Source organism: Clostridium sp. SGI.024, assembly GCF_050315195.1.
Taxonomy (GTDB): domain Bacteria; phylum Bacillota; class Clostridia; order Clostridiales; family Clostridiaceae; genus Clostridium.
In genome coordinates this window covers 1-57,671 of record NZ_JBNPON010000003.1, presented here as the reverse complement: position 1 = coordinate 57,671, position 57,671 = coordinate 1, and the positions used below count along the sequence as shown (strand labels likewise).

The 57,671-nt window shown below is 25.8% G+C and carries 54 protein-coding genes (1 of these 54 running past the window's edge); 49 read left to right on the top strand and 5 right to left on the bottom strand.

Annotated features, from left to right (window positions below; all coding sequences use genetic code 11):
* The 5 genes from ACQRD5_RS01735 to ACQRD5_RS01715 form a co-directional block, all read left to right on the top strand.
* On the top strand, positions 1-342 hold the end of the coding sequence (locus ACQRD5_RS01735; RefSeq protein WP_294169088.1) for a peptide chain release factor 3. Its footprint begins 1,254 nt before the window's first position; 342 of the gene's 1,596 nt are visible here — the last part of the coding sequence; the start codon falls outside the window, past its left edge; the stop codon is at positions 340-342.
* Between the two features lie 125 nt (positions 343-467).
* Positions 468-854, top strand: coding sequence for a GtrA family protein (locus ACQRD5_RS01730; RefSeq protein WP_291628550.1), 387 nt, complete (start codon positions 468-470; stop codon positions 852-854).
* Positions 855-871: 17 nt separating this feature from the next.
* The gene (locus ACQRD5_RS01725; protein WP_291628548.1) at positions 872-3,322 is read left to right on the top strand and encodes a YfhO family protein; all 2,451 of its coding nucleotides are present in this window, start codon (positions 872-874) and stop codon (positions 3,320-3,322) included.
* Positions 3,298-4,242, top strand: a complete 945-nt coding sequence (locus ACQRD5_RS01720; protein WP_291628546.1) for a glycosyltransferase family 2 protein — start codon at positions 3,298-3,300, stop codon at positions 4,240-4,242. Before ACQRD5_RS01725 ends, ACQRD5_RS01720 begins: the two co-directional genes overlap by 25 nt.
* A 52-nt stretch (positions 4,243-4,294) precedes the next feature.
* Positions 4,295-5,479, top strand: a complete 1,185-nt coding sequence (locus ACQRD5_RS01715) for a DegT/DnrJ/EryC1/StrS family aminotransferase (protein ID WP_427746462.1) — start codon at positions 4,295-4,297, stop codon at positions 5,477-5,479.
* Between the two features lie 43 nt (positions 5,480-5,522).
* Here ACQRD5_RS01715 and ACQRD5_RS01710 read toward each other — a convergent pair whose 3' ends face one another.
* Positions 5,523-6,761: an O-antigen ligase family protein gene (locus ACQRD5_RS01710; protein ID WP_427746461.1), complete on the bottom strand. Its 1,239-nt coding sequence runs from the start codon at positions 6,759-6,761 to the stop codon at positions 5,523-5,525.
* 153 nt (positions 6,762-6,914) lie between these two features.
* Between ACQRD5_RS01710 and ACQRD5_RS01705 the strand changes: the two genes are divergently transcribed.
* Both ACQRD5_RS01705 and ACQRD5_RS01700 read left to right on the top strand, forming a co-directional pair.
* Positions 6,915-8,093 carry a DegT/DnrJ/EryC1/StrS family aminotransferase gene (locus ACQRD5_RS01705; protein ID WP_291628536.1) on the top strand — a complete coding sequence of 393 codons (1,179 nt, stop codon included), beginning with the start codon at positions 6,915-6,917 and terminating at the stop codon, positions 8,091-8,093.
* A gap of 29 nt (positions 8,094-8,122) precedes the next feature.
* A complete protein-coding gene (locus ACQRD5_RS01700; protein WP_320900528.1) occupies positions 8,123-9,439 on the top strand; it encodes a nucleotide sugar dehydrogenase in 1,317 nt (438 codons plus the stop codon).
* 97 nt (positions 9,440-9,536) lie between these two features.
* Here ACQRD5_RS01700 and ACQRD5_RS01695 read toward each other — a convergent pair whose 3' ends face one another.
* On the bottom strand, positions 9,537-10,049 hold the full coding sequence (locus ACQRD5_RS01695; protein ID WP_291628530.1) for an acyltransferase: 513 nt from the start codon (positions 10,047-10,049) through the stop codon (positions 9,537-9,539).
* 167 nt (positions 10,050-10,216) lie between these two features.
* Between ACQRD5_RS01695 and dltD the strand changes: the two genes are divergently transcribed.
* The 4 genes from dltD (at position 10,217) to dltC (ending at position 14,461) form a co-directional block, all read left to right on the top strand.
* Complete coding sequence (dltD, locus tag ACQRD5_RS01690) at positions 10,217-11,404, top strand: D-alanyl-lipoteichoic acid biosynthesis protein DltD (RefSeq protein ID WP_291628528.1); 1,188 nt, start codon at positions 10,217-10,219, stop codon at positions 11,402-11,404.
* 128 nt (positions 11,405-11,532) lie between these two features.
* Positions 11,533-13,041, top strand: a complete 1,509-nt coding sequence (gene dltA / locus ACQRD5_RS01685) for a D-alanine--poly(phosphoribitol) ligase subunit DltA (protein WP_320627729.1) — start codon at positions 11,533-11,535, stop codon at positions 13,039-13,041.
* A complete protein-coding gene (gene dltB / locus ACQRD5_RS01680) occupies positions 13,041-14,195 on the top strand; it encodes a D-alanyl-lipoteichoic acid biosynthesis protein DltB (protein WP_291628524.1) in 1,155 nt (384 codons plus the stop codon). The genes dltA and dltB overlap by 1 nt, the downstream gene beginning before the upstream one ends.
* Before the next feature lie 20 nt (positions 14,196-14,215).
* Positions 14,216-14,461 (top strand): D-alanine--poly(phosphoribitol) ligase subunit DltC, encoded by a 246-nt coding sequence (dltC, locus tag ACQRD5_RS01675; RefSeq protein WP_291628522.1) that lies wholly within the window; start codon positions 14,216-14,218, stop codon positions 14,459-14,461.
* 67 nt (positions 14,462-14,528) lie between these two features.
* On the opposite strand, the gene ACQRD5_RS01670 is transcribed toward dltC, so the two are convergent.
* Positions 14,529-15,374, bottom strand: a complete 846-nt coding sequence (locus tag ACQRD5_RS01670; protein WP_291628521.1) for a Cof-type HAD-IIB family hydrolase — start codon at positions 15,372-15,374, stop codon at positions 14,529-14,531.
* A gap of 202 nt (positions 15,375-15,576) precedes the next feature.
* On the opposite strand from ACQRD5_RS01670, the gene ACQRD5_RS01665 reads away from it, so the two are divergent.
* Positions 15,577-16,134, top strand: a complete 558-nt coding sequence (locus ACQRD5_RS01665) for a sigma-70 family RNA polymerase sigma factor (protein ID WP_291628520.1) — start codon at positions 15,577-15,579, stop codon at positions 16,132-16,134.
* A 145-nt stretch (positions 16,135-16,279) separates the two neighbouring features.
* Here ACQRD5_RS01665 and ACQRD5_RS01660 read toward each other — a convergent pair whose 3' ends face one another.
* Complete coding sequence (locus ACQRD5_RS01660) at positions 16,280-16,858, bottom strand: sigma-70 family RNA polymerase sigma factor (protein ID WP_291628519.1); 579 nt, start codon at positions 16,856-16,858, stop codon at positions 16,280-16,282.
* A 489-nt stretch (positions 16,859-17,347) separates the two neighbouring features.
* Here ACQRD5_RS01660 and ACQRD5_RS01655 point away from each other — a divergent pair, with 489 nt between their 5' ends.
* From ACQRD5_RS01655 to ACQRD5_RS01490, 34 genes are all read left to right on the top strand, one after another.
* The gene (locus tag ACQRD5_RS01655; RefSeq protein WP_294168530.1) at positions 17,348-18,025 is read left to right on the top strand and encodes a YveK family protein; all 678 of its coding nucleotides are present in this window, start codon (positions 17,348-17,350) and stop codon (positions 18,023-18,025) included.
* Between the two features lie 9 nt (positions 18,026-18,034).
* A complete protein-coding gene (locus ACQRD5_RS01650) occupies positions 18,035-18,688 on the top strand; it encodes a CpsD/CapB family tyrosine-protein kinase (RefSeq protein ID WP_427746458.1) in 654 nt (217 codons plus the stop codon).
* A 72-nt stretch (positions 18,689-18,760) separates the two neighbouring features.
* Positions 18,761-19,534 carry a tyrosine-protein phosphatase gene (locus ACQRD5_RS01645; protein ID WP_294168532.1) on the top strand — a complete coding sequence of 258 codons (774 nt, stop codon included), beginning with the start codon at positions 18,761-18,763 and terminating at the stop codon, positions 19,532-19,534.
* Positions 19,535-19,565: 31 nt separating this feature from the next.
* The gene (locus tag ACQRD5_RS01640; protein WP_427746486.1) at positions 19,566-20,210 is read left to right on the top strand and encodes a sugar transferase; all 645 of its coding nucleotides are present in this window, start codon (positions 19,566-19,568) and stop codon (positions 20,208-20,210) included.
* Positions 20,211-20,347: 137 nt separating this feature from the next.
* Positions 20,348-21,085 (top strand): WecB/TagA/CpsF family glycosyltransferase, encoded by a 738-nt coding sequence (locus tag ACQRD5_RS01635; protein ID WP_291628510.1) that lies wholly within the window; start codon positions 20,348-20,350, stop codon positions 21,083-21,085.
* Positions 21,078-22,163, top strand: coding sequence for a glycosyltransferase (locus ACQRD5_RS01630; RefSeq protein ID WP_291628509.1), 1,086 nt, complete (start codon positions 21,078-21,080; stop codon positions 22,161-22,163). The genes ACQRD5_RS01635 and ACQRD5_RS01630 overlap by 8 nt, the downstream gene beginning before the upstream one ends.
* The gene (locus tag ACQRD5_RS01625) at positions 22,164-23,384 is read left to right on the top strand and encodes a hypothetical protein (protein WP_291628507.1); all 1,221 of its coding nucleotides are present in this window, start codon (positions 22,164-22,166) and stop codon (positions 23,382-23,384) included.
* A 3-nt stretch (positions 23,385-23,387) separates the two neighbouring features.
* The gene (locus tag ACQRD5_RS01620; protein WP_321129549.1) at positions 23,388-24,446 is read left to right on the top strand and encodes a glycosyltransferase; all 1,059 of its coding nucleotides are present in this window, start codon (positions 23,388-23,390) and stop codon (positions 24,444-24,446) included.
* A 25-nt stretch (positions 24,447-24,471) separates the two neighbouring features.
* Positions 24,472-25,941, top strand: a complete 1,470-nt coding sequence (locus tag ACQRD5_RS01615; RefSeq protein WP_320900519.1) for an oligosaccharide flippase family protein — start codon at positions 24,472-24,474, stop codon at positions 25,939-25,941.
* 27 nt (positions 25,942-25,968) lie between these two features.
* On the top strand, positions 25,969-26,547 hold the full coding sequence (locus ACQRD5_RS01610; protein WP_320900517.1) for an acyltransferase: 579 nt from the start codon (positions 25,969-25,971) through the stop codon (positions 26,545-26,547).
* An 87-nt stretch (positions 26,548-26,634) separates the two neighbouring features.
* Positions 26,635-27,933, top strand: a complete 1,299-nt coding sequence (locus ACQRD5_RS01605) for a hypothetical protein (RefSeq protein WP_427746456.1) — start codon at positions 26,635-26,637, stop codon at positions 27,931-27,933.
* A gap of 214 nt (positions 27,934-28,147) precedes the next feature.
* The gene (locus ACQRD5_RS01600) at positions 28,148-29,002 is read left to right on the top strand and encodes a hypothetical protein (protein WP_427746455.1); all 855 of its coding nucleotides are present in this window, start codon (positions 28,148-28,150) and stop codon (positions 29,000-29,002) included.
* Positions 29,003-29,544: 542 nt separating this feature from the next.
* On the top strand, positions 29,545-30,222 hold the full coding sequence (locus ACQRD5_RS01595; RefSeq protein WP_427746454.1) for a YveK family protein: 678 nt from the start codon (positions 29,545-29,547) through the stop codon (positions 30,220-30,222).
* A gap of 9 nt (positions 30,223-30,231) precedes the next feature.
* Positions 30,232-30,885, top strand: a complete 654-nt coding sequence (locus tag ACQRD5_RS01590) for a CpsD/CapB family tyrosine-protein kinase (RefSeq protein ID WP_320627725.1) — start codon at positions 30,232-30,234, stop codon at positions 30,883-30,885.
* Between the two features lie 166 nt (positions 30,886-31,051).
* The gene (locus ACQRD5_RS01585) at positions 31,052-31,822 is read left to right on the top strand and encodes a tyrosine-protein phosphatase (RefSeq protein WP_427746453.1); all 771 of its coding nucleotides are present in this window, start codon (positions 31,052-31,054) and stop codon (positions 31,820-31,822) included.
* 26 nt (positions 31,823-31,848) lie between these two features.
* Complete coding sequence (locus tag ACQRD5_RS01580; RefSeq protein WP_427746452.1) at positions 31,849-33,693, top strand: polysaccharide biosynthesis protein; 1,845 nt, start codon at positions 31,849-31,851, stop codon at positions 33,691-33,693.
* A 43-nt stretch (positions 33,694-33,736) separates the two neighbouring features.
* Positions 33,737-34,300: a NeuD/PglB/VioB family sugar acetyltransferase gene (locus ACQRD5_RS01575; protein ID WP_294168565.1), complete on the top strand. Its 564-nt coding sequence runs from the start codon at positions 33,737-33,739 to the stop codon at positions 34,298-34,300.
* Between the two features lie 27 nt (positions 34,301-34,327).
* A complete protein-coding gene (locus ACQRD5_RS01570) occupies positions 34,328-34,933 on the top strand; it encodes a sugar transferase (RefSeq protein WP_427746451.1) in 606 nt (201 codons plus the stop codon).
* A 29-nt stretch (positions 34,934-34,962) separates the two neighbouring features.
* Positions 34,963-35,862, top strand: coding sequence for an NAD-dependent epimerase/dehydratase family protein (locus ACQRD5_RS01565; protein ID WP_427746450.1), 900 nt, complete (start codon positions 34,963-34,965; stop codon positions 35,860-35,862).
* 1 nt (position 35,863) lies between these two features.
* Entirely contained in the window at positions 35,864-37,057 is a 1,194-nt protein-coding gene (locus ACQRD5_RS01560) for a glycosyltransferase family 4 protein (protein WP_320627720.1), read from the top strand.
* A gap of 12 nt (positions 37,058-37,069) precedes the next feature.
* The gene (locus ACQRD5_RS01555) at positions 37,070-38,128 is read left to right on the top strand and encodes a polysaccharide biosynthesis protein (RefSeq protein ID WP_427746449.1); all 1,059 of its coding nucleotides are present in this window, start codon (positions 37,070-37,072) and stop codon (positions 38,126-38,128) included.
* A gap of 12 nt (positions 38,129-38,140) precedes the next feature.
* Entirely contained in the window at positions 38,141-39,247 is a 1,107-nt protein-coding gene (locus tag ACQRD5_RS01550) for an NAD-dependent epimerase/dehydratase family protein (RefSeq protein WP_427746448.1), read from the top strand.
* Between the two features lie 3 nt (positions 39,248-39,250).
* Entirely contained in the window at positions 39,251-40,375 is a 1,125-nt protein-coding gene (gene wecB / locus ACQRD5_RS01545; protein WP_427746447.1) for a non-hydrolyzing UDP-N-acetylglucosamine 2-epimerase, read from the top strand.
* 23 nt (positions 40,376-40,398) lie between these two features.
* Positions 40,399-41,535, top strand: a complete 1,137-nt coding sequence (locus tag ACQRD5_RS01540) for an N-acetyl sugar amidotransferase (RefSeq protein WP_320627716.1) — start codon at positions 40,399-40,401, stop codon at positions 41,533-41,535.
* Between the two features lie 530 nt (positions 41,536-42,065).
* Entirely contained in the window at positions 42,066-42,806 is a 741-nt protein-coding gene (locus ACQRD5_RS01535) for a glycosyltransferase (RefSeq protein WP_427746446.1), read from the top strand.
* A 22-nt stretch (positions 42,807-42,828) separates the two neighbouring features.
* Positions 42,829-43,953 carry a DegT/DnrJ/EryC1/StrS family aminotransferase gene (locus tag ACQRD5_RS01530; protein WP_427746445.1) on the top strand — a complete coding sequence of 375 codons (1,125 nt, stop codon included), beginning with the start codon at positions 42,829-42,831 and terminating at the stop codon, positions 43,951-43,953.
* A gap of 33 nt (positions 43,954-43,986) precedes the next feature.
* Entirely contained in the window at positions 43,987-45,015 is a 1,029-nt protein-coding gene (locus ACQRD5_RS01525; protein WP_427746444.1) for a hypothetical protein, read from the top strand.
* Between the two features lie 38 nt (positions 45,016-45,053).
* Positions 45,054-46,031, top strand: a complete 978-nt coding sequence (locus tag ACQRD5_RS01520) for a hypothetical protein (protein ID WP_427746443.1) — start codon at positions 45,054-45,056, stop codon at positions 46,029-46,031.
* Positions 46,032-46,116: 85 nt separating this feature from the next.
* Positions 46,117-47,142, top strand: coding sequence for an EpsG family protein (locus ACQRD5_RS01515; protein WP_427746442.1), 1,026 nt, complete (start codon positions 46,117-46,119; stop codon positions 47,140-47,142).
* A gap of 61 nt (positions 47,143-47,203) precedes the next feature.
* Entirely contained in the window at positions 47,204-47,767 is a 564-nt protein-coding gene (locus tag ACQRD5_RS01510) for an acyltransferase (RefSeq protein WP_427746441.1), read from the top strand.
* 47 nt (positions 47,768-47,814) lie between these two features.
* On the top strand, positions 47,815-48,699 hold the full coding sequence (gene rfbA, locus ACQRD5_RS01505) for a glucose-1-phosphate thymidylyltransferase RfbA (protein WP_427746440.1): 885 nt from the start codon (positions 47,815-47,817) through the stop codon (positions 48,697-48,699).
* Between the two features lie 73 nt (positions 48,700-48,772).
* Complete coding sequence (gene rfbB, locus ACQRD5_RS01500; RefSeq protein ID WP_427746439.1) at positions 48,773-49,822, top strand: dTDP-glucose 4,6-dehydratase; 1,050 nt, start codon at positions 48,773-48,775, stop codon at positions 49,820-49,822.
* Between the two features lie 104 nt (positions 49,823-49,926).
* Positions 49,927-50,871: an LCP family protein gene (locus ACQRD5_RS01495; RefSeq protein ID WP_427746438.1), complete on the top strand. Its 945-nt coding sequence runs from the start codon at positions 49,927-49,929 to the stop codon at positions 50,869-50,871.
* Positions 50,872-50,938: 67 nt separating this feature from the next.
* The gene (locus tag ACQRD5_RS01490) at positions 50,939-51,508 is read left to right on the top strand and encodes an acyltransferase (protein WP_427746437.1); all 570 of its coding nucleotides are present in this window, start codon (positions 50,939-50,941) and stop codon (positions 51,506-51,508) included.
* 163 nt (positions 51,509-51,671) lie between these two features.
* Here the strand turns inward: ACQRD5_RS01490 and ACQRD5_RS01485 are convergent, their stop codons facing one another.
* Positions 51,672-53,111, bottom strand: a complete 1,440-nt coding sequence (locus ACQRD5_RS01485; protein ID WP_427746436.1) for an oligosaccharide flippase family protein — start codon at positions 53,109-53,111, stop codon at positions 51,672-51,674.
* Between the two features lie 807 nt (positions 53,112-53,918).
* Here ACQRD5_RS01485 and ACQRD5_RS01480 point away from each other — a divergent pair.
* Genes ACQRD5_RS01480 through ACQRD5_RS01470 form a run of 3 tightly spaced genes read left to right on the top strand, consistent with a single transcriptional unit; the run spans position 53,919 to position 57,433 of the window.
* Positions 53,919-55,763 carry a phosphotransferase gene (locus tag ACQRD5_RS01480; protein WP_427746435.1) on the top strand — a complete coding sequence of 615 codons (1,845 nt, stop codon included), beginning with the start codon at positions 53,919-53,921 and terminating at the stop codon, positions 55,761-55,763.
* A 4-nt stretch (positions 55,764-55,767) separates the two neighbouring features.
* Positions 55,768-56,724 carry a DMT family transporter gene (locus ACQRD5_RS01475; RefSeq protein ID WP_291629643.1) on the top strand — a complete coding sequence of 319 codons (957 nt, stop codon included), beginning with the start codon at positions 55,768-55,770 and terminating at the stop codon, positions 56,722-56,724.
* 19 nt (positions 56,725-56,743) lie between these two features.
* Positions 56,744-57,433: a sugar phosphate nucleotidyltransferase gene (locus tag ACQRD5_RS01470; protein ID WP_291629641.1), complete on the top strand. Its 690-nt coding sequence runs from the start codon at positions 56,744-56,746 to the stop codon at positions 57,431-57,433.
* The last annotated feature ends 238 nt before the right edge of the window (positions 57,434-57,671 follow it).

The window sequence follows — 57,671 nt, the reverse complement described above, 5'->3', positions numbered from 1 at the left end:
GCACAAGAAGGAGCAATCCAAGTATTTAGAGAATCATTCGTAGGTATGGAAGAAATAATAGTTGGAGTTGTTGGTGTACTTCAATTTGAAGTTTTAGAATACAGATTAAAACATGAATACAACGTTGATATAAAGATGGATAGACTTCCATTTAGATATGTAAGATGGATAGAAAATAAAGATATAGATATGGAAAAATTAAACTTAACATCTGATGCTAAAAGAGTTAAAGACTTCAAGGATAGAAACATTCTTATATTCCAAAATGACTGGGGTATTAACTGGGCATTAGACCATAATAAGGGCTTAATACTTTCAGGAGTAGGTAAAAGTGAAGAATAAAAAATATAAAGAGATGGCATAAAAAAATGTCATCTCTTTATTATTAAAAATTCTTTGAAAATAAGTTATAATAAAAAAGTATTTATAAGATATAAAAAATAATTAAAGAATATGGAGGATTTTAATTGAAAATCTTAAATAAAAGGCAAATGGGAGAAATAATTAGATTTGGAATAGTAGGTGTATTAGCAACACTTATACAATATCTAGTCTATTTAATTGGATATAATTTTATTGGGACAAATATAGCTTTTACACTAGGGTATATAATAAGTTTATTTTTTAATTTTATATTATCAAATTACTTTACATTTAAAACTACTCCTAATAAAGAAAAGGGAGCAAAGTTTTTATTGGCTCATGGATTTAATTATGGATTACAAATGATATTATTGAATTTCTTTAACTTTATTGGAATTTATAAAGCATTTTCACCATTTTTAGTCTACAGTATTAGCATTCCTGTGAATTTCTTACTAGTTAGAAAAGCATTATTAAATAAAGATAAATAATAAGGAGATTAAATGTAGTGAAAAAAGTATGTAAAGACTTAGGAGTTTCTTTAGGTATAGCTTTTATGACCTTTTATCTTATGTATTTGATAAAAGGAAGTATATTATCAAGCGATTTATATAATCAAGGAATTGATTTTATAGAGTATTTTAAAAATTATTTAAATATTTTTAGTAAAGATTGGGTCTATAATTGGAATATAGCCTTAGGAGATAGTACATATGCTTTAACAATATACTATTTGCTAAGCCCATTTAATATAATTCTTAAATTATTTAAAAATGTACCAATTATAATATTATTACCAATGTTTATGACTTTAAAAATGATGTTTATGTCCTATTTTGCTTCAATATATTTTGAAAAAGTTACATCTAAAAGTTTCAGATGGATAGGAACATTAATTTATATATCTAGTTACTACATTATAGTTTATGGTAATTATCAAATAATGTGGCTTGATACATTTATATTATTACCATTACTTTTATTAGGAATAGAAAAGGTAATAGGAGAAAATAAAAAGTTATTTTATATAGTTGCTTTATTCTTCTTTATATCATCAGACTATTATTTAGCAGCTATATTAATTCCACATATAGCTATTTATGCAATTATTAGATTTATAATAATAAAAGGTTATAAAGGAATATTTAAATTTATATTTGATATGATAATAACTTCCTTATTATCAGTTTTATTATCTAGTTTTGTTCTTATACCTGCAATACTATTAATGTACAATTCTTCAAAAGATGTTGGTAATACAATTCAGTTTGGACATAATATAAAAAATGTTATTTCATTTTTTACACAAAACTATGTTGGTTTTACTATGTCTCCAAGTAATACAAATATAACATTAATAGGTATGATTACCTTCATTCCTTGGATTATTTTTGGTAAAGAAAAAATAAAAAAGCTATATTATGTGCATATATTTTTACTTATATTAGCTGTATTTAGTGATAAATTAAGTTATTTATTAAATTTAGGATATATGCCAGCAGGAGGAAATTATAGATATAATTTATTCTTAAATATTTATATAGCACTAATTCTCTTTGAAGTAATAAAAGAGTTAGTTCATGATAAAAACAAAATGCTGAAGATAGCAATTTTGGTTATGGGATTAGTAGATATTATTATTTTACTTTCAAGTTATCAATCAAAGTCTAAAAAGGTTATTTTAATTAACTTAGCATTAATAGTTATTTATTGTATTTCTCTATTTTTCATAAAGCTAGATAAAAAGAAGATAATATATATTCTAACAATATTTATACTTTTTGAAGTAACAGCTAATTTATATTATATTTTTAAGCCTAGAAATGAAGTTCAAAATGAAGTAAGAATTAGATATTCTAATGTATTAGAATATATGAAAGATAATTATGGAGCAGATAATAGAGTGGAAATAAGAGATACTTATTGGTCTTGGAATATATATTTAGCTAGTAATATAAGTGGTGTTTCTGGATATCATTCCCTTATTAATGGTAGTTATAAGGATATGAGTAATGTATTTGCTACTACTAATAAAAATACTATAAGAAATGAATTTAAAGGAAGAAATATAATAAGTAGTTTAGTTTCAACTAAATACTATTTAACAGAATTTAAATATTGTCCTTATAGAAATTCAGAGCTTATAGATGAAGCCTATGGATATTATATATATAAGGTAGACAATGAAGATTTTAAATTCTATCCGTTAGATACAATAGTAACTGGAGAATTGCCTCCATCAGTTATTGAAAAAGATAATATGCTATATAAATATTTATATGTAGATGAAGGGGAAGATAATTATTTACAAAATATAGAGAATCTTAATTTGAATAAAAATAATATTACTATAGAAGATGTAACTTCAAAAGAAATTAAGATTATTAAAAGTGGAGATTATTATATTAAGGTTCCTAAAGATACAGAAATAAGCAATATAAGTTTTAAGGTTAATGGAAATATAGTAGGAGAAAGCACAACTTTTCCTAATTTGAGAGCTGAAGAGTTAGATTATAATGAAATATATATAGGATATTTAAATTTAGGAGATATCTTAGAGTTACCAGATAATATAGTTAATGTGGCTCAATTAGTTTCTATAGATGGAAGCTATATTGTAGACAATGACAATTCACAATATATAAATATAGATAATATAGAGAAAAGTAACACAGGATTAAAGGCAAATATAGAACTAAAAGAAGATGGATTAGTTTTTTTGCCAATAGCATATGATGATAATTGGCAAATAGAAGTCAATGACACTCCTGTAGAATATTATAAGGTTAATGGAGGATTTATAGCTTTAAAGCTTGATTCAGGAATAAACAACATTAATATGATATACAGCTTTAATATTATGTATATTAGTGTAGTTATAAGCTTCTTAACATTCTTATGCATTATTATTTTCTATATATGGAGGAGAAGAAAATGGAATCAAAATGCAAAACTTTAAGTATAATTGTCCCATGCTATAACGAAGAAGAAGTTATTTCTATATTTTATAAAGAATGTTGCAAGGTATTAGACTTAATTCATGGATATAATTTCGAATTTATTTTTGTTAATGATGGAAGTAAGGATAAAACCTTAGAAAAAATGATAAGCTTAGCAGAAAAGGATGATAGAATAATATATATATCTTTCTCAAGAAACTTTGGAAAAGAAGCAGCTATTTTAGCAGGCTTAGAAAATGCTAAAGGTGATTTAGCTGTTTTAATGGATGCAGATCTTCAGCATCCTCCAAGGCTGATTCCAGAAATGCTTAAGTATATAGAAGAGGGATATGATTCAGTTGCAACAAAAAGAACAAGTAGAATTGGTGAAGCTAAATTTAGAAAATACTTTTCTAAAAAATTTTTTAAATTTATTAATATGATTTCAGATATAAATATAGTTCCAGGTTCAACAGACTATAGAATGATGACAAGACAAATGATAGATTCTGTTCTATCAGTTAAGGAATATCATAGATTTAGCAAAGGTATTTTCGAATGGGTGGGATATGATACTAAGTGGATAGAATATATTAGTGAAAATAGGATAGCTGGAGAAACAAAATGGTCTTTTTGGGGATTATTAAAATATGCTATGGAAGGTATAGTATCATTTTCTACAACACCATTAAAAATATCATCTTTAATAGGACTTATAATATCAAGCCTTAGTTTTATTTACTTTCTATTGACTTTAATTAAGACATTAATATATGGAATTGATATGCCAGGATACGCATCTACAATTTGTATAGTAACTTTTATTGGTGGGATACAATTAATAGCTTTAGGAGTAATAGGAGAATACTTAGCTAGAACATATATTGAATCCAAAAAAAGGCCTAATTATTTTATAAAGGATACAAATAAGAAAAATTGATGTATAATAAGGATAAATATGATTTCATATTTATTTAATAGGAGGAAATAACATGGATAATACAAAAAAAATACCTTTTTCCCCTCCAGATATTACTGAGAAGGAAATTGAAGCAGTAGTGGAAGTATTAAAGTCAGGCTGGATAACTTCTGGACCTACTTTAGCTAAATTTGAAGAAGAGTTAGCAGAATATTGTGAGGTTAACAAGGCAGTGGCATTAAATAGTGCAACAGCTGCAATGGAACTTGTTCTTAAGGTTTTGGGTATTGAAGAAGGAGATGAGATAATAACTACTCCTTACACATATACAGCAACTGCAAGTGTAGCAATTCATAGAGGTATAAAGCCTATCTTTTGTGATTTAGCAAAAGATTCATTCTTTATGGATTATGATAAGTTAAGTGACTTAATAACTGAAAAGACGAAGGTAATTATGCCGGTAGACTTTGCGGGAATACCTTGTGATTATGATAAAATAAAAAGTATATTAAAAGAAAAAAACAGAGAAGATATAGTTATTTTAGTAGATTCAGCCCATTCATTTGGAGCAAAGTATAAAGGGAAAAGAGTTGGAGGTCAATGTGATTTTCATACCTTCTCTTTCCATGCAGTTAAGAACTTTACAACTGCTGAAGGTGGAGCTATAACATATAATGATAATAACTTTGCTGGAAGAGAAAACTTATTCCAAGATTTTAAATTTACATCATTACATGGGCAATCAAAGGATGCCTTATCAAAAATGAAGGCAGGGGCTTGGGAATATGATATAATAACAGATGGATTTAAATGTAATATGACAGATATAAATGCTGCTATTGGAAGGGCTCAATTAACAAGATATGAAGGTATGCTTAAGTACAGAAAAGAAATCTTTGATACTTACACAAGAATATTAGAAAAAGAAGACTTTGCCATAATACCAGATACTGAATTTGAAGATGGTACAGAAAGCTCATATCATATTTATCCATTAAGAATTAAAGGATTTAATGAAGAAAAGAGAAATTTACTTATTCAAAGATTAGGTGAAAAAGGAATTTCAACAAATGTTCACTTTAAACCATTACCTATGTTTACATTATATAAGAATTTAGGATATAAAATAGAAGATTATCCAAATGCTTACGCTCAATATGAAAATGAAATATCGCTTCCAGTATACAGTACATTAGCACTAGAAGATGCTAAATATGTAGCAGAAGAGTTAATAAAAGAAGTTAAAGAAATTCTATAATTAAAAAGGCTGAATCAAGAAAAATTTGATTCAACCTTTTATTCTAATTATCATTATCTAATATAGAAATTAAATATCCGCCTAAGGACCAAAATATTATAGAAATAAAGCTAACATTATAAAGAATAGTACTTTCCATTAGATTAATAAAAGCAATTCCTAAAAATAAAGCTAATAAAATAGTGAATTTAATCTTACTTTTACCACTCAAGTTTTCAATTTTTTTATTTAAAAATAAGAATATTGAGGCTATAAGAGCTATTATTATTAAACATGAAAATATACCATTAACAGTAGTTAACTGTATATATATGTTATGAAGGCCACCACCTTCAATTCCTCTTAAGTAATCTGTTTTAAATTCATCCATCATTGGTATTAAGTTAGAAGTACCAATACCTATAAATGGATATTTTTTAATAAGTATAAAAGCCGTTTCCCAAAGAACTTCCCTACCATGCATAATATTATATATCTTGTCTGGATTAAAGAATAACCAAGTACCACCTGCGAATATTGGAACTAATATTAAAGCTATTCTAAATATAATATTTCTATTATAAACAAAAATAAATGTAAAACCTAAGGCTAAGATAGCTAAATAAGTGCTTCTTCCACCAGAAATTATAACTGTTGCAAATTGAAGTATAGAATTAACTGTCATAATAATTTTAAAAGCTTTAGATTTAGTTTGAAAAATAGCATATATAGATAAGATAAATGCAATTCCAGCTGATATTCCTAATGCATTTTCATTATTAAATAATCCAGTATAGACTATAGAATTTTCTACTCCATACCAAATTGGTTCTAATATAATTTTAATTTCTTTTCCCAATAAAATCATACCCAAAGATATAGAAGATAATATAAAGGTTAGTAAAAGATAAAAATAAACTAAAACATTAAATTCATAACTTAATTTAGATTTTTTCTCTGATGTATCAATGGAAAAAAACACAGTCAATAACATAAGGTTAATAACCCATACTTTTATGTTCTCAGTAGATGGATAAAAAAGTAAAGTTAGTATTAATGTTAAACCTAAGAAAACATAAGTTATAATATTTATCCAATGAATTTTTTTACCTTTAAATATAATTTCAAAAAAGTTTATTACAACAAGAACTAATCCCCATAAGATGGATATCTTAGTTAGTATATTAATTCCTGGAATGAAGGTTAATGCTGTAATAAAAGAAAAAGTAGTAAAAAGATATAATATCTTAAAATATAGCTTATTATTAAGGATTGAATAAGTCTTTAAAAATGTATCTTTCATATTAAGCACTCCTTTAAAAATTATAAATATTATTTTACCATTTTATTCTTTAAAAGTATAATTAATTTTTTTATAAAGTTTGTATATGTTAATTATTGTGGTAAAATATTAATGTTAGTTTTATATTATTAGAAAATAAAGGAGCGTATAACTATGAATATACCATTAATAGATTTAAAGGCTCAGTATGAATCATTAGCTGATAAATTAAACGAAGCTACTCTAGGAATATTGTCATCAGCTAATTATATTATGGGCAAAACAGTATTAGACTTTGAAAAAGAATTTGCAAATTACATTGGAGTAAAGCATGCTATATCAGTTGGTAATGGCACTGATGCCTTAGTACTTGCTTTAAAGTCTATTGGAATAGGCGCTGGAGATGAAGTTATAACGACTCCATTTACTTTTTTTGCAACAGCAGAAGCAATATCAGCAGTAGGAGGAACTCCAGTATTTGTAGATGTAAATAAAGATACCTTTAATATAGATACAACAAAAATTGAAGAAAAAATAACTTCAAAGACTAAAGCTATAATGCCTGTACACATATTTGGACAAAGTGCAGATATGGATGAAATAAATGAAATAGCTAAGAAACATAACTTAATGGTTATAGAAGATGCATGCCAAGCTATAGGTGGTAAGTACAAAGGAAGAAAAATAGGAACGCTTGGAGATGCAGCATGTTTTTCCTTTTTCCCAACTAAGAACTTAGGCTGTGCTGGTGATGGTGGAATGATAGTTACAGATAATGATGAAATTGCTACTATCGCAAGAGCCCTTAGAACTCATGGAAGTGGAGAAAATGGTCAAAAGGCTTATAACTTACTTAATAATATAGAAGAAGAAGTTCAAAAAGCTGAAAGTGCTAACGACACAGTTTATAATCCACTTAAGTACTATAACTATTTAATTGGATATAATACTAGATTAGATGCTATTCAAGCAGCAATTTTAGATGTTAAAATAAAAGAAATAGATAAGTGGAATGCTAGAAGAAGAGAAATAGTTAAAGCTTATAATGAAGCTTTACAAAATAATGCTTTAGTTACTCCAGTTGCAAAAGATTATAATGAGCATGTTTATCATATGTATATATTACAAAGTGAAAATAGAGAAGAAGTAATAGAAAAGTTAAAAGAAGCTGGAATCGCAACAGGGGTTTATTATCCAGTACCATTACATCTTCAAAAGGTTTATAAAAACTTAGGATATAAAGAAGGGGATATGCCAGTAGCAGAGTATTTATCTCATAGAACTTTTGCTATACCTGTATATCCAGAGTTAAATGAAGAGCAAGTTCAATATATAATAAGTAAATTAAAATAATTATTCCATTATGTTTAGGAGGAAAAATAATGTCAGTTTTAAAGGACGAATTATTACAAAAAATTAATAATAAAACGGCAAAAGTTGGTGTAGTAGGCTTAGGTTATGTTGGATTACCTTTAGCAGTAGAAAAAGCAAAGGCTGGATATGAAACTATAGGTTTTGATGTTCAAGATCAAAAAGTAGATATGGTTAATAAAGGACAAAACTATATTGGAGACGTTGTTGATTCAGAATTAAGTGAATTAACACAAAAAGGAATTTTAAGAGCAACTACAGATTTTAGCTTTATAAATGATGTAGATACAGTATGTATTTGTGTTCCAACTCCACTTGATTTATATAAGCAACCAGATTTATCTTATGTAGTAAAATCAACAGAAAATGTTGCTAAGTACCTTCATAAGGGAATGATAGTAATACTTGAAAGTACTACTTATCCAGGAACTACAGAAGAAGTTTTAAAACCAATCCTAGAAAAAAGTGGATTAAAATGTGGAAAAGATTTCTTCTTAGCATTCTCACCAGAAAGAGTAGATCCAGGTAACAAGCACTACAATACTAAGAATACTCCAAAGGTAGTAGGTGGATGTACTGAAGAATGTACAGAAGTTGCAGCTGCTTTATATGAAAATGTATTAGAAGGAGAAATTCATAGAGTTTCTTCACCAGCCGTAGCTGAAATGGAAAAAATATTAGAAAATACTTTTAGAAATATAAATATAGGTTTAGCAAATGAAATGGCTATTCTTTGTAACAGAATGGGAATAGATGTATGGGAAGTTATAGATGCTGCTAAAACTAAGCCATATGGATTTATGCCATTTTACCCAGGTCCAGGACTTGGTGGTCACTGTATCCCTCTAGATCCTTTCTACTTAGAATGGAAGGCTAAGGAATACGATTATCATACTAAGCTTATTGAAACATCAGGTATTATAAATGATTCTATGCCAGACTTCGTTTTAGAAAATATCATGAAGATACTAAACAAGCAAAAGAAAGCTTTAAATGGATCAAAAGTATTAGTTATGGGATTATCTTATAAGAATGATATAGATGACTATAGAGAATCACCATCCTTTAAGGTAATAGAATTATTAGAAAAGAATGGCGCAGAAGTTATAGTTAACGATCCTTTCTGTGCTACAGCTAAGTATAAAGGCAAAACTTATTACTCAGTAGACTGGAAAGAAGTAATAGATGAATCAGACATAGTAGTTATAACTACTGGACACACAGTTTATGACTATGAAGAAATAGTAAATAGATCAAAAGTAGTTTACGATACAAGAAATGCAACAAAAAATGTTGTTAATAACAGAGAAAAGATTCATAAACTTTAGTGTGCAAAGCACAATTTAAAATGAAAAATGTAGAATATAGAATTAAGCAAAAAACTCCCTGAAAGGGGAGTTTTTTATACTATAAAATAGTTATAATTTATTTATTTCTATATTTTATTACTTTCGCTGGATTGCCTCCAACTATGGCATAAGGTTCTACATCTTTAGTTACTATTGCTCCAGCAGCTATTATTGCCCCATCTCCAATAGTTACACCAGGCAATATTATAGCTCTGCTACCAATCCAAACATCATTTCCTATTGTAACAGGCTTTATTTCAGACTCACCTTGCTCATACATTGGTATATCAATTCTATCATATTTATGATTCCTAGTATAAATTTGAACATCTGGACCCATTAACACATGATCACCTATGTAGGTTGGACCTTGAATAAATGCATTAATTCCTATTCCAGAGTTATTACCAATAGTTATATTAGAATCAAAATTAGCTCCAGATTCAATATTAACATTTCTTCCTATTTTACTAACAAAGTTATTAACTAAAAAATATCTTATTTTTCTTGAACCAAAAGAAAGCTTAGCATAAGAATTAGGAAGTTTTTTGCCTATAAATAAGTATAGTATCTTATATAATTTTTTCATTAGTAAATTCACCTCTATAGAATTATAATATGGTAATTAAGATTTTAAAAGCTTAATAAATAATTAAAAAGTTTTAAAAATATTTATATTATAGTGGTATATTTGGGAAATTATGATAAAATATTTAATAGTTAGTAAATATTTAAAAAACAGGATAGGAGTTTTATATGAAGAAATTTAAGTTTTTTTTGATACCAATAGTTTTTATATTTTTATTTATAAATATATTTAATATAGCAATTAATAAAAAATACAAGGAATTAGTAGAAAGTAAAGATTTAACTTCATTAAAGCATAGTTACAATGAAATTATAAGAGATAGAGGTGGAGTACTTAAGGACCAAATGCATAAAGAAAATGACTTAATGATTTTAGGTTCATCGGAATTAGCATCACCAGTAGATCAACTACCTACTAATATATTTCCATTTAGTGGAGCAGAATATGATGTTAGTATATATGGACGAGCTTATACACAATCACTTCAACATGCAACTATAATAAGTAATATTCAAGATATAAGTGCCGATGATAAAATTGCAATTATTATTTCATCTCAATGGTTTAATGATGAACCTGGAATTAAATCTGAAGATTTCTTAGTAAACTTTTCAGAAAAACAATTCTACGATTTTTTTAATAATGAAAAAATAAAGAAAGAGAATAAAATCTATTATGCTAAGAGAATTTCTGATTTGCTAAGAAGTAGCGGAGAATATAATGAAGAAAGAGTATATGCCAATTTATATTATAGAGATAACCTTATATCAAAAATTGGGTTAACTTTTTTAAGTCCATATTATAAATTTAAAAATTATATGTTAGATATAAAAGATAAGGTTCAATCAATTAAATTATTAAAAAATTTATCTAATAAATCACAGAAAAATATAAAAGAAATTAATTGGGAAAATGAGTACAAAAAAGCAGAGGATGAAGGTAAAAGTAAGGTTACTAATAATGATATATATGTAGATGATGATTATTATGATAATAACTTAAGAAATGTGTATGATAGCTTAAAAAATAGATTAGAAAATATTAACCTACTAAAATCAAAAGAGTTAGATGATTATAAGTTTTTATTAGAGATTTGCAAAGATAATAATATAAAACCATTAATAATATTAATGCCAGTAAATGGATTTTATTATGATTATTTAGGGTTCAGTAAGGAAAAAAGAACCGAATTTTATGATACTTTAGAAATCATAGCTAAAGAGTATGACTTTGAAACATTAAATTTACAAAATAAAGAATATGAAAAATACTATATGTATGATGTTATGCATTTAGGATGGAAGGGATGGTTAAATATAAATGAAGAAATGTATAAGTACTTTAATGAAAGATAAGAAAGAGCTTATAGATAGTATAATTTTAACTATAATACTTATTTCTATATTTTTAATATTTGTTCTATCCACACTTAAGGATTTGCCATTTATATATAATCAATTTTAATGATTTAAGGGGAGTAATTATGAGATTATTAGATAATGTGAAAAAATATTCTGACTTAGGAAGATTAGCTGTAGTTTGCGATGGAGAAAAATTAACTTATAAAGAATTAGATGAAATGTCAGATTCAATGGCAACATATTTAATTAATGAATTTGGACAAGATAAATCACCTATTGTTATATATGGTAATAAGGATAATTTGATTTTAGTATTAATGCTAGCAGCATTAAAGTCAGGAAGAGCATACGTTCCATTAGATGTAACCTTTCCTATAGAAAGAGTTAAACAAGTAATTAATGAAGTTGAAGCCAAGGTTGTGATTAATTTTACAGAAGAAAATTTAGAAGCTTCATATAGTAAAAGTGATATAGAAGGAATAATTAAAAATCACAAACCACATTTTGTATCAAGAGAAAATTGGGTTAAAGATAATGAAAATGCATATATCTTATTTACATCTGGAAGTACTGGAAAGCCAAAAGGGGTACAAATAAGTAAGAATAATTTAGATTCATTTAATGATTGGTTTGGTAAATATATGGATTTAAATCATGATATAGATGTTATGCTAAATCAAGTATCCTATTCCTTTGATGTATCTGTGATACCAATATATTTAGGATTAATACATGGAAAAATATTAAATAGTTTATCAAAAGATACTTTAGAAGACTTTAGACTTTTATTTAAGAATTTAAAAGAATCAAATTTAAAGTATTGGGTTTCAACACCAGCATTAGCAGAACTATGCATTAGAGATATGAATTTTAATAGCAGCTTAATGCCTAATTTAAAAACTTTCTTCTTTGCAGGAGAAGTACTTTCTAAAAAATTAGTTAAAGAACTAATGGTAAGATTTAAAGGCGTAAGAATAATAAATGGATATGGACCTACTGAAGGAACAGTATTATTATCAGCAATAGATGTTACTGAAGAAATGCTAGAAGATGAAAGATCTATTCCAATTGGATATCCACTAGATGGGGGAATATTAAAAATTGTAGATGATAAAAATGAGGAAGTTAAACCAGGAGAAAAAGGTGAGTTACTAGCATTAAGTAAAAGCATTAGTAAGGGATACTTTAATAATGAAGAAATGACCAATAAGGTTTTCTTTAATGAACTAGTAAATGGAGAAGTCTATAGGGGATATAGAACAGGTGACGTAGCTTACTATGATAATGGAATCTTATACTATTGTGGTAGAAAGGATTTTCAAATAAAGTTAAATGGCTTTAGAATAGAAATAGAGGATATTGAAAACAATCTTAGAAAAGTTTCAAATATAAATAACTGTGTCGTGTTACCAGTATATAGGGATGAAAAAATATCACACTTATCTTCTTTTGTAACATTAAAAGAAGATAATGGATTAAGTAGTTTAAAAAATTCAATATTAATAAAAGAAGAATTGAAAAAATATATTCCATCATATATGATTCCAAGAAATATAAAAGTAATAAAAGAATTCCCTATAAATACAAATGGGAAAATAGATAGAAAGAAGCTTATGGAGGAATTTAAGTAATGAAATTAGCACAGTACGGAGATTATTTATACTTATATATATTACTTTTATCCTTTATACCAGCAATAATACTTGGAATAAAAGGCAAGAATAATAAGTACTACGGTATTCTATTATCAATACTTATGGTGGGAATAATAGTTGGAACTGGTAAGTATAATATGCTTTTATTTATTATGTTCGTTGTTGGAGAATTCACAGTAATATATTCTTATTTATTTATCAGAAGAAAAACAGATAATAAGATAATATTTTACTTAGCATTATTAGCATCTATGCTACCTGTAATAATTACTAAAACATCAGTGCTTACAAAGTTTGGACCAATAGGCTTTATAGGCTTATCATATTTAAACTTTAAGGCTATACAAATGATTATAGAAATATATGATGGGGCAATAAAAGAAGTTAAGTTCATAACTCTAGTATATTTTATAATTTTCTTTCCAACCTTAAGTTCAGGGCCTATAGATAGATATAGAAGATTTGAAGAGGATTTAAATAAGACTATAGAGAAAAAAGAATATTTAGATGATTACTTATATATTGGAATAAGAAAAATCATTATTGGATTAGGATACAAGTTTGTTCTAGCATACATAATCAACACTATGTGGATGAGTAAAATTCCAGCAGATATTACCTTTCTAAATGGATTAAATTATATGTATGCTTATAGTATGTATTTATTCTTTGACTTTGCAGGCTATAGCTCTTTTGCTGTTGGAACAAGCTATATATTAGGTATAAAGACTCCAGATAACTTTAATAAACCTTTCCTAAGCAAAGATATGAAGGAATTCTGGACAAGATGGCATATATCCTTATCAAAATGGTTTGGAGATTATCTATATTCAAGGATTGTATTAAATTCCATGAGAAAAAAGAGATTTAAAAGTAGATTTACAGCCTCTCATGTAGCACAAATAATTACTATGTTAGTTATGGGAATATGGCATGGACTAAGCATCTTTTATATAATATATGGATTATATCAAGGAATAGTATTAGTATTAACAGATATAATTCAAAGAAAATGGAAGTATTATAAGAAGCATAAAAAAGAAAAATGGTTTCAATATTTACAAATTGCAGTTAACTTCAATGTAGCATGTTTTGGGCTATTCCTATTTTCAGGATGGCTTTTTAGATAAAAAATACAGGGGGAATTTATATGTTAGAAAAAGTATTAGATATTTTTGAAGAAGTTACAGGAACAGATGAAATAAGAGAGGATTTAGACCTGGACTTATTCGAAGCAGGTTTATTAGATTCACTTGGAATTATTGAAGTATTATTAAAAATAGAAGATATCTTTGAGATAAAGCTTCAACCAACAGACTTAGAAAAAAGCGATATGGCAACAGTAAATAATTTAGTTGCTTTCTTAGAAAAATACAATTCAATGCAAAAAGCATAGAAGAATGAAAAAATGAAAAAATTAAAGAATGAAAAGCTTCTTTGCGTCAGCAAAGAAGCTCTTCATTCTACATTAAAACAAAGCGTTCAATTGCTTTTGCAACTCCAGAATTATTATTAGTGTCAGTTACATAATCAGCTTCTTCCTTAACCATATCAAGTCCGTTGCCCATAGCAACACCAATGCCTGCATAGTTAATCATAGATAGATCATTTTCAGAATCACCTATACACATAACCTCACTAGGCTTAAGATTTAGAGATTCTGCTAAGTATTTAACTGCAATTCCCTTGGATATTGTTCCAGATATTACTTCAAAATTATTAGTACCTGAACTAACTACATGAAGCTTATCACCAAAGGTTTCCTTTAATTCTTTTTTAGCTGCCCAAAGATTATCCTTATTATGTCCGTCTTCAATAACTATACTCTTTAATATATTGCCATTAAAATTTTTAAGAGTATTTGGAAGGTTATCTTCATCAATTAAAAACTTAACCTTCTTTTCCTCTGGCAAATTTTTATTCATAATGTAATAAGTATGAGTTTCTGGAATTTTATTTTCTCTAATAAGTGTATCCCAGCTATTATAGTTTGCTGATAATCCATATTTTTTCACTATATCATAGATTTCTAGTACAGTTTCCTTAGATAAAGGAGTTTCTATTACAGTATCATCTTTATAATTAGTCTTTATATAAGCTCCATTAGAAGCAAGCACAGCAGTATCTATACCAATTAACTCAGAATAGTATTTAGCAGAAGAAAATAATCTTCCAGTAGAAATTGCTATTGTAACACCAAGGTCCTTTGCTTTTCTTAGGGCTTCTTTATTTCTTTCACTTATTACATGATTATTATCTAATAATGTACCATCCATATCTATACAGATTAATTTAATTTTATTTTCCAAATATATCCCTCCCAAAGAAAATAAGTATCAATATATTTAGTATAATCTAAAAGCATAAAAATAAAAACCGAAATTGACTATAATTATCATTATAATGTCAAAAATTGCGATAAAAAACAATAGATGTAAGAACGTATGTTTGATATAATTAAAATGAAAAAACGGAAAGGAGGGGAGTAAGGGAATCCTTACTAATAAATTTATGAAAAATTTAATTATTAAAGCAAAGCAAGGAGACAAAAACTCATTAGAAGAAATAATAAAAAACTTTAAACCTCTTATTAATAATACAGCTATGAGCTTTTATATTTATGGCTATGAAGATGAGGATATAAAGCAACTTACTATACTTGCAATAATAAAAGCTGTAGATAAATTTGATGTAACTTTAAGTGACTCATTTCCTAGTTATGTGAAAGAAATTGTAAGAAATACTATATATAAAGAAATAGATAAAGCTACAAAAGTGTATTTTAAAGAGAAAATATCAAAAGAAATTTCAATATTAATAGATATTAAAGAAATAGTAGATGAGAATACAAATATACAAGAAGATTATATTAATAAGGAAGGTAAAAAATATTTAGAAAAAGCTATAGGCTTATTGGAGGAAGATGAGAGAAGCTTATTAAAAGATCTTTATATTGAAAGAAAAACTTTAAAGGATTATGCTGAAGAAAATAATTTAGAATACTATAAAGCTAGATATATAAAAGATAAAATAATAAAAAAACTGAAAGTTAGTTTACTTAATTATTAACTTGTAATTAAGCACTTTATAGAAAATATATTTTAGGGGGCTGTGTTAGCAGCTCCCTTCAACAAAATGTAGAAACTCCTAGCAGAGTTTCTTCTTTAATTGTGGATTTTTATTACTCATTTTACATTTTTTAAAAGTACATTTCTTACTTGTATTCCCTTAGTAGAATTTTAAGCTTATTCAATGCTCTTTTCTTTAAACAAGAACAATAATAATAATCCTTATTTCTAAGTCTTGCATATTTAGAAAGGTTTGGGTAGGAATTTTCAATATATAGAAAAGTAATAATATCCTTTTCCTCATAATCAAGGTTCTTTAAAGCAGAATTAATATTAGAATAAACTATAGAATTAGCAACATCTTTTTCAATATCTATAGTTTCATCAATTATACTCTCCGAAACTTCAATATCAGGAGCATTATAAAGAGGTAAATTTAAACTAATTTCATCATTATATTTAGCTTCACTTCTTATAAGACTAACATATCCATTTTTTATACTCCAAAGAGCATAGGAGGTAAAACTTTTACTACCTCTAGATAAATCAAATAAATTTATTGCCTTTAACAAATGTACAATTCCTATTTGTATTAAATCCTCAAAACTTCTATTTTTTAAAAATACCCTTTTACTTTCCTTAATAATTAAAGGATAGTACATCTTAATTATTTCTTCTTTAGCAAAATTATCATTATTTTTTGCTTTCTTTAATAAATCATCCATAAATATAACCTCCAATAAAATATCTTTCATAAAGTAAGTACCCATGAAAAATAAAAATTGAGAATTTTTTATATTAGATATTATTGAAAAGTTAATAAATTTTAAAACTACTTATTTGTTTTTTTAATTCCATACTTCTAATTTAAGGTAATGAGTAAATCTACACTTATAATTCTACAAAATACAAAAATTACCTATATTTGTAATTATGATAAAGCTATATTTAACATACATATAAGAAATAGTGGAAAAATAAAATGAAAATAAAAATAAAATCCATATAAATAGTATAATTGGTCGAAAATGGTTGAATATGTATAGATTCTTTCTTTAAAAAGATAAATGCATATGGTATAATCGAAAATTGTAGAGGTAATGCAAAATATATGTATAAATTTTAGTAAATATTAGAAAAGAAAATATTATAATTGCTGAAAGAAGCATTTAAAATTCAATAAGTTATGAGGAAATAAGAATGGGAGGAGAAAAATGGAAGAACAAGTAATAAGATTAGATGAGATTATTGAAGCTTTAAAGAAAAAATGGCTAATGATAGTATCAATTACATTAATCACTACTATTATTGCTGCAGTCTTTAGCTTTTTTATTATTAAACCACAATATGAAGCAAGCACTAAAGTTTTTGTAGGTAAAGAGGAAGGTGAAAACCAAAGCTACAGTCAAAATGATGTACTTATGTATCAAAAGCTTATGAAGACTTATTCTGAAGCTATAAAAACTAAAGATTTAGTTTCAAGAGGTTTAAAGCAAAGCAATATTAAATTAGATGCAGAAGAAGTATTAAAAAACTTAACAGTGGTTACAGTTTCAGATACACAAATATTGCAAATTAAATATAAGGGTACTAATCCACATGAAGCAAAAAATATTGTTAAGGGAATATCAGATGAGTTTATAAAGACTTCTAAGGAATTAGTACCAAATGGAAATATTAAAGTTATAGAAACAGTAGAATTACCAGAAAATCCAGTTAGTCCAAATAAGAAAATGAATATTGCAATAGCATTTTTACTAGGACTGATGGTTGGAGTTGGATTAGCATTATTATTAGAATTCTTAGATAATACCTTTAAAAATAAGGAACAATTAGAAAGAGAATTTGAAATTCCTGTAATTGGATCAATACCTACAGTAAAGGAATCTTAGGAGGAAGTTATGTTTATAGTTGAAAAAGAACCGAAGTCTATAGCAGCAGAAAGTTATAGAACCTTAAGAACAAACATACAGTATTCATCATTTGATAAGGAATATAAAGTTATAGTTATAACCAGTTCAGAGCCTGGAGAAGGAAAATCTACTACAGCAGGTAATTTAGCTTTATGTATGGCTCAAGGAGATAAAAAGGTTATATTAGTTGATTGTGATTTAAGAGGACCTAGTATACATAAGAAATTTAAAGTATCAAATTTAGCTGGTTTATCAGATGTGATTATAGGAAAATCAGATTTATCCAAAGTAATGCATAGATATAATAAAAATTTAGTTTTATTAACTTCAGGTAAAATACCTCCAAATCCATCTGAAATGCTTTCGTCAAAGTCTATGGAGAATTTATTGGAAAAACTTAGAGAAAACTTTGATTATGTAATTTTAGATACTCCACCAGTACAAGCGGTTACAGATTCACAAATATTATCAACTAAAGCAGATGGAACAATATTAGTAGTTAGAGCTGAAAGAACAAAAAAAGAATCAGTTAATAATGCAATCAATCTTTTAAAAAAGGTAAATGCAAATATAATAGGGACAGTTTTAAATGGAACTGATTTAAGTAGAAATAAATATCAATATTATTATGGAGAGAAGTAAAATCAATTCATAATTATAGTGAAAAGCTTCTTTACTGAAGCTATTAATAAAAGGAAAATTGGGGGTGGTACTATGGTTGACTTACATTCTCATATTATTTTTGGAATTGATGATGGGTCTAAATCTAAGGATATGACCATTAATATGTTAAAACAAGCGGTAGAAGGTGGTACAAAAAAGTTAGTATTAACACCACATTACTTGCCAGGATACTATGAAGTACCTATAAATCAAGTTAAAGAAAGAACAAAAGAATTAAAAGTTTTATCTAAAGAAGAAAATTTAGATATTGAAATTTATTGTGGGCAAGAAGTTTATTTCAACGAAAGAATATTAGAAAGTTTTGAAGATAAGCTTATTGGAACTATTAACGATTCTAGATATATGTTAATTGAGTTTAATATGAGGAACTTTTCTATTAAAGAAGTAATTGATATTTTATACGAGTTACAGCTTAAAGGGATAGTGCCTGTTATTGCACATCCAGAAAGATATATTAAGTTTATGAAAAGTCCTTCTTTAATAAATGAGTTTGTTGAAGAAGGTTTTCTATTTCAGTTAAATATAGGAAGTATAACTGGAGACTTTGGAAAAGAAGTTAAGAAAACAGCAGAGCTTTTCTTAAAAAATAAGATATATAGCTTTCTTGGATCTGATGCTCATAGAGATGAAAAAAGAAATCCTAATATGAGTAAAGGCATTGAGATTCTAAAGGAGATGGATAATAACTACTTTAATTATTTAAGGGACTCAAGTGAAAGACTTTTAAATGATGATGAAATTGAATTTATAGGGGATTCAATAAAAGAAAAAAAAAGATTATTAAGTATATTTAGTAAAAGATAAGTTTAAAGGGGATGGAATATATATGGATACAATGCAAGTGGAAGATGAAAGAATAATAAAAAAAGATAATAGGATAATATATAATTTATCGAAAAAAATAATAGATTTTTCTTTATCTGCAGTGGCTTTGGTGATTTTAAGTCCATTACTATTGATTGTAGCTATTTTAATAAAACTAGAATCTAAGGGGCCAGTTATATTTTCTCAAAAAAGAGTTGGTTTAAATGGAAAAGAGTTTAAAATGTATAAATTTAGATCTATGGTTGTTAATGCTGAAGAGTTAAAGGAAAAACTAGCTAAGCAAAATGAAATGTCTGGACCTATGTTTAAAATGAAAGATGATCCTAGAGTTACAAAAATAGGTAAGTTTATAAGGAAAACTAGCATAGATGAATTACCACAATTAATTAATATATTAAAAGGTGATATGAGTTTAGTTGGACCAAGGCCAAGTCTTCCAAAGGAAGTAGCTGAATTTGAACCTTGGATGTTAGAAAGGTTAAATGTAAAGCCTGGACTTACATGTTATTGGCAAGTATCAGGAAGAAATAATATAGATTTTATAGAATGGATGAAACTGGATTTAAAGTATGTAAAAGATCGAAGTTTTCTACTAGATTTAAAACTTATAATTAAAACTTTTTCTGTATTATTTGGTGATAAAAATGCTTGTTAAAGTAGAAAATTAACTAGTTTAATATCTATTATACGCTTTGCACATACTAAAAATAATAAGATGAGAATATGTATAAGATTAAAAATATTGTAGTAAAAACAGCTATAGATGAATTAATTAGTGTAATAGATAAGTAGGTGATTATTATAAATAAGTTGTTTGATTTAAAATTTTACAATAATAATATTTCAATTTTGCTAAAAGAATTAGAAAGTCTTATAAATTCAAATAATAAAGCAACTATATTTACTCCTAATATTGATCATATAATTAATAACAAAAAAGATGAAGTGAAAAAAATATATAAACAGAGTGAATATATAGTGGCAGATGGATGGCCTATTGTAGCAACAGGAAGGTTAAAAGGTAAAAAAATATATAGAATTACTGGTGTTGATTTAATGGATAGCCTTTTAAGTTTAGCTAATATCAATGAGTATAGTGTTTTTTTTCTAGGTGCAACAGATGAAACATTGATAAAGATTAAAAAAAATTTAAAAGAAGAATACAGTAATATTAAAAATATTGGCTTTCATAATGGATATTTCAATGATAATAAAAAGGTCATAGATACTATAAATAAAAGTAAAAGTAATATACTTTTTGTGGGTATGGGAAATCCTAAACAAGAGTTATGGATTAGAGAAAACATGGATAAATTAAATGTTAATTTAATATTGGGAGTAGGTGGAGCATTTAAGATATTTTCTAATGAAGTAAAAAGAGCACCTAATTTTGTACAATTGATAGGAATGGAGTGGTTCTATAGATTTCTTAAAGAACCAAGAAGATTATTCTTTAGATACTTCATTAAATATCCACAATTTATAAAAATATTTTTTAATGAAATGTTTGTTAGGAGAAAATATGAATAAAATAAAAGTATTAATGTTAGGATCAGAAGTTACAGTAAAGGGAGGAATGACCTCTGTTGTTTTAAGTTTTTTAAACAATAAATTTGAAAATGCTGAAATTAAATTTTTCCCTACTCATTACAATTGTAATAACATGAAAAAAATATCTAAATACATTACTAGAATTTTTCCATTAACAAATGAGATAAAAAAAAGTGATATTATACATATGCATATGTCAGAAAGAGGAAGCTTCATAAGAAAGTACATCGCATTTAAAATATCAAAAAGATTCAATAAAAAAGTGATAGTACATATGCATGGAGCAGAATTTAAGGAATATTATGAAAATGCAAATAATTTAATTAAAAAAAGAATAGTTAATTTACTTGTAAATAGTGATTATGTAATAACCTTAGGTGAAAATTGGAATGATTATGTAAAAAAAATAAATCCCAAAATAAATTCTTTCATATTAAAAAATGCTGTTGAAGTAAATGATACTAAAGCATCCTTTATTAATAATGAATTCAATATATTATTTTTAGCTATTATAGACAAAAGAAAGGGTATATATGACTTAGTAGATGCTGCAAAAATTATTTTGAGTAATTATAGTGGGGATAAGAAAATAAAATTCATAATAGCAGGTAGTGGGAAAGAAGAAAATAAAATAAAAAAAATTGTAGAAGAGAGTGGTATGAATAACCATTTTGAATTTACAGGTTGGGTAACTGGAGATGAAAAAATAAAGTTATTTAAGAAATCACAATTATTTGTTTTACCTTCATATAATGAAGGCTTACCTATTTCCATATTAGAAGCAATTTCATATGGGTTACCTGTAATAAGCACAAATGTTGGTAGTATTAATGAGGCAATTAAAAATGATATAAATGGATATATGTTAAATCCAGGAGATATTATAGGATTAGTAGAGAAATTTGAAGAATTAGTAGATAACTATGATAAATGGTATGAATTATCTAGAAATTCAAAAAGAATAGCATTAGAAGAATTTGATTTAAAAAAATATTTTAAGCAAATGGATAATATCTACTTATCATTAGTAGATAAAGGATTAGAAATAGGAGAGTAAATGTTTTATTTAGTAGTAATATTTTTGTTAATATTCCAAGGAACATTAGAAAATTTAATAGGAATAGGATTTTTAGATGAAATAATTTTAATAACATTATTTTTAATTTGTCTAAAAAAAATACTTTTAGATAGAAAAGAAATAAAACTATATAGATTAGAGAAATGGATTTTTTTATGTTTTTTTTGTTATTTTATTATTGGGGTAATATCTGATATTACATTTAATATACAAAATGATCATTTATTTTCTTTAACAAGTGGATTTTTAAGTATAAAATTTATATTACTTTATTATATGTCAAGAATATGTATTCGAGAATTAAAAATAAAAAGAAAAACCTTAAGAAAAATATATTATTTTCTTAAAGCAATATTATTTGGATATGCATTTGTTGGTGGATTAAATATAATCTTTAATTTTTTGAGCTATGTAGATATAAGATATGGAATAAAATCAGTTCCACTTGGCTTCTCACATGTTGCAGAATTAGATTTTTTTGCTTTTAGTATTTTTACTCTTATGCTTTTTTTTAATAGCATATATAAATTTGAAAAAGTATACTCACTTAACTTTATCCCTCTATTAATTATTACTTTAGTATCTGGAAGAACTAAAGCATTAGCATTTTTTATGCTACTTTTAGCACTATATTTTATGCTAAATGTTACTGGAAAAATTAAAATTAAATACTTTTTATATATAAGTCCAATTATAATTTGGATAGGATATGATAGGATAATAAAAAATCTTTTTAGTTCAAAAGAAGCAAGAGGAGTATTGCTTAGAACTAGTATAGAAATAGCCAAAGATTTTTTCCCACTTGGAAGTGGATTTGGGACTTTTGCTACATATTTTTCAACAACTAGATATTCACCATTATATTATTATTATGGAATAAATAATGTATGGGGAATTTCACCAGAGAAAACAGACTTTGCTATGGATGCACATTGGGCAGCAATAACTGCAGAATCAGGGTTTATTGGATTAATATTTTATTTAATTGCTATACTACTGTTATTTATTTTATTATTTAAATTTAAAGTTGAACCTAAAGTGAAATTAGCAATGACTTCACTATTATTATATTGCATTATAGCAAGTACAGCTGACTCAATTTTCACATCATATAGAGGCGGAGCAGTTTTTATAATAATTGCATTTTTTATAAATAATGTTAAAAATCACACTAACAAACTGAAAGATGAGAAAGGGTAAAATATGAATATGTTTTTTTTCTTTTGGTCAGATTTCTGTGGAGGAGCAGAAAGAAGACTACTTAGAATATTCAATAATATTTCTAAAAATACAAATAATTTTGATATTATTATTATAGGAAAAAGTGATAAAATAAATGATTTTCTAGAGGAATATATAGGAGAACTATTTTTAAATATAATAGTATGTAGCAATATATTTCATGCAATTTATATAATGATGAAAAATAAATATAAAATAATTTTTCACTTTGATGTTGGATTTAAAAAAATACCATTAATTATAATAAGTAAGCTAATTAAAAGTAAAAATATCCTAACAATAGCAGATATAAAATTGGCAGAATTAAAGCTATATTCCAATAAGGAAAAGATATCTTTGAGAATTTTAAGTAGATTAGCCAATCATATAGATATATTATATCCTTCTAAACTTAATAATTTTAAAGAGTATTATAAAGTGAAAAATATTACTTATACACCAGGCTCATTTACTAATTTAGAAGAATATAAACCCCTTGATAAATCAAATATTATAGTATTTTCATCTAGATTAATAGAAGAAAAAAATCCATTACTAGCTTTAAAAGCTGTTAATTTATGTAAAAATGAATTAAGAAATAATAAATATAAAATTTTAATTTGTGGAAATGGACAAGAACTTCAAAGTTTGGTTGAATATGTAAAATTAAATAATTTAGATGATTTAGTAGATTTTAAAGGATATATAAATGCTAAAACTATACTTCCTAATGCTAGAGTTTTCTTATCATTACAAAAAAATGAAAATTACCCTTCTCAATCTTTGTTAGAATCTATTTCATCAGGCTGCTATATTATTGCATCTGATGTGGGAGATACTAAATTAATTGTTAAAAATGACTTTGGTAAAACTGTAGATTTGAATGAATTTGATATATGCAAGGAAATAGTAAAATATTTAAATTATAGTGAAGAAGAAAAAAATCAAATAGTAATTAATTCAAGAAGATTTGCAGAAGAAAATTTTCATATAAAAAAATCAGTAAAATATTTTAATTTACTAATATCAAATTATTCTTAATATAAATTATGAAAGGATCTATAGAATGGCTACTTCAAGAAAAGGAAAATATGGATCGGATTCTATTTATTTAATGTTTGTAAAATGTATTACTATAGTTAGTTCAATGATTCAAACAATGATATTATCAAGAAAACTTGATGTTTATGATTATGGTACGTACTCACAAGCAATCCTTATAATATCAATTTCTACTACTATTTTTAGTATTGGACTAGATAGTGCAGTATTATATTTTTTCAATAGAGAAAATGATATAAATAAAAAGAAATTATATATAAATAATATATTAACATTATCAATAATTTTTGGAGTAATAGGATTCCTTCTAATAAATATTTTTAAAAATGAATTTACGGTTTATTTTAATAATGAAGACATTAAAAATTTAATTATATACTTATCAATTAAGCCACTTTTAAATAACTTAATTTTAATATTGCAATCTTTATATATTTCAAGTGGTGAAGCAAAATTTATTTCAATTAGAAATTTTGTGGTATCTTCTATGCAATTAATTAGTATAATTATAATTACAAATTTTACATTAAATATAGCTACAATAATAATATCAATGATAGCTATAGACATAATTCAAATTATATTTTTGGGATGGAATTTTTTTAGGGAGCATTTTAAGTTAAATATATGTAAAATCAAATTTAACTTAATTAGAGATATATTAAAGTACTCTATTCCTTTAGGTGTAGCATTAATGATGGGAACATTATTAAAAGATATGGATAAGCTACTAATAGGAAAGTTTATGTCAACAGAAGATTTGGCTTTATACACCAACGTATCTAAACAACTTCCTTTTGAGTTTATAGTTAGTTCACTTACATTAGTAATAACTCCAAAGATAATTTCATTAGCAAATAATAATAAAATAACTGATTTGAAAAATATTTTAAAAAGTTATATTAAAATTGGATATATAAGTACTTGGATATTAGCAGGTGGAGCATTATCAGTAGCCCCTGAGTTATTACAATTTTTATATTCTGAAAAATATAAAGCTGGTTTATGGATATTTGTAATTTATATATTAGTTGATATGGCAAGATTCACTAACTTTGGGATGTTATTAAATGCTAATGGTAAGTCTAAATTAATATTAAGATATTCAATACTAACTTTAGCAATAAATTTTGTTCTTAATATAGTATTTTTAAAATTAATGGGTATGATTGGTGCTGCTATTGCATCTTTGTTAAGTATAATCTTTGTAGGATTTATTCAATTATATCATGGTACAAAAATGTTAAAAATATCTTTAATAGAGATTCTTGATATTAAGAAGATTAAATCACTAATTTTACAAATAATCATATTTACTATAATAAATATAAAGGTTAAAGAATTTCTATATAAATTTATAGATTCTAGTTTCATTATTTTAATAATAGCTTATTTAATTTTTATTTTAATAATGATGTTAATTAATGGCAAAGATATTAAAAAACTATTTAAAGAACTAAATTCAATAAAATAATGATTATATAGAAAAGGGGATAAAGTATTGAAGTTAGGAAAGATATATAGAATAATAAAAAAATTAATTTATTATTTTTTCAGTATTACTTTATTTAGATATGCATATAAAAAGAAATATATTAAAGGGAAGCATTTCAATAGTATAAGAGGAGAAGGATGGCATTGGATATTTAGAGGATTCTTCTTTCAAAAAATTCTAGGAATAAATAGAGATATACCTTGGCCAGTTGCACCAGGTGTGAAAATTTATTTGCCTGAAAAAGATAATATAATTTTTCATTCTGATGATTTAAATAATTTTCAAACTAATGGAACATATTTTCAAGCAATAGGGAAAATTATAATAGGAAAAGGATCTTATATAGCTCCAAATGTAGGAATAATAACAGCTAATCATGATTTGAAAAATTTAGATAAACACTCAGAAGTAAAAGATGTAGTTTTGGGTGAAAAATGCTGGATTGGTATGAATAGTGTAATACTTCCAGGAGTAGTTTTAGGGGATTCTACAATTGTTGGAGCTGGTAGTGTAGTTACAAAAAGCTTTATGGAAGGTAATTGCATTATAGCAGGTAATCCAGCAAAAGTAATAAAAAAGATATAACTAAATATTAAAAATAAAAATTGAGAAAGCCAATGAAAAAAATTATAATAAAAGAGATTAATCATATTTTAACAATGGGGGAAGGATATGTTTAAAAATTTTATAGATTATAATTTATACTTATTTAAAATAAAGAGAATGGAAGTAATAATAGTTTTTATAGATTTATTACTATTTATTACATCAACTTATACATTAATAAGTAGTTGGAATGAGTTATTTATTGAAAATAATAATGGTAAAGCAATAATATTTGTTCTCTTAGGAACTATAATAAAATTTATATATGATTTATATAATATTATTTCTGAAATAAAAGATAGTATGGATTTAAGATATGGATATATAAAGTGCGATTTTCAGGAAAAAATATATAATGAAGTAAAAATAGAAAATAGTTTAACAAGTGATTATATAATAGAAGATATTACTCTTCCTTCAGGGAAAATAGAAAGAGTAGTTAGAAGCACTAGCTTAGATAACTATATAAGAGAAGGAAATTTTGAGCTAGAAGAATCTAGAAATATGGAGAGGAATATAAAAAGATTTATAAAAGAGAATAAGGAGAATTTACTTCCATTTTTAAAATTCAATTATAGGCTTTCTAATTTTTATGGAAAGATGTTTTTTAATGAGAAGAAATTATGTATTTCTGCAGATATAAAGATAAATACTAATGAAAAAAAAGTTTATTGCCATAAAGGAAGTTACTATGACACATATTTAACTAATATAATTTCAGGAAAAGAATTAAGATCTAATGAAGACAATAAATTAATTGCATCAGCTGAAGATTTTATGCCAGTAATAAAAAGGAAAGATGGATATTATTTAAAGGATATTACAGCATCTATTATGAATAATGAAATTGGAATAAGCACCATAGCTATTACAAGTGATAATTATTTAGTGCTTTGGACACAAAACAGGGTTGCTCAATCTAGTGCTGGACTTTTAGTACCAACTGGAAGTGGATCCTGTGATTGGTCAGATATAAGAGGAAAAAGTTTTACTGATACAATAGTTTATGCTATGAATAGAGAACTATGGGAAGAAAACGGAGGAAAACTTTTATGTAAATCTCCAGAAGAAATAGGGATAACTAAAATTTTAGGAACCTTTAGGTGGATTAATAAAGGTGGAAAATCTGAGTTCGTAGGACTTACTAAGGTCAATAGAGATTTAATTTCCTTTGATAAAGATAAAAAAGAAGTTTTTGATAGAGAAGAATACTTAATAACTAGTGCTGATGATTTAATAAAAAATATAGATGTATTATTAGAAAGAAAAAATATATCTGTACCACTTTATGTGAACCTAAAAGTAATAAGAAAATATGCTATAGATAATAAAGAAGAAATTGAGGAGTTCTTAAGCTTAAAATAATTAGACATAAAATAAAAATATTTTTATTTATTTTTTATAAATATTTAATAGAAATATACTATATATTAAATTCTTTTTTTACAAAGAGTAAAATTTTAGCGAAATGCTTAGTTTTTACTCTTTTTATTTTATGTAAAATAAAATAAAAAAAATTAACATTTTTTGCAGGCCTAATTTTGAAAGAGTTAACTGTAAATAATGAATTTAGTGTAATATGTTTGAAAATTATGACTATAATAATTATCTAAGAGATACTATACCAGAGATTTCTCATACTGTCTATGGAGCTTTAATAAATGGTTCGGCTGTATGTGATGGATATGAAAAATCAGTAAAATTATTAGCAAATATATTAGGGATAGAAAGTGGTATAATAACTAGCGATGAAATGAATCATGCTTGGAACTATATTAAGATAAATGGTAAGTATTATAACCTTGATGTTACTTTTAATGATCCAGTTCCAGAAACAAATAAGAGAAGATATACTTATTTTAATAAATCAAATGAAGAAATGAGTACAAGTCATACTTGGAACAAAAGCCAATATCCAGAATGTAATGATGAAAGCTTTAAGTTTTTAAGAAATTATAATAATAATGATTTATCTAGAGTTAATGATAAGCTTTATTATCTATCATCAAATAGGAATGATATTTATTCTATGGATTTATTAGGAAGTAATAACAAACTTGAACTTCAAGGAATAAATCCTATATGTATGGTTGGCTATAATAATACATTAAATTTTTCAGATGGGTACGAAGTTAAAAGTTATAATATAAAGTCTAAGGAGATAAAAACAATATACACATCAGAACATAGAATATATGGACTATATATAACTGATAATATTTTGAATATAGATTCAACGAAGATTGATAAAATTTCTTTAAAAATAAATGAAGATTTTAATAACGACAGTATTATAGATATTGAAGATTTAAGTGCATTAGCATTGAGGTATGGAATATCAAAGGAAAGTGATAACTGGAAACATAAATATGATTTGAACTTAGATAACATTATAGATATATTTGATATTACTATGATTGCAAAAAAATTATAATAAATATATTGATGGATAATACCATAGAGAAAGCTTCAACTTTATCTAGGGTTTTAACAATTAATTACTTGGGAAATAGGTAATATATGTTAAAATAAGTATTATAAATACAATAAAAATAATAATTTTAAGTTTTCATCAAAGAATCCACGGGAGCAATTAAAAATTTAAAGTGATAAAATAAACTCCAAGTAGGAACACTGTTTTCTATTTGGAGTTTTTGCAACTTTACCATCACTATTTTTACTTTTAAAAGAAATTATTGTTTTTATATTGTAAAAAACAGAAAATTTAATTTTGTGAAAAAAATATATAATAAAAGTTATTAAATTGTAATAATATAGGTGAAATTGTAAAAATATGAATATTTTTAATGAAAAAAATAAAAGTTATGATATAATGTTTTATGTAATTTTAAAGGATATTAAATATTCCTGTTATATATTGAATAAAAAGTATAAATAAAAAAACTTTTTGTCAATATATTCTTAGCTTATATAAATTAATAAAAATATTTTTATGTTTTGTTAGGAGGAAGTAATTTGGAAGATCAAATGATAAGCTTGGAGGAGATAATTGAAGCTCTAAAAAAAAGATGGCTAATGATAGTATGTATTACATTAATTGCAACCATGGTTTCAGCTACATTAAGCTTTTTTGTAATTAAGCCTAAGTATGAAGCAAATACTAAGGTTTTTATAGGAAAGGAAGAAGGTGAAAATAAAGCTTACAACCAAGGTGATGTAATTATGTATCAACAGTTAATGAAGACATATTCTGAAACTATAAAAACTAAGGATTTAATTTCTAAAGCTTTAAAAGAAGTTGGACTAAAATTAAAAGTAGAAGATGTATTAAGAAATCTTACAGTAGTTACTGTAGCTGATACTCAAATTTTAGAAGTTAAATATAAGAGTAATAACCCTCTAGAAGCCAAAGTAGTTATTGAAGGGATATCTGATGAATTTATAAAAACATCCAAGGAGTTAGTTCCAAATGGGAATATACAAGTTATAGAATCAGTAGAATTACCAGAAAAACCAGTTAGCCCTAATAAAAAAATGAATATAGCACTAGCATTTTTATTAGGTTTAATGGTTGGAGCTGGATTAGTATTTTTATTAGAGTTTTTAGATAATACATTTAAAAATAAAGAACAATTAGAAAGGGCCTTTGAAATCCCTGTAATTGGATCAATACCTACAGTAAAGGAGTCTTAGGAGGAAGTTATGTTTATAGTTGATAAAGAACCTAAGTCTATAGCAGCAGAAAGCTATAGAACCTTAAGAACAAATATACAATATTCATCATTTGATAAAGAATATAAGGTAATAGTTATAACAAGTTCAGAGCCAGGAGAAGGAAAGTCAACCACAGCAGGGAACTTAGCTTTAAGTATGGCTCAAGACCATAAAAAAGTTATATTAATAGATTGTGATTTAAGAAAACCAAGCTTACATAAGAAATTTAAGGTTTCAAATTTAATTGGCTTATCAGATGTAATGGTAGGAAATGCTGATTTGTATAAAGCTATGCATAAATGCAATAAAAATTTAGTTTTATTAACCTCAGGTAAAATACCACCAAATCCATCTGAAATGCTTTCATCAAAAGCAATGGAAAGCCTGTTAGAAGAACTAAAGGGTGCTTTTGATTATATTATCTTAGATACTCCACCAGTACAAGCAGTTACAGATTCACAAATTTTATCTACTAAAGCAGATGGAACTATATTAGTAGTCAGAGCTGGAAAAACAAAAAAGGAATCAATAAAAAATGCTATTGATCTTTTAAATAAAGTTAATGCACATGTAATTGGAACAATATTAAATGGAATAGATGCAAATAGAAACAAATATTATTATTATTACGGTGATAAATAAAATGTAAGTTTATTAAATGATTTTTTAGTATATAAGGGGTTAGAAAATATTTTATAACAATTAATAGCAGTATAAATAAAAGGTGAATTTTGAAAGAAAAATGTTCGGAATATACAGAATATAAATATATATATCGCAAAAAAAGATTATTTAGTGAGGTGAGTTTATGGTCGATATTCATTCTCATTTAATTTGGGGAATTGATGATGGTTCAGAATCAAAAGAGATGACTATAAATATGCTAAAACAGGCAAATGAGGGTGGTACTAAAAAATTAGTACTTACGCCTCATTACTTGTTAGGATATTATGAAGTGCCAATAATTAAGGTTAAAGAAAAAGCAAAAGAAATAAGTCTTTTGGCTAAGTATAATGAGATAGATATTGAAATTTATTGTGGTCAAGAAGTTTATTTTAATAGAAAAATATTAGAAAATTTTGAAAATAAAATAATTGGAACAATAAATGAATCAAGATATATGTTAATTGAGTTTAATATGAGAAACTTTTCAGTTGAAGAAGTGATAGAGATTTTATATGAACTACAGTTAAAAGGAATTGTGCCTATTATTGCACATCCAGAAAGATATATTAAGTTTATAAAATCACCTTCTTTAATAAATGAATTTATTAAAGAAGGTTTTTTATTTCAACTTAATATTGGAAGTTTAACTGGAGATTTTGGCAAGGAAGTTAAGAAAACAGCAAAAATTTTCTTGAAAAATAAAATATACAGCTTTTTTGGATCTGATGCTCATAGAGACAAAAGAAGAAATCCAAATATGAAGTTGGGTGTTGAAGCATTAAAAGCTATTGATAATAACTACTTTAATTATTTAAAAGAGTCAGGGGAAAAACTTTTAAATAATGATGAAATTAAATTTATTGGTAACGAAATAAAAGAAAAAAAGGGATTATTAGATATTTTTAAAAAATAAGGGGTTAAAGTAAAGTAGGTGAATAAATGAAGGAGTTAGGAAAATACAGAAGCTTTATATTGATTCTTGTAGATGCAATACTTATAAATATAGCATATGTTTTAGCAATTTATTTTAGATATGAATATGGAATATTTCTGCAATTAGTAAAAGATTATGAAAAAATTGCTATAGTTTTTATAGCTATTTATTTAATAAGTTTTTATTTCTTTAAGTTGTATGAAAGTATATGGAACTATGCAAGTATAGATGAATTTCTTTTAGTTATAGGAGCCTGCATTACTGGGAATGTAATATCAACAATTTTAACAGTTGCATTTAAGATAGACTTTTCATATGCAGTAGCAATATTATCTGGAATATTAGTTATCTTATTTATAGTTGGATTTAGAGTTTCCTTTAGGATATATAGTAGATTTACTAATATTTTAGATGTTAAAACTAATGTAAGCAATTTAAAAAGAACATTAATTATAGGTGCTGGAGAAGCAGCAATACTAGTAATTAAAGAAATGAAAAATAATAAAAATAGTAAATACAATCCAATTGCATTAATAGATGATAATGAGTATAAGGTTGGAAAAAGTATTTTAGGAATAAAAATAGAGGGCACAAGAAAAGACATAATTAAAGTCTGTAAAGAAAAAGAAATTGAAACTATTATAATTGCAGCACCATCTATGAATGAAGAAGATAAGAAAGAAATTCTTGATAAATGTAAGAAGACAGAGTGTAAGATTCAAATGATGCCAAGTATATATTCAGTAATAGATGGAAAGGTATCTTTAAATCAAATCAAAGATGTTGAAATTGAAGATTTACTAGGAAGAAAACCTATAGAGTTAGAAATGCAAGGTATTTCTAATTATATAAAAAACAAAACAGTACTAGTAACAGGTGGAGGTGGCTCAATTGGATCAGAGCTTTGCAGACAAATATCAAAATTTAATCCAAATAGATTAATAATTTTCGATATATATGAAAATAATGCTTATGATATACAAAATGAGCTTAGATATAAATACCCCAAATTAAATTTACTAGTATTAATAGGTTCAGTTAGAGATAAAAAAAGATTAGAACAAGTCTTTGATAAATATAAACCAGATATAGTTTTTCATGCAGCAGCTCATAAACATGTTCCACTTATGGAAGATAGCCCAATGGAAGCTATAAAGAATAATGTTTTTGGTACATTAAATGTTGTTGAATGTGCAGATAAATATAACTCTGAAAGGTTTGTATTAATTTCCACAGATAAAGCAGTTAATCCTACAAATGTTATGGGAGCAACTAAGAGAATATGTGAAATGATAATACAATCTTATGATAAGGTTAGCCACACTAAATTTGTAGCAGTTAGATTTGGAAATGTACTTGGAAGTAATGGTTCAGTAATTCCACTATTTAAAAAGCAAATAGCACAGGGGGGGCCAGTTACAGTAACACATAAAAATATAATTAGATATTTTATGACTATACCTGAAGCCACTCAACTTGTATTACAAGCTGGAGCTTTTGCAAAAGGCGGAGAAATATTTGTACTAGATATGGGAGAACCAGTTAAAATATATGATTTAGCTTATGATTTAATAAGACTCTCAGGTTATGAACCAAATAAAGACATAAAAATAAAGGTTACAGGCCTTAGGCCAGGGGAAAAACTTTATGAAGAGTTGTTAATGAGTGAAGAGGGGCTTACTAATACAAGTCATAAGAAGATATTTATAGGTAAACCAATATTTAGTGATTTAAATATATTAAGAAAAAAAATTGAAGATTTAAAAGAAATTATAGATAAAGATAATAAAAAAGAATTAATACCTAAGATAGAAGAAATAGTGCCAACTTATAGACAAAAAAGTAGTTAATTTATAATTATATATACCTAATAGGAAATGAGATGAGTGGAAAATGGAAAATTTACTTATAATTGGTGCTGGTGGCCATGGGAAAGTTGTTGCAGAAGCAGCTGAATTAGAAAATAAATATAAGAAGATATCCTTTTTAGATGACAATGCTAACATAGATAAAGTATATAACTTTGAGGTTGTTGGAAGGACAAATCAATATAGGAATTTTAAGAGTACATATAAATATGCATTTGTAGCTATTGGAAATAATGAAGTTAGATTAAGATTTATAGATATGCTTATAGAAGAAGGATTTGTAGTACCTAATATAATTCATCCAAAAGCAAGTCTTAGTAAATATAGCAAAATTGATATAGGAACAGTTATTTTATCTGGTGCAATAGTAAATGTAGATTGCTTTATTGGAAAGGGATGTATTTTAAATATTAACTCAGTTATAGATCACGATTCAATTATTGGCAAAGGAGTTCATATTTCATCTGGAGCTGTAGTTAGAAGCATGGTGAAAATAGGAGAATTATCAACTATAAAGGCTAGAGCTTGCATAACAGAAGGGAAAAACATAGAAAAAGAATCAATTATTGAATCAGGTAGTATTATATAAGATAAATTTTTGGGGGTGGATGAAGGAATGCAGAGGTTACTTGATATTTTTATTAGTTTAATTTTTTTAATTATATTTTCACCAATATTTTTAATAGTAGCAATATTCATAAAATTAAACTCAGAAGGACCAGTGTTTTTTACACAAAACAGAATAGGAAAAAATAATGAGTTATTTAAGCTTTATAAGTTTAGAACTATGAAGGTTGGAACTCCTAATGTAGCAACAGATAAGCTTAAAGATGCTAAAAGTTATTTAACAACAGTTGGAAAAATACTTAGAAAAACAAGTTTAGATGAACTTCCACAATTAATTAATATTTTAAAAGGGGAAATGACTTTTGTAGGACCAAGACCAGCTTTATATAATCAGTATCACTTAAAGGAATTAAGAACTAAAGAAGGTGTACATAAGCTTTTGCCAGGAATAACAGGCTGGGCACAAATTAATGGGAGAGATCATAATAATGATTTGCAGAAGACAACCTTAGATAAATACTATTTGGAAAACAAATCTTTTATCTTGGATATAAAGATAATATTTATGACAGTATTTAAGGTTGCTAAAGCAGAGGGGGTTGTAGAAGGTTCAAGTTCTAAATCCAAAAATAGAGAAAATAGATTAAGTGTTTAATTTGTGATTTTAGGTAATGGGGTGGATTAATGAGGATTATAATTACTGGTGTTTATGGAATAGTAGGAAGTTATTTATGTAATAAACTAAGGAATAATCATGAAATAATAGGAATAGGTAAAAAGCAAAGTTGGGATGGATGCCATAAATATTACTCATGTGATATTTCAAATAAAGAGGGTATAAAAAGAATATTTAATGAAAATAAAGATGTAGATTTTATAATACATTGTGCTGCCATAGCCCATAATAAAGGAAATGACTTATCTAGAGATAATTTTATGAAAGTAAATTATGAAGCAACTAAATATCTTATAGAGTTAAGTAATGAAATCTTAGAACTTAAAAATTTTATTTTTGTTAGTACAATTTCTGTTTATGGTGAAAGATTAGATAAGGATATATATATAGAAAGTGATAATTGTGAACCTAAGAGTCCCTATGCTGTGGCTAAGAAATTATCTGAGGATTATATAATTGAAAATTGTAAAAGTAATTATACAATTTTAAGGCTTGCTCCAGTTTATTCGAAAGATTTTACCTTAAATATTGAAAGAAGAACTAAAATAAAAGGAATTCCTTATGTTGTTGGGAATGGTAAACAAAAACTTAGCTTATGTAACATAAAAAATATATATAAATCTATTAATTATATTATAGATAATGCTGAAAGAGAAATAAATGAAATTTATAACATATCAGATAATACAGTTTATGAATTTAAGGATTTATTGAATTTTGTTGATGTAAAAAGAAAAATATTATTTCCAAAGTTTGCTTTCAAGGTATTATATATAATCAATTCTAGAACAGTAAAAAAGCAGTTTATTCATGAAAATACAATAAAACTTATAAGCGATAATATTTATTCATGTAAAAAAATTAATATAAAAATAAAAATGAAGTATGGAATAAAGGATGTTATATAAAATGAAGATACTAGTTGTGACTCAGTATTTTTGGCCGGAAGAATTTAGAATAAATGATATTTGTAGAGGACTTAATGAGTTAGGACATGAAGTTGAAATACTTACAGGATTACCTAATTATCCAGAAGGAAAGTTATACAAAGGTTATTCATACTTAAAAAGAGGACCAAAGAAATATAAAGGAATGAAAGTAACGAGAGTAGGAATTATACCAAGAGGAAAAAGTAATTCTATATTATTAGCTTTAAATTATTTATCCTTTATGATAAGTGCATCTATAAGAATAATTCCAATGATATTTAAACAATATGATAAAGTGTTTGTTTTTCAAGTATCGCCATTAACTACAGCTATACCTGCAATAATTTTATCTAAATTAAAAAAAATTCCTTCATATATATATATTCAAGATTTATGGCCAGAAACTTTTTATTCAATAGTTAATATATCTAATAAAAGTATAAGAAAATTAATGAAAAGAATATGTATTAAGATATACAACTCCTTTGATAAATTATTAATTGCATCAAGAGGATATGAAGAAATACTAATAAAAGAATGTATTGATAAAAATAAAATAGAGTATTTTCCACAGTGGGCAGAGGATTTTTATTCAAATGTAGAAGAAATAGATAAATTAAAAAATGATTTTATAGTTACTTTTGCTGGAAATATAGGTAAGGCTCAAAGTGTTAATACTATAATAGAAGCAGCAAATATGCTAAAAGATAAAAAAAACATAAGGTGGAATATATTGGGAGATGGAAGTGAGTTAGAAAATATAAAAAACATGATAGATAAATATGATTTAAAGAATAATGTGAATCTATTAGGAAGAAAGCCATCAAGTGATATGCCTAAGTATTTTTCAAAATCTGATGCGTTAATAGTAACATTAAAAGATGAAGAAATATTAAGAGTTACATTACCAGCAAAGGTTCAATCTTATATGGCAGCTGGAAAGCCAATAGTTGCAGCAATTAGTGGTGAAGGAAATAGAATAATTAAAGAAAGCAACTGTGGGTTAGTATGTGAAGCTGAAGATTATATTAAATTATCTGAAAATATTCTGAGACTATTTAACATGAGTGAAGATAAAATACGTGAGCTTGGTAGAAATGGAAAGAAATATTTTAATAACAATTTTACAAGAGAGAAATTGTTGATTCAATTGGAAAAAATTATAAATGTATAGGGGGAAGAGCGTGTGTTTAAGGATAAAGTTTTATTAATAACAGGTGGGACAGGATCCTTTGGTAATGCAGTATTAAATAGATTTATAGATACAGATATTAAAGAAATAAGAATATTTTCTAGAGATGAAAAAAAACAAGATGATATGAGAAGAATTATAAAAAGTGATAAAGTTAAGTATTACATAGGTGATGTCAGGGATTTAGATAGCCTTAATTATGCAATGAAAGGCGTAGATTATGTATTTCACGCAGCAGCCTTAAAGCAAGTTCCATCTTGTGAGTTTTATCCAATGCAAGCTGTACAAACAAATATAGAAGGTTCAGATAATGTATTTAAATCCTGCTTACTTAATAATGTTAAGAAATGTATATTATTAAGTACTGATAAAGCAGTATATCCAGTAAATGCTATGGGCATATCTAAAGCTATGGCAGAAAAAACAATGATAGCTAGAGCAAGAGCAGCTCAGGAAGGAGAAACAGTATTTTGTGGAACAAGATATGGTAATGTAATGGCTTCTAGAGGTTCAGTTATTCCACTATTTATTGAGTTAATGAGCCAAGGAAAAGATTTAACAGTAACAGATCCTAATATGACTAGATATATGATGTCTCTTGAGGAATCTGTTGATTTAGTTTTATATGCATTTGAATGTGGACAACAAGGAGATATATTTGTTCAAAAAGCACCAGCATGTACAATATTAGAATTAGCAACGGCTTTAAAAGAATTATTTGATTCAAATGTTGGTATAAAAATAATAGGTGCTAGACATGGAGAAAAAGCTTATGAAACTTTATTAACGAAAGAAGAATTCGTTAAGGCTGAGGATCATGGGAATTATTTTAGGATACCATCAGATAATAGAGATTTGAATTATGCTAAATATTTTACAGAAGGTAGTGGATCTAGAAGAAGTCAAGAAGAATACAACTCAGATAATACAAATAGAATAAATATTGAAGAAGTTAAAGAAATGTTATTAAAGCTTCCATATATTCAAAAGGAATTAAAGGATTCTAGAGTTTTAAAAGAAAAAGAAATAGATGCTTTATCTAAAAGCGTTTAATAGGAGAGAGCTATGAAAATTTTAGTTACAGGAGCTAATGGGTTTATTGGCAAAAACCTTATAGCTACATTAAAAGAGTTAAAAAAATATGAAGTTATAGCAATAGATAAAGACAATAGTAAAGAAGAATTAGAAAATGCTTTATTAGAAGCCGAGTTTATTTTTCACTTAGCAGGAGTTAATAGACCTAAGGATGAAAAAGAATTTTTTCAGGGAAACTCAGGTTTAACAGAAGAAATAGTAATGTTTTTAAAAGAGAATAACAAAAAAACACCTATAGTAATAACTTCTTCTATACAAGCAGAATTAGATAATGCTTATGGAAAAAGTAAAAAGCTATCAGAAGAAACATTACTAATGTATGATGCTTCATCAAAGGCTAAAGTATTTATATATAGATTACCAAACGTTTTTGGAAAATGGTGTAGACCTAATTACAATTCAGCGGTAGCTACATTCTGTAATAACATTGCTAAAGGTGAAGAAATTTGGGTTTCTGATCCTAATATAGAATTAACTTTAGTTTATATTGATGATGTTGTTAGATGTTTGATTTCATCAATGGAAGATAAAAATTCATTAAGTGGATATGTAAAAGTAGATATAGAACATAAAGCTACTTTAGGTAAAATAGTACAACTTTTAAATAGTTTTGTTGAAAGTAGAAAAAACTTAATGGTTCCTAATATGGAAGATGAATTTACTAAAAAGCTTTATAGTACTTATTTAAGTTATTTACCAGAAGATAAATTTAGTTATCCTCTAAAAATGAATACAGATAACAGAGGTTCATTTACAGAATTTTTGAAATCTTCCGATAGGGGACAGGTTTCAGTTAATATATCTAAAACGGGAATAACTAAAGGCAATCATTGGCATCATACTAAGAATGAAAAGTTTTTAGTAGTAAGTGGTGAAGGACTTATACAATTTAGAAAAATTGATTCTGATGAGATTATAGAGTATAAGGTTAGTGGCGAAAAACTTGAGGTAATAGATATTCCAGTAGGATATACACATAACATAATAAATATTGGAACAACTGACATGGTTACTATAATGTGGGTTAATGAAATATTTGATAAAGAAAAACCAGATACTTATTTCTTGGAGGTTTAATATATGAAGAAGTTAAAAGTAATGTCTATAGTTGGGACAAGACCTGAGATAATAAGATTAGCAGAAGTTTTAAAAAAATGCGATAAATACTTTGATCATATCTTAGTTCATACAGGGCAAAATTGGGACTATACCTTAAATGATGTATTTTTTGAGGAATTAGAATTAAGAAAACCAGATCATTTTTTAGGGGTAGTAGGAAATGACCTTGGAGAAACAATGGGTAATATTATAGCAGAAAGTTATAAGATATTAGCTAAAGAAAAGCCAGAAGCTTTACTTATATTAGGAGATACTAACTCTTGTCTAAGTGCCATTGCAGCTAAAAGATTAAAAATTCCTGTATTTCATATGGAAGCTGGAAATAGATGCTTTGATCAAAATGTTCCAGAAGAAATTAATAGAAAAATAGTTGATGTTACATCAGATGTTAATTTAGCATATACAGAACATGCAAGAAGATATTTACTATCAGAAGGAATGAGAAAAGAATATACATTCGTAACAGGATCACCACTTCCAGAAGTATTTGCTAAGTATATGACTAAGATTGATAAGTCAGATGTTCTTGATAGATTAGAGCTTGAAAAAGGAAAGTTTATATTAGTAAGTGCACATAGAGAAGAAAATATTGACAATGATGAAAACTTTAAGAGCTTAACAGATGCTTTAAATGCAATTGCTGAAAAGTATAATATACCAGTTATATATTCTACGCATCCAAGAAGTTGGAAGAGGATAGAAGAAAAGAAGATTAAATTTCATAAGAATATTAAGCAATTAAAACCTTTTGGATTCTATGATTATAATAAACTACAAAAAGAAGCTTTTTGTGTTTTATCAGATTCAGGTTCATTAGCAGAGGAATCAAATATAATGGGTTTTGCAGCAGTATCTATAAGAACAAGTACAGAAAGACCAGAAGCTATAGATAAAGGATCTGTTATACTAGGTGGAATAACCTTTGACAGTATAACACAGGCAATTGAAGTAATAACTAATCAAAAGCAAAATGGAGCTAAACTTGTAAAGGTTCATGACTATACTGATATAAATGTTTCTAATAAAGTTGTTAATATAATTCAGGGTTACACTGATATAATTAATAGATTTATATGGAGAAAATAAAAAGAAGAGGAGAGTAGATACTAATGATTAAAAGAGAATATCAGGTATGCAGCAATTGTGTAATGGATACTACGGATTCACTTATAAAATTTGATGAAAAAGGAGTTTGTGATCATTGTAATAATTACTATAGCAATATAAAACCTAATTGGCATCCAGATGAACGTGGAGCTAAAGAGTTAGCTAGTATAGTAGAAAAGATTAAAGCTTATGGAAAAGGAAAAAAATATGATTGTATTATAGGTTTAAGTGGAGGCGTAGATAGTTCATATCTTTTATACTATGCAGTAGAGAAATTGGGTTTAAGACCTTTAGTATTTGCGGTTGATACAGGATGGAACTTAGACGTAGCTGTTGAAAACATTAAAAAAATGATTAATGGCTTAAACTTAGAATTATATACTGAAGTTATTAACTGGAATGAGATGAAAGATTTACAAGTGGCGTATTTTAAATCACAAGTTCCATACCAAGATATACCACAAGATCATGTTATATTTGCTGCATTATATAATTATGCAGCTAAAAATGGAATTAAATATGTTTTAACAGGGGGAAATTACTCAACAGAATGTGTACGTGAGCCTAATGAATGGGTTTATGTTAATGATGTAAAACAAATAAAAGATATACATAAAAAATTTGGGAAAATAAAATTAAAGACACTTCCTCTTTGTGGAATGTTCAAATACAGATTATATTACAGATATTTTAAAGGTATGAAGGTTGTTAAGCCTTTAGATTTAATACCATATGAAAAAGAAATGGCTATTTCTACATTAGAAAAGAGATTTGGATGGCAAAGGTATGCAAATAAGCACTTTGAATGTATATTTACTAGATTTTATGAAGGTTATTGGCTAATAAAGAAATTTGGATATGATAAAAGAAGAGCACATTTTTCTAGCCTAATTTTAACAGGACAATTAAAAAGAGATGAGGCTTTAGAAATCTTGGCTAAACCACCATATGATGAGGAAACAGCAATGCAAGATTTAGAGTATATTACAAACAAACTTGGATTAAGTAAAGAAGAGTTTTTTGATTTAATGAATAAGGAAAATAAAACTTTTAGAGATTATAAATCAAGTTATTGGTTAATAAATTTAGCTATAAGATTTGCAACAGCATTAGGATGTGAAAATAGACAGTTTAGATAAGAAAGCTGAATTATATTAGTGATTATTTATTAAGAAGTTTAAATGTACATATTCAAGAATTATAAAAAGCAATGGTTAAAAGTCGAGAAATTGTAAAATTAGGGTGAATAATTAAAGGGAACTATGATGTTAAAATTATATATTTTATTTATTAGGTCCATTAGAAGATGATTAATATTAATAGATATATTTAAGCTATTAAGGCATTTGGAGTTCTATAATTATAATAAATTACAAAAATAAGCTTTCTAGTTTTATTTGATTTAGCACTGTGAATAGAATATTTAAATATAAAATAAAGTTAAAGCCTTATCGATAATAATGGAAAGAAACGTATAGATAAATAAATTAAAACTTATATTAGGATATTTTTATACTATTAAAAACTGCAATATAAATAATAAGCTAGTTATACTATATTGAAGATTATAAAAGTTAAATATTATACTAATATAAGTTTTTAAATAAATGTTTTTAATATAGTTAAAGAATATAAGAGTGTAATTAATAGAGAGATATGGAGAAATAAGATGAATAAAGAAATAAAAATTTCTGTAGCAATGGCTACATACAATGGAGAGAAATATATAAAAGAACAATTAGATTCAATTATTAATCAATTGGAAGAAGATGATGAGATAGTAATTTGTGATGATGGATCAACAGATACTACAATAGAAATAATAAAAGAATATATAAAAAATGATAATAGAATAAAGTTATATTGCAACAATCATGTAGGCGTTAATTTAAACTTTGAGAATGCAATAAGTAAGTGTAAGAATGATGTAATCATGTTATCAGATCAAGATGATATATGGGAAATGAACAAAGTGAAAGAAGTAAAGATGAAATTTATAAGTTCAGATTGCAATATGGTACTGCATAATGGAAAAAATTTTTATAAAGAAAAAACTCATAGGAATGAAGATATTCTTATTCCTATTATGAAGCATGGAGTACTTAGGAATGTTGTGAAATGCTGTTATTGGGGCTGTTGCATGGCTTTTACTAAAGAATTTGCAAGTGTAATTATTCCATTTCCAAAATGCATAGCAGCTCATGATATATGGATTGGAGTAATAGCAGAGTATATTGGAAAATCTGAGTTTATAAATTCCAACTTAATTCTTCATAGAATACATGATAATAATGTTACTAAAAAACTATCTATTTACAAAAAGATAGAATATAGGGGGAATATTATAATAAATTTTTTAAAACATAAATCAACTATTAAGGCAAAACTAAATAATATAAAGAAAAAATAATATAAAGGAAAAGAGGAAAAGAATGAGTAATACTAAAGTAAACAAACCAATATTAGTAACTAAATCATCAATGCCTCCTTTTGAAGAATATATTGAAGAAATAAAACTAATGTGGGAAAATAAATGGCTTACTAATATGGGGGTTAAGCATCAAGAGTTAGAATTGAAATTGAAAGAATATTTGGAAGTTAATGATATTTCTTTATTTACTAATGGACATCTTGCTCTTGAATTGGCATTACAAGCAATGAACTTGACAGGAGAAATAATAACTACACCATTTACTTTTGCTTCTACAACTCATGCTATAGTTAGAAATGGTTTAACACCAGTATTTTGTGATATAGATGACGAAGATTATACTATGGATGTTAATAAGATAGAAGCATTAATTACAGATAAGACATCTGCAATTTTGCCAGTTCATGTCTATGGATCAATATGTAATGTGGAAGAAATACAAAGGATTGCAGATAAGTATAATTTAAAAGTTATTTATGATGCTGCTCATGCATTTGGGGAAAAATATAAAGGGACAAGTATTGCAAACTTTGGTGATATTAGTATGTTTAGTTTTCATGCAACTAAAGTATTTAATACTATCGAAGGTGGAGCTATTACTTTTTCAGATAATAGACTAAAAAATCAATTATATAAATTAAAAAACTTTGGAATAGAGTCAGAAGAAGTGGTTGATTCAGTTGGATCTAATGCGAAGATGAATGAATTTCAAGCATCTATGGGGATTTGTAACTTAAGACATATTGATGAAGAGATTAAAAAGAGAAAAAAAGCAGTAGATAATTATAGAATTATATTAGGAAATGTAGATGGTATAAAGCTAATTAAAGAAAAAACAGATATTGATTATAATTACTCATATTTTCCGGTTTTCTTTGATGAAAAAATATTTGGTGCAACACGTAATGAGGTTTACAATAAGTTAAAAGAAAATAATATTTTTTCTAGAAAATATTTTTATCCATTAGCAAATGCATACGATTGTTATAGAGGAAAATTTGATATTAATGATACTCCTGTTGCTTTAAGTGTATCTAAAAGAATATTAACTCTTCCTCTTTATGCTGATATTACTGTTGAAGAAATTGGTAAAATATGTGATGTAATCATGAAATTAAAGAGATAATAGATTTTTGATTAACACTTAGGAGGCTTTGTTTTGAAAGAATGGTTATTAAACACACCTGTATTTATTACTACATTTACTAGATATGAGACCTTAGAAATAGTATTTAATGTAATAAAAGAAGTTAGACCTAGAATACTTTTTCTAGCAGTAGATGGACCAAGAGAAGGACGAGAAGATGATAGAAGAGATAATGAAAGGTGTAAAAAGATATTAGAAGATATAGATTGGGAATGTGAGGTACACAGATTATATTCTAATGTTAATTTAGGAATTTTGGAAAATTCAATGGCAAATTTTAAAAAAGCTTTTTCATTAGTAGATAGATTAATATTTTTAGAAGATGATATGTTGCCTACAAAAAGTTATTTTTATTTCTGTGAAGAATTGTTAGAAAGATATAAGGATGATTTACGAGTCCAAGCTATAGCTGGAATAAATTTGAAAGAGCAGTGGGGAAACAATGGTAAAGATTATATTTTTACTAAAAAAGTCATTAGTGGAGCCTGTGCTTTTTGGAAAAGAACTTTCGATATGATGGATATGAATCATGATTTTTTATTGGAGCCTAGCGTTGTAAATTTAGTTCCTAATAAAATAAAGAAGCTTTATTTAAAAAGAGCAGAAAGAGATAGGAAAGAAAGATCAATAGATGGAAAATATAAATCTTTTGAAGTAATACAAGAGTTGCAACTATACTTACAAAATACATGTATTATTACACCAACTAAAAATTTAGTAGTAAGTATAGGAGTTTCAGCAAAGGCAGCTCATGCAGTAGATGATATTAGAAAGATGCCTAAAGGAGTAAGAAAGTTTTTTGAATTAAAAAGTTTTGAGTATAAATTTCCATTAAATCATCCTAAATATATTATTATTGATACTAAATATGAAAAAGAATGTAGAAAATTTTTAGCAGAAGGATATCCTTATCTTATATTTTATAGAAGAATAATAACTTTATTATTAATGATAAAATATGATGGGTTTAGAAAAACATTTGAAGCAGCGAAAACCAAATTGAATATAATTTTAAGTGACAAAAGTGATATAAATGGATAAAAATTGTAAATAAATTGCTATAAGATAAGGAGGAAGTAATGCTAATAAAGTTAAAACATAAAATAAGATTATTTTTAACTAAAAATGATTATGAAAAAAGTAAAGTTTACACGATTTTAGTAAAGTTAAATTTATTAATTTTTAATTTTAATGAAAGAGAACATAAGAAAAGTTTTGGTAAGAATAATGGAGATAAAATATTTTATTTAATAAGACCTATGTCTAAAGAAGAAGGACTTTTATCAAGTTTTTTTTCAGTAGTAAAATTAATTGATTATGCAAATAAAAAGGGATATATCCCTTATGTTGATATGCAGAGTTATAAGGCGCAATATAATGATGAATCATGTGAAATAAAGAATTCATGGGAGTATTATTTTAAACAACCAAGCAACTATACAATTGATGAAATATACTGTAGTAAGAATGTTATTTTATCAGGATGGAAATGGAAAGAAAAAAATGAAAAAGAATATTGTAATATAGAAGAATATATAAGATTAATTAGAAATAGTGTTAAAAATAGTACTGATATTAATGAATACATAAAAAAAATTGTAGCTGAAAAGAAAAAAGAATTGTTTTCTGGAAATACACTAGGAGTATTTGTAAGGGGAACTGATTATGTGAAGTTTAAGCCTAGAGGACATTATAAACAACCTAGTATAGAAATGATTTTTAATAAAATTAATGAGTATCTAAAAAAATATAAAATTGATAATATTTTTGTTGTAACTGAAGATTACGAAATATATGAAAAATTAAGTGATAGATATAAAGGAATGGTTTTTTCAAGTGATGATACTTTTATAAAGAATTATGACGGTAAAGATTATGTTTGGAAATATACGTTTAATAATAAGTATATAGCAGGATTAAATTATTTAACAAGGGTACTATTATTAAATGAATGTAGTTATTTAATAACCTCCTTGGCAAGTGGATCTATTTTTTCTTTAGTTATGAATGAAAAAAATTACAAGGATTATTATATATTTGATTTAGGAAAATATTAATTCTAAGTATATTAATATTTAAATTAGTTACAAAAAATAAGGAATATATAAGTAGCATGTATTATATGTACAAGGGCGTGAAATTTTGGATAATAAGATAATACTAATATTTTTAATATTATGTATAGATATTTCAATTATTGAAATTATAACAAAAAAAAGTATGAAGTTTATGTTTTGGATTATTTCTATATTTTTTATGTTGATAATAGCATTTAGAAGTTTAAATGTTCCAGATACATTAGCTTATGTTATGGAGTATCAAAATATAGATAATGATATATATTATTCGTATTTTGAAAAAGGATTTATATTTATTAGTAAGATAATAAATATAATAGTTGGATCAGATTATAAAAAATATTTCTTTTGTATAGCATTAATTAATATTATTTTAATTAGAAAGGTTATAAAAAATTATTTGAAATTTTCAATTGTAACACCATTAGTTATATATATATCTTTTTATGGCTTTTATTTTAATGCAATAATATTAAGAGCTGGACTAGCTTTTTCATTTATATTATTAGCATGGATTGTATTTGATAAGAGTAAGATAAAGGCATGTATATTTTTTATTATAGCGATAGTATTACATTCAAGTTCAATATTTGCAATTATAGGATTAGTAGTATTTAAGATAAAAAAAGAAATTAGTACTAGATCATATTATAGTTGGTTAGCTATAATAGGAATTTTTTATTTTTTGAAATTAGGTAATTTATATTCTAATATTTTAATTAGTTTTGTTGATGCATATGTTTCAAATAATAGATTTATATATTATATAGAAAATATGCAATATGATAATGGTATATCACTTAGATTTATCTTGAATTATTTAATTGCTATAATTTGTGTTATGTATAGAAAAGGAAAAGATGAAAAATATATAAATTTACTTAATATTTATATGATAGGGCTAACAATAACAGCTATGCTTTCTAATATTATGCTTATTCAAAGAGTTACAGACTTTTTTATAGCAATTAACTTTATACTAATAGCTGTTATTATTGAAAATAGTAAATATAAAATAAAATGGATAATCATTTATACTATTTCAATTGTTTTAAACATAATGTTTGCATTGAGAATTATAAATGTATAATGATATTATTCGAAATATTCAAATTAAACAATGTTATAATATATTAATAAGGAAGGATTATATGAATAGTTTTTATAGTAACGAAGAGTTAATTGAATTAGGTTTTAAAAGTATAGGAGATAATGTTCTAATTAGTAGAAAATCTAGCATATACAATGCGGATAAAATATCAATTGGAAATAATGTTAGAATTGATGATTTTAGTATATTAAGTGGAGAAATAACAATAGGTAATCATGTGCATATAGCGGCATATGCAGCATTATTTGCAGGTGATAAAGGAATTGAACTTAAGGATTTCGTAGGAGTATCATCAAGAGCTACTATTTATGCATTATCAGATGATTATTTAGGAAATGCACTAACTAATCCTACAATACCAAACATTCTAAGAAATGTTTACGGAGGAAAAGTAATATTAGGTAGGCATGCGTTAATAGGTGCATCAACAGTAATTTTACCTAATATAACTATAGGAGATGGTGTAGCAGTAGGTGCTTGCTCATTAATAAATAAAGATTGTGATGAATGGAGCATTTATACTGGAATGCCAGCTAAAAAAATTAAGGAAAGAAGTAAGAAGTTGTTAGAATTTGAAGAAAAGTTATATAAAGGGGTTTATTAATATAATAAATAGATTAGTATAAAGAGAATTTTTAAAGGAGAGAGAGTATGAAAGGGATAATTTTAGCAGGGGGATCAGGAACAAGGCTATATCCAGTAACAAAGGCAATGTCAAAGCAAATGGTACCAATTTATGATAAGCCTATGATTTATTATCCGATGTCTGTGCTTATGTTAGCTGGCATAAGAGAGATATTAATTATATCTACACCAAGAGATATAGTTAATTTTAAAGAGTTATTTAATGATGGTTCAGAATTAGGATTAAAAATTGAATATGCAATTCAAGAAGAACCTAATGGTTTAGCAGAAGCCTTCATAATAGGTGAAGATTTCATTGGAGATGATAATGTTGCAATGATTTTAGGAGACAATATATTCTATGGTCAAAGCTTCTCAAATCATTTAAAGGAAGCAGCCTCATTAGAAAAGGGAGCAATGATATTTGGATATTATGTACAAGATCCAAGATCCTTTGGAGTAGTTGAATTTGATGAAAATAATAAAGTTATTTCTTTAGAAGAAAAACCTGAAAAACCAAAATCTAAATATGCGGTTCCAGGACTTTATTTTTATGATAATTCTGTAGTGAAAAAGGCTAAAGAGTTAAAGCCATCAGCTAGAGGAGAACTTGAAATTACAGATTTAAATAGAGTATATATGGAAGAAGGAAATTTAAAGGTTAATTTATTAGGTAGAGGGATGGCATGGCTTGATACAGGGACTCATGGTTCTATGTTACAAGCATCTAATTTTGTAGAAGCTGTTCAAAATACACAAGGAACTTATATAGCTTGTTTAGAAGAAATATCCTATAGAAAAGGTTGGATAACTTCTGAAGAAGTTAAAGAACTTGCTAAACCATTAATGAAAACAGGATATGGAAAGTACTTAGTAGATATAGTTGAAGAATTAGAAGCTAAGAAGAAATAAATTAGGAGAGTGGAGAATTTCTAGATTTATAATTTTCCTTTTAATTATATTTATTTGTAAAGGAGAAAGGTTCATGAAAACTTATTTAGTAACTGGAGGAGCTGGGTTTATAGGCTCAAATTTTGTTTTATATATGCTTAAGAAGTATGAAAATATTAGAATTATAAACTTAGATAAACTAACTTATGCAGGAAACTTAGAAAATCTTAAGAGTATTGAAGGAGATTCAAGACATATATTCGTTCAAGGAGATATTTGCGATGCAGAACTTGTATCATCATTATTTGAAAAGTACGAAATAGATTATGTAGTTCACTTTGCAGCTGAATCTCATGTTGATAGAAGTATAAGAGAACCAGAAGTATTTGCAAAAACAAATGTTTTAGGAACAGTTAATTTATTAAACTGTGCCAAAAATGCATGGGAAACAGAAGATGGATGGAAAGAAGGAGTTAAATTCTTACATGTTTCAACAGATGAAGTATATGGTTCACTAGGAGAAATAGGCTACTTTATGGAAACTACTCCATTAGATCCTCATAGCCCATATTCAGCAAGCAAGGCTGGATCAGATATGATGGTTAAGGCATATGGAGATACTTATAAAATTCCAATTAACATAACAAGATGTTCTAACAACTATGGACCATTCCAATTTCCAGAAAAGTTAATACCACTTCTTATAAATAACTGTCTTCAATTAAAGGATTTACCTATATATGGTGATGGATTAAATATAAGGGATTGGTTATATGTAGAAGATCATGCTAAGGCTATTGATATGGTTATAAATAATGGAAGACTTGGGGAAGTTTATAATGTTGGTGGACATAATGAAAGAACTAACATTCAAATAGTAGATACAGTTATTAAATATATTAACGAAAATGTAGATAGTAAAGTAACTGAAAGCTTAAAGAAGTTTGTCGAAGATAGAAAAGGTCATGATAGAAGATACGGAATAGACCCTACAAAAATAAAAGAAGAATTAGGATGGTATCCTGAGACCACATTTGAAGTTGGAATAGTTAAGACAATAAAATGGTATTTAGAGAATAAAGAATGGATGAATAATGTAACATCAGGTGGTTACCAAAACTATTATAAAAAAATGTATGAGTAAGTAAATATACATTTTTTTATATCATATATACTGTAATATTAAATTTAAATATAAAAAATCAAAACTAGAGTAATATTAAGTATTATTTATAGGGAGAATTTTAAATGAAAAATGGTAGAAATAATAAAAAAAGTAGAAGAAAAAAGATTTATTATTATATCAGTAGCATTCTTATTATTATATTAGCATTATTTATAGGAGTATATATTTATATAAATAATACTTTTAATAAGGTAGAAGAGGTAAAAGTTAATATTGAAAATATAGGGTTAGATCCTGAATCAAAAGAAGAAGAAAAAGAAGAAATTAAAGAAATACGAAATATAGCTTTATTAGGAGTAGATTCTTTAGATGAAGGTGTAGTTGGTAGATCAGATTCTATTATAATTCTTACATTAGATAATATTCATAATAAAATAAAGTTAACATCTATTATGAGAGATTCATATGTAAATATAGATGGTTATGGAATGGATAAAATAAACCATGCTTATGCATATGGTGGAGCAGAGTTAGCTCTTAAAACTTTAAATGAAAATTTTGACTTAAATATAAGTGAAGTTGTAATTGTTAATTTTAATTCTTTAATAGGTATAATAGATAAATTAGGTGGAGTTAATATTAATGTAACTGAAGAAGAAATTTCACATATACCAGGTGTAGTATCATCAGGGGAACAGCTTTTAAATGGAACTCAAGCATTAGAGTATTCTAGAATAAGATATGCTAGTGGAGGAGACTATAAAAGAACAGAAAGACAGAGAACGGTTATAAATTCAATATTCAATAAGGTTAAAGATATATCACTTATTAAGTATCCTGAATTAGTTAATGAGTTTTTACCATATATTCAAACTAATATTTCTACAGGTGATTTATTAAGTCTAGGTGCTAAATTTAGTGGACTAGCAAAGGGAGATATAAGTCAAGATAGATTTCCAAGAGATGGACAATGTGAAGGTAAAATGATAAACGGAATATATTATTTAACTTTTGATATAGAGTCTGTGAAAAATAGTATTAAAGATTATATATTTAATGATAAATAAAAGTTTATTAAATATAAAAAAGATGGCTATCAAAAGTTGTTTATAGATTTAAAGGGGGCACGATAAGATGAGTTTAAAAAGTATATTAAAAGATTTGTTAACTAATACTAAATTTAGTATATGGGGAATAAAAGAATATGGTAAAGGATGTTATATAGGTGCTAGAAGTGTGTTAAATTGTAAAGATGCAAAATTGAAGTTTGGTAATAATGTAACTATAGGTAAAGATAATTTAATTTATAACATTCCAAATTCTAAAATAGAAATTGGAGATAATAGTATTATAGGACCATTTTCATGTATAACTAGCTATAACTATGTAAAGATTGGCAGAAATATAATAACAGGTCCTAATGTATATATTACTGATTATAATCATAGATATGATAAAATAGGTGTACCAATAAAAGATCAGGGAGTTGTTTGTGAAGGAAATAAAGTTGTAATTGATGATGATGTTTGGATAGCTACTAATTGTGTAATAGTGGGAAATGTAAATATAGGAAAAGGTGCTGTTATAGGAGCAAATTCAGTAGTTACAAAAGATATACCAGAGTATTGTGTTGCAGTTGGAAATCCTTGCAAGATAATCAAGAAATACGATGTAACAACACAGACATGGAAAAGAGTTAAATAGTATCATTATTTCAATACAAAGAAGATTTTAACTTATATTAAGAGAAAACAGTTTATAAAAAAGAATTATACTAAATGAAACCCCAAGTAGATAGACGAAGCCTTAATCTACTTGGTTTTTTAATTACTTAAATTTTAATTACTATAAGTTGATTCTTTGACACCTACATTTTTTTATGTAGAATTATAGTTTTAACTTTTTCCATAAGTTCTATTTGAATCTTATCCTTTATAATCAACATTACAGTAAGATAAAAAGATCCTCCTACAATAACTTGTACTATATTAGCAATTATTTTATTTTCAAATATATTTCCTACAAAGATAACAATAAGTAGCATCATAATTGATGTAATAAAGTATTTAACTGTATTACATAGCATTTTTAAAATATTGAATTCTTTTCTTACAAATAATAATTGAATTGTACTTCCAGTGAATTCTGCAATTATTAGAGAAATTACAGCTCCTAATGCACCTATTTTAGGAATTAAAATTAAGTTAGATATAAAGCTAAGTACTGAAGAAACTACTACTGAAAATGTATATTTATTTTCTTCCTTTATGGCTATTAAATACTGAACTCCTATTATGTTAGCCCAACTTACAGGAATAATTATTATTGAACTAATAGATGATAAAAAGCCAACTTCTATATATTTTGTATCTAAAAACCATGAGATAAGATTATTTGTTACTCCCATTAATCCAAATGCTATTGGGATGGCTAAATAGGAAACAAACATAAATGCTTTATATACAAATTCTTTGATTTTATCATCTTCTCCATTAGCCCTCATATTGGATACTCTAGGCATTAAAACAGTTCCTACAGATACAATTAAGGCAAGAACCATTCTAACAATCTTTTGAGAATAATCATAAAATGCTACTTGTGCATCTGTTGATAAAATTCCTATCATTGTTCTTGATAATATAGTATAAACTTGAGATGCAATTTGTGGTAAAAACAACAATAAAAGTGGTAATAATGTTTTTTTTATTATTTTTTTATCAACTTCAATTTTACGAATACTTTTAGGGATATATAGCCACATTAGTATCATACCGAATACATTAGTAATAGTTAATATAAATATGTATAATAGCAAGTCATTTTGACTTTTTACAAATATAAATATTCCTGCTAAACCTACTAGTTTAACAAAAATATTTCTTAATGAAACTTTTTTAAAATCTTCAAGGCCCATAAATAACCAGCTTATATCTATCATTAAAGAAATCATGTTTATGCCTTGTACAAAATAGATTTCTTTATTTTCTACAAAAACAAAAGATATAAATAGCAAATAAAAAAAAGATGAAATTATCATGGTTGTTAATTGTATAAAAAATAGACTCCAAAAAGTTTTTCTAAGTTTCTCTTTATTATCTCTTACATAAGCAACTTGTCTATTAGCATAAATTTGCATACCAAGTACACCCAATAACATAAAATAATTTACTATTGATTCTGCAAATAAATTAATTCCCAATTGATCAGGCGTAAATACTCTTGTTAAATAGGGCATTGTAATTAAAGGAAGTAATAATAACATTATTTGGTATAAAGTGTTATATATGTAATTCTTTATTATATTCATTTTATTATATATAATGAAAAAATTATCACTTAGTAATTTTTCATTGTATTTTCCTTTCTTTAATATTTTATTGTAATTACTTTAATAGGGATTTAGAAGTATTTATATTAAGCTTGATTTTAAAATAATTATATAAAGATAACTTATCTTAAAGTAAGCTTAGATTAATTTTATATATTGTATAACATTATGTAGAAAAGTTAATTTAAATAACATTTGTAAAATATATTAGATAACCCAAAAGATATGATTTTATAATATATATTATGGTTAATGATTGTAATGAGATAAATAAATTATTAGCAATTATAAAATATTAATATAAATATTGTTTGTATTATCAAAATGTTAAGGGATATTAAAATTATTTATTTCACAAATGTAAATTAAAATGTTTTATTATTTCATATAGTATGCATTTTATTGAATAAATAATTAAATAGCAATATGCAAAAGAATTAATTATAAATATTTTTAATAAAATAAAAAGGAATCTATATAATTATATCATAAAAATAGTAATTATATAAATATGCATTAATTAAGAATTTATGTATTTTATAATTTGTATAATGAAAAATAATTATATTAAAATTTAACTCCAAGTAGAAAGCTGTCGTCCCTACTTGGAGTTTATTTTATCATTTTAAATTTTAATTGCTACGTATCGATTTTTTGACACTTACCTTACTTTGAGGATTACTTTTAGCTTAAAATTTTTCATGGTAGAAATATTCGAAAAAAGTTGAAATTGTATGAAAATTATAGTAATATAGAATTGTTCAAAAAATGAACAAAGGAGAGGCTATGAAAAATATATTTAAATTATTAAAAGAAATAAATGAAGTTCCTGGTATAAATCAAAGGGCTTTAAGTAAAAAATGTGAAATATCATTAGGAAAAGTAAATTCTTTAATTGAAGACTTAGAATTTAATAAGTTTATTAAAAAAGAGATTAATGGTAGAGAGCATAAATACTTTATAGATATAAAAGGGGTAGAATATTTGGAACAGGAATTGAAAATACTGGATGATATTCAATTGAAGCTTCATGATGATGAATTTAAAAAAGTAAATACAGCTGTTATTTTAGCTGCAGGAAGAAATAAGGATTTTGATCTTCCTATAGCTTTATTAAATGTAGAAGAAGCTACTTTAATTGAAAGAATGATTGAAATACTACATAAAAATGAGATTAATAATATTATAGTTGTTGCTGGATATAAATCAGAGTTCATTAAGGAAAAACTAGGTAATACTGTAACGATAGTAGAAAATCTTGACTATAAATGGACAGGCACTATGGCATCCCTTGCTAAAGCAGCATCTTTTGTTAAGGATGATTTTTTACTTGTAGAAGCTGATATAGTAATTGAAGAAAGTGGAATAAAAGAAATTCTAAATAGTAAATTAAGAGATTGTATCTTAATAACTACTGAAAGTGGCTCTGGTGATGAGGGCTTTGTAGAAATTGTTAATGACAGAGTACATAAGATATCAAAAGACATAGCTCAATTAAATAGAATTGATGGGGAAATGATAGGTATTAGTAAGATATCATATGAATTTTACAATAAAATGCTCAAATTATATGAAAATAATAAGAATCCATATATGAATTATGAATATATGATGTTAGATGTTTCTAGAACTTATTCATTAGGATATGTAAAAATAGATAATTTATTATGGCATGAAGTAGATACATCAAAGCATTATAATTACATAACTGAAAAATTATTAAGTAGGATAAATAAAAAAGAAGAATCTATTTTATTAGAAAATTTACAATCAATTGTATGTGAATGTATGAAGGTTGAAGGAAATAGAATAAAAAGTATTTCTCCAATAGGTGGAATGACTAATAAAAATTATAAAGTACAAATTGATGATGAATTCTATGTATTAAGAGTACCTGGTAATGGTACTGAAGAAATGATTAGCAGAAGTGATGAAATTAAGAATGCTGTGTATGCAAATAAAATAGGGGTAGATGCAAAACTTATTTATTTTAATGAAGAAACAGGTGTTAAAGTATCTGAATTCATAGAAAATGCAGAAACTTTATCTCCAAAGTCAGCTAAAAAGCAAAGCATAATGGAGAAGGTTACAGACATACTTAGAAAATTACATAACTTTGACTTAGAAATGGATAATGATTTTGATATATATGAAAAAATTGAAAAATATGAAAATCTGTTAATTAAAGCTAAGGGTAAAAATTTCGAAGATTATTATGAAGTAAAAGATAAAGTTATATATTTAAAAAATATAATGAATGAATTAGATGTAAAATTAGTACCTTGCCATAATGATATGGTAGCAGAAAACTTTATAAAAAGTGGAGAAAGAATATATTTAATTGACTGGGAATATGGTGGAATGAATGATCCTATGTGGGATTTAGCAGCATATTCTTTAGAAAATGAATTATCAGAAGACCAAGAAGAACTATTTTTAAAGTTATATTTTAAAGAAGAAGTTGAAGAAAAGTATAAAAAGAGAATTCTTATAAATAAAATTTATCAGGATTTTTTATGGAGTACTTGGACTAATATAAAGGAAGCAAAGGGCGATGATTTTGGTACATATGGCATAGACAGATATAATAGAGCAAAGAAAAATCTAAAAATTATTTTGGGGGAGAATTAATAATATGATTTATGGATTAATGTCAGGAATATTATGGGGGCTTGATACTGTTTTGTTAGGAATTGCTTTAGCGGCTACACCTTTTGTATCTACAGAACAAGCAATATTTTTAGCACCATTTGTTAGTACTTTTTTACATGATATGTTTTCATCTATATGGATGGCTATATATATGACTTTTAAGAAGCAATTAATACAAGTTTTTAAAGCAGCTATGACAAGAAGTGGTAGATTTATAGCTTTAGGTGCTTTATTAGGTGGACCAGTTGGTATGACTGGATATCTTTTAGCAATTAAGTATATAGGACCATCTTATACCGCTATAATTTCTTCTTTATATCCTGCTATTGGAGCATTATTATCTTATATTTTCTTAAAGGAAAAGTTAAAACCAGTAGCAATTTTAGGCCTTTTTATAAGTATAAGTGGAATAATTGCTTTAGGCTATACACCAGGAGGAGAGGTTACAAATTTAGCCTTAGGATTTATCTTTGCAATTCTTTGTGTAATTGGATGGGCATCTGAAGCGGTTATATGTGCCTATGGAATGAAGGAAGATGAAATTACTCCAGAACAATCATTACAAGTAAGACAATTAACATCTGCTATAGTTTATGGATTCTTAATTATACCAATAGTTAAGGGAATAAAATTTACAATAGGAGTTTTACCAACAACAGCAACAGGAATAATTTGTTTAACAGCCTTAGCAGGAACAGCTTCGTATGTATTCTATTATAAGGGAATACATAAAATTGGAGCTACAAAAGCAATGTCATTAAATATTACTTATTCAGCATGGGCTATAGTAATTGGAATAGTTTTATTAGGAAATAGTATAGATTTAAAATCAATAATTTGCTGTATAGCTATTATGATTGGTTCTATAATGGCAGCAGGTGATATAAATGAGATAACTTCAATGTTTTTTAAAAATAAAAAAAGCAAGGTATTAAATTAAAAAGGAGACAATATATTATATGAGAGCTATATTATTGGCAGCGGGTATTGGAAGTAGACTACGTCCATTAACATTAGAAACTCCAAAACCATTAATACAGGTTAAGGGGGAGCCTATTATAGAAAGGCAAATAAAAGCATTAAATGATGTAGGAATAACTGATATACTAATAGTAACAGGATATCTAAATAAGAAGTTTGAGTATCTAAAGGAAAAGTATGGAGTAAAAATTCTTAATAATGATAAATATGATAAATATAATAATATATATACTATGTATTTAGTTAGGGATTATCTTAAAAATTCTTATGTTATAGAAGGGGATATATATATTAATAAGAATTTCTTAAAAAATGATATAGTTAATTCTTCATATTTTAGTGCAAGAAAATATAACTATAAAAATGAGTGGATTTTAAGAGTTAATGATAATAATAAAGTAGTTGATATAGAAGTTGGAAGTGAAGATGGAGAATATATAATGTGTGGGGTATCTTATTGGAATGAAAAGGATGCTGAGTTTATTGCTAATAAGATAGAAGTATGCATAGAAAATGATAATTTCAATGATTTATTTTGGGATGATATGGTTAAGGATAATATAAATTCTATGAATATAAATATAGAAAAAATAAATTCTGATGATATATATGAGATAGATTCTTTATCTGATTTAAAAGCTTTAGAGGAAAGATTATCACTAAAATAATTATATTAAAATTTAACTCCAAGTAGAAAGTAATATGGTTCTACTTGGAGTTTATTTTATCTTTTTAAATTTATTATTGCTATGTGTTGATTTTTTAGAGGCTTAATTTTAATCTACAACATTATTTGTATCTTCAGCTGATACATTATATTGCCAGTTTATATGCTCCTTATCTGTGTTAAAGACATTATTAACAGCATTTAATTGTTCTTGTGTATTTACAACATAAGGACTAGCT

Excerpts from the sequence above, each read along its gene's own strand:
- ACQRD5_RS01720 (WP_291628546.1), top strand. The coding sequence starts at position 3,298 with ATGGAATCAAAATGCAAAACTTTAAGTATAATTGTCCCATGCTATAAC.
- ACQRD5_RS01715 (WP_427746462.1), top strand. The coding sequence starts at position 4,295 with ATGGATAATACAAAAAAAATACCTTTTTCCCCTCCAGATATTACTGAG.
- ACQRD5_RS01710 (WP_427746461.1), bottom strand. The coding sequence starts at position 6,761 with ATGAAAGATACATTTTTAAAGACTTATTCAATCCTTAATAATAAGCTA.
- ACQRD5_RS01705 (WP_291628536.1), top strand. The coding sequence starts at position 6,915 with ATGAATATACCATTAATAGATTTAAAGGCTCAGTATGAATCATTAGCT.
- ACQRD5_RS01700 (WP_320900528.1), top strand. The coding sequence starts at position 8,123 with ATGTCAGTTTTAAAGGACGAATTATTACAAAAAATTAATAATAAAACG.
- ACQRD5_RS01695 (WP_291628530.1), bottom strand. The coding sequence starts at position 10,049 with ATGAAAAAATTATATAAGATACTATACTTATTTATAGGCAAAAAACTT.
- dltD (WP_291628528.1), top strand. The coding sequence starts at position 10,217 with ATGAAGAAATTTAAGTTTTTTTTGATACCAATAGTTTTTATATTTTTA.
- dltA (WP_320627729.1), top strand. The coding sequence starts at position 11,533 with ATGAGATTATTAGATAATGTGAAAAAATATTCTGACTTAGGAAGATTA.
- dltB (WP_291628524.1), top strand. The coding sequence starts at position 13,041 with ATGAAATTAGCACAGTACGGAGATTATTTATACTTATATATATTACTT.
- dltC (WP_291628522.1), top strand. The coding sequence starts at position 14,216 with ATGTTAGAAAAAGTATTAGATATTTTTGAAGAAGTTACAGGAACAGAT.
- ACQRD5_RS01665 (WP_291628520.1), top strand. The coding sequence starts at position 15,577 with ATGAAAAATTTAATTATTAAAGCAAAGCAAGGAGACAAAAACTCATTA.
- ACQRD5_RS01660 (WP_291628519.1), bottom strand. The coding sequence starts at position 16,858 with ATGGATGATTTATTAAAGAAAGCAAAAAATAATGATAATTTTGCTAAA.
- ACQRD5_RS01655 (WP_294168530.1), top strand. The coding sequence starts at position 17,348 with ATGGAAGAACAAGTAATAAGATTAGATGAGATTATTGAAGCTTTAAAG.
- ACQRD5_RS01650 (WP_427746458.1), top strand. The coding sequence starts at position 18,035 with ATGTTTATAGTTGAAAAAGAACCGAAGTCTATAGCAGCAGAAAGTTAT.
- ACQRD5_RS01645 (WP_294168532.1), top strand. The coding sequence starts at position 18,761 with ATGGTTGACTTACATTCTCATATTATTTTTGGAATTGATGATGGGTCT.
- ACQRD5_RS01640 (WP_427746486.1), top strand. The coding sequence starts at position 19,566 with ATGCAAGTGGAAGATGAAAGAATAATAAAAAAAGATAATAGGATAATA.
- ACQRD5_RS01630 (WP_291628509.1), top strand. The coding sequence starts at position 21,078 with ATGAATAAAATAAAAGTATTAATGTTAGGATCAGAAGTTACAGTAAAG.
- ACQRD5_RS01625 (WP_291628507.1), top strand. The coding sequence starts at position 22,164 with ATGTTTTATTTAGTAGTAATATTTTTGTTAATATTCCAAGGAACATTA.
- ACQRD5_RS01620 (WP_321129549.1), top strand. The coding sequence starts at position 23,388 with ATGAATATGTTTTTTTTCTTTTGGTCAGATTTCTGTGGAGGAGCAGAA.
- ACQRD5_RS01615 (WP_320900519.1), top strand. The coding sequence starts at position 24,472 with ATGGCTACTTCAAGAAAAGGAAAATATGGATCGGATTCTATTTATTTA.
- ACQRD5_RS01605 (WP_427746456.1), top strand. The coding sequence starts at position 26,635 with ATGTTTAAAAATTTTATAGATTATAATTTATACTTATTTAAAATAAAG.
- ACQRD5_RS01600 (WP_427746455.1), top strand. The coding sequence starts at position 28,148 with ATGTTTGAAAATTATGACTATAATAATTATCTAAGAGATACTATACCA.
- ACQRD5_RS01590 (WP_320627725.1), top strand. The coding sequence starts at position 30,232 with ATGTTTATAGTTGATAAAGAACCTAAGTCTATAGCAGCAGAAAGCTAT.
- ACQRD5_RS01585 (WP_427746453.1), top strand. The coding sequence starts at position 31,052 with ATGGTCGATATTCATTCTCATTTAATTTGGGGAATTGATGATGGTTCA.
- ACQRD5_RS01580 (WP_427746452.1), top strand. The coding sequence starts at position 31,849 with ATGAAGGAGTTAGGAAAATACAGAAGCTTTATATTGATTCTTGTAGAT.
- ACQRD5_RS01575 (WP_294168565.1), top strand. The coding sequence starts at position 33,737 with ATGGAAAATTTACTTATAATTGGTGCTGGTGGCCATGGGAAAGTTGTT.
- ACQRD5_RS01570 (WP_427746451.1), top strand. The coding sequence starts at position 34,328 with ATGCAGAGGTTACTTGATATTTTTATTAGTTTAATTTTTTTAATTATA.
- ACQRD5_RS01565 (WP_427746450.1), top strand. The coding sequence starts at position 34,963 with ATGAGGATTATAATTACTGGTGTTTATGGAATAGTAGGAAGTTATTTA.
- ACQRD5_RS01560 (WP_320627720.1), top strand. The coding sequence starts at position 35,864 with ATGAAGATACTAGTTGTGACTCAGTATTTTTGGCCGGAAGAATTTAGA.
- ACQRD5_RS01550 (WP_427746448.1), top strand. The coding sequence starts at position 38,141 with ATGAAAATTTTAGTTACAGGAGCTAATGGGTTTATTGGCAAAAACCTT.
- wecB (WP_427746447.1), top strand. The coding sequence starts at position 39,251 with ATGAAGAAGTTAAAAGTAATGTCTATAGTTGGGACAAGACCTGAGATA.
- ACQRD5_RS01540 (WP_320627716.1), top strand. The coding sequence starts at position 40,399 with ATGATTAAAAGAGAATATCAGGTATGCAGCAATTGTGTAATGGATACT.
- ACQRD5_RS01535 (WP_427746446.1), top strand. The coding sequence starts at position 42,066 with ATGAATAAAGAAATAAAAATTTCTGTAGCAATGGCTACATACAATGGA.
- ACQRD5_RS01530 (WP_427746445.1), top strand. The coding sequence starts at position 42,829 with ATGAGTAATACTAAAGTAAACAAACCAATATTAGTAACTAAATCATCA.
- ACQRD5_RS01520 (WP_427746443.1), top strand. The coding sequence starts at position 45,054 with ATGCTAATAAAGTTAAAACATAAAATAAGATTATTTTTAACTAAAAAT.
- ACQRD5_RS01510 (WP_427746441.1), top strand. The coding sequence starts at position 47,204 with ATGAATAGTTTTTATAGTAACGAAGAGTTAATTGAATTAGGTTTTAAA.
- rfbA (WP_427746440.1), top strand. The coding sequence starts at position 47,815 with ATGAAAGGGATAATTTTAGCAGGGGGATCAGGAACAAGGCTATATCCA.
- rfbB (WP_427746439.1), top strand. The coding sequence starts at position 48,773 with ATGAAAACTTATTTAGTAACTGGAGGAGCTGGGTTTATAGGCTCAAAT.
- ACQRD5_RS01495 (WP_427746438.1), top strand. The coding sequence starts at position 49,927 with ATGAAAAATGGTAGAAATAATAAAAAAAGTAGAAGAAAAAAGATTTAT.
- ACQRD5_RS01490 (WP_427746437.1), top strand. The coding sequence starts at position 50,939 with ATGAGTTTAAAAAGTATATTAAAAGATTTGTTAACTAATACTAAATTT.
- ACQRD5_RS01485 (WP_427746436.1), bottom strand. The coding sequence starts at position 53,111 with ATGAATATAATAAAGAATTACATATATAACACTTTATACCAAATAATG.
- ACQRD5_RS01480 (WP_427746435.1), top strand. The coding sequence starts at position 53,919 with ATGAAAAATATATTTAAATTATTAAAAGAAATAAATGAAGTTCCTGGT.
- ACQRD5_RS01475 (WP_291629643.1), top strand. The coding sequence starts at position 55,768 with ATGATTTATGGATTAATGTCAGGAATATTATGGGGGCTTGATACTGTT.
- ACQRD5_RS01470 (WP_291629641.1), top strand. The coding sequence starts at position 56,744 with ATGAGAGCTATATTATTGGCAGCGGGTATTGGAAGTAGACTACGTCCA.